General features: G+C 72.4%; 52 protein-coding genes and 4 pseudogenes (1 of these 56 running past the window's edge). 48 read left to right on the top strand and 8 right to left on the bottom strand.

What is annotated here, in order from left to right; translation table 11 throughout:
- The 5 genes from IG94_RS0111210 to mutM all read left to right on the top strand — a co-directional run.
- On the top strand, positions 1-332 hold the 3' end of the coding sequence (locus tag IG94_RS0111210) for a F0F1 ATP synthase subunit B (RefSeq protein ID WP_031034147.1). 826 nt of this gene lie to the left of the window's left edge; only the last 332 of its 1,158 coding nucleotides appear in the window; its start codon lies off the left edge, out of view; its stop codon occupies positions 330-332.
- 145 nt (positions 333-477) lie between these two features.
- Positions 478-1,131 carry a YceD family protein gene (locus tag IG94_RS0111205; RefSeq protein WP_031034144.1) on the top strand — a complete coding sequence of 218 codons (654 nt, stop codon included), beginning with the start codon at positions 478-480 and terminating at the stop codon, positions 1,129-1,131.
- A 2-nt stretch (positions 1,132-1,133) separates the two neighbouring features.
- Positions 1,134-1,307, top strand: coding sequence for a 50S ribosomal protein L32 (gene rpmF / locus IG94_RS0111200; protein WP_003951102.1), 174 nt, complete (start codon positions 1,134-1,136; stop codon positions 1,305-1,307).
- 7 nt (positions 1,308-1,314) lie between these two features.
- The gene (gene rnc / locus IG94_RS0111195) at positions 1,315-2,148 is read left to right on the top strand and encodes a ribonuclease III (RefSeq protein ID WP_052410636.1); all 834 of its coding nucleotides are present in this window, start codon (positions 1,315-1,317) and stop codon (positions 2,146-2,148) included.
- Positions 2,149-2,235: 87 nt separating this feature from the next.
- Positions 2,236-3,096 (top strand): bifunctional DNA-formamidopyrimidine glycosylase/DNA-(apurinic or apyrimidinic site) lyase, encoded by an 861-nt coding sequence (gene mutM, locus IG94_RS0111190; protein WP_031034139.1) that lies wholly within the window; start codon positions 2,236-2,238, stop codon positions 3,094-3,096.
- A 63-nt stretch (positions 3,097-3,159) separates the two neighbouring features.
- Here the strand turns inward: mutM and IG94_RS0111185 are convergent, their stop codons facing one another.
- Complete coding sequence (locus IG94_RS0111185) at positions 3,160-3,564, bottom strand: winged helix-turn-helix transcriptional regulator (RefSeq protein WP_031034136.1); 405 nt, start codon at positions 3,562-3,564, stop codon at positions 3,160-3,162.
- A 142-nt stretch (positions 3,565-3,706) separates the two neighbouring features.
- Between IG94_RS0111185 and IG94_RS0111180 the strand changes: the two genes are divergently transcribed.
- Both IG94_RS0111180 and IG94_RS0111175 read left to right on the top strand, forming a co-directional pair.
- Positions 3,707-4,492, top strand: coding sequence for an MBL fold metallo-hydrolase (locus tag IG94_RS0111180; protein WP_031034134.1), 786 nt, complete (start codon positions 3,707-3,709; stop codon positions 4,490-4,492).
- On the top strand, positions 4,480-5,355 hold the full coding sequence (locus IG94_RS0111175) for an SDR family oxidoreductase (RefSeq protein ID WP_052410635.1): 876 nt from the start codon (positions 4,480-4,482) through the stop codon (positions 5,353-5,355). The genes IG94_RS0111180 and IG94_RS0111175 overlap by 13 nt, the downstream gene beginning before the upstream one ends.
- A gap of 13 nt (positions 5,356-5,368) precedes the next feature.
- On the opposite strand, the gene IG94_RS0111170 is transcribed toward IG94_RS0111175, so the two are convergent.
- Entirely contained in the window at positions 5,369-6,571 is a 1,203-nt protein-coding gene (locus IG94_RS0111170; protein WP_031034129.1) for a CAP domain-containing protein, read from the bottom strand.
- A gap of 203 nt (positions 6,572-6,774) precedes the next feature.
- Between IG94_RS0111170 and IG94_RS0111165 the strand changes: the two genes are divergently transcribed.
- The 8 genes from IG94_RS0111165 (at position 6,775) to IG94_RS0111130 (ending at position 17,416) form a co-directional block, all read left to right on the top strand.
- The gene (locus IG94_RS0111165; RefSeq protein ID WP_031034126.1) at positions 6,775-7,056 is read left to right on the top strand and encodes an acylphosphatase; all 282 of its coding nucleotides are present in this window, start codon (positions 6,775-6,777) and stop codon (positions 7,054-7,056) included.
- 379 nt (positions 7,057-7,435) lie between these two features.
- The gene (locus tag IG94_RS0111160; protein WP_003973418.1) at positions 7,436-7,648 is read left to right on the top strand and encodes a hypothetical protein; all 213 of its coding nucleotides are present in this window, start codon (positions 7,436-7,438) and stop codon (positions 7,646-7,648) included.
- Between the two features lie 430 nt (positions 7,649-8,078).
- Positions 8,079-11,639: a chromosome segregation protein SMC gene (gene smc, locus IG94_RS0111155; protein ID WP_031034124.1), complete on the top strand. Its 3,561-nt coding sequence runs from the start codon at positions 8,079-8,081 to the stop codon at positions 11,637-11,639.
- A 218-nt stretch (positions 11,640-11,857) separates the two neighbouring features.
- Positions 11,858-13,276 (top strand): sugar porter family MFS transporter, encoded by a 1,419-nt coding sequence (locus IG94_RS0111150; protein WP_031034122.1) that lies wholly within the window; start codon positions 11,858-11,860, stop codon positions 13,274-13,276.
- Between the two features lie 402 nt (positions 13,277-13,678).
- On the top strand, positions 13,679-14,599 hold the full coding sequence (locus IG94_RS0111145; protein WP_107060509.1) for a 3-oxoacyl-ACP synthase III family protein: 921 nt from the start codon (positions 13,679-13,681) through the stop codon (positions 14,597-14,599).
- On the top strand, positions 14,596-16,305 hold the full coding sequence (locus IG94_RS0111140) for an AMP-binding protein (protein ID WP_052410634.1): 1,710 nt from the start codon (positions 14,596-14,598) through the stop codon (positions 16,303-16,305). The genes IG94_RS0111145 and IG94_RS0111140 overlap by 4 nt, the downstream gene beginning before the upstream one ends.
- A complete protein-coding gene (locus tag IG94_RS42565) occupies positions 16,302-16,625 on the top strand; it encodes an acyl carrier protein (RefSeq protein WP_031034115.1) in 324 nt (107 codons plus the stop codon). The genes IG94_RS0111140 and IG94_RS42565 overlap by 4 nt, the downstream gene beginning before the upstream one ends.
- Complete coding sequence (locus IG94_RS0111130) at positions 16,622-17,416, top strand: acyl-ACP desaturase (protein WP_052410633.1); 795 nt, start codon at positions 16,622-16,624, stop codon at positions 17,414-17,416. Before IG94_RS42565 ends, IG94_RS0111130 begins: the two co-directional genes overlap by 4 nt.
- A 72-nt stretch (positions 17,417-17,488) precedes the next feature.
- Here the strand turns inward: IG94_RS0111130 and IG94_RS0111125 are convergent, their stop codons facing one another.
- Positions 17,489-18,415, bottom strand: coding sequence for an acyl-ACP desaturase (locus IG94_RS0111125; RefSeq protein WP_052410632.1), 927 nt, complete (start codon positions 18,413-18,415; stop codon positions 17,489-17,491).
- Between the two features lie 285 nt (positions 18,416-18,700).
- On the opposite strand from IG94_RS0111125, the gene IG94_RS0111120 reads away from it, so the two are divergent.
- From IG94_RS0111120 to IG94_RS0111100, 5 genes are all read left to right on the top strand, one after another.
- Positions 18,701-19,711, top strand: a complete 1,011-nt coding sequence (locus IG94_RS0111120) for an alpha/beta fold hydrolase (protein ID WP_063763379.1) — start codon at positions 18,701-18,703, stop codon at positions 19,709-19,711.
- A 2-nt stretch (positions 19,712-19,713) separates the two neighbouring features.
- On the top strand, positions 19,714-21,297 hold the full coding sequence (locus IG94_RS0111115) for an AMP-binding protein (protein WP_107060508.1): 1,584 nt from the start codon (positions 19,714-19,716) through the stop codon (positions 21,295-21,297).
- 164 nt (positions 21,298-21,461) lie between these two features.
- Positions 21,462-22,631, top strand: coding sequence for an NAD-dependent epimerase/dehydratase family protein (locus IG94_RS0111110; protein ID WP_063763378.1), 1,170 nt, complete (start codon positions 21,462-21,464; stop codon positions 22,629-22,631).
- On the top strand, positions 22,628-22,879 hold the full coding sequence (locus tag IG94_RS0111105; protein ID WP_031034100.1) for an acyl carrier protein: 252 nt from the start codon (positions 22,628-22,630) through the stop codon (positions 22,877-22,879). The genes IG94_RS0111110 and IG94_RS0111105 overlap by 4 nt, the downstream gene beginning before the upstream one ends.
- A complete protein-coding gene (locus IG94_RS0111100; RefSeq protein WP_031034097.1) occupies positions 22,876-24,105 on the top strand; it encodes a beta-ketoacyl-[acyl-carrier-protein] synthase family protein in 1,230 nt (409 codons plus the stop codon). The genes IG94_RS0111105 and IG94_RS0111100 overlap by 4 nt, the downstream gene beginning before the upstream one ends.
- Before the next feature lie 124 nt (positions 24,106-24,229).
- On the opposite strand, the gene IG94_RS0111095 is transcribed toward IG94_RS0111100, so the two are convergent.
- The gene (locus tag IG94_RS0111095) at positions 24,230-25,684 is read right to left on the bottom strand and encodes a cytosine permease (RefSeq protein WP_031034095.1); all 1,455 of its coding nucleotides are present in this window, start codon (positions 25,682-25,684) and stop codon (positions 24,230-24,232) included.
- Positions 25,685-25,898: 214 nt separating this feature from the next.
- On the opposite strand from IG94_RS0111095, the gene ftsY reads away from it, so the two are divergent.
- On the top strand, positions 25,899-27,107 hold the full coding sequence (gene ftsY / locus IG94_RS0111090) for a signal recognition particle-docking protein FtsY (RefSeq protein ID WP_031034093.1): 1,209 nt from the start codon (positions 25,899-25,901) through the stop codon (positions 27,105-27,107).
- Positions 27,108-27,320: 213 nt separating this feature from the next.
- On the opposite strand, the gene IG94_RS0111085 is transcribed toward ftsY, so the two are convergent.
- On the bottom strand, positions 27,321-27,992 hold the full coding sequence (locus tag IG94_RS0111085) for a bifunctional DNA primase/polymerase (RefSeq protein WP_031034090.1): 672 nt from the start codon (positions 27,990-27,992) through the stop codon (positions 27,321-27,323).
- 446 nt (positions 27,993-28,438) lie between these two features.
- Here IG94_RS0111085 and nsdA point away from each other — a divergent pair, with 446 nt between their 5' ends.
- The 5 genes from nsdA (at position 28,439) to ffh (ending at position 36,145) form a co-directional block, all read left to right on the top strand.
- Entirely contained in the window at positions 28,439-29,944 is a 1,506-nt protein-coding gene (gene nsdA / locus IG94_RS0111080; RefSeq protein WP_031034081.1) for a transcriptional repressor NsdA, read from the top strand.
- A 314-nt stretch (positions 29,945-30,258) separates the two neighbouring features.
- A complete protein-coding gene (locus tag IG94_RS0111075; RefSeq protein WP_031034079.1) occupies positions 30,259-31,605 on the top strand; it encodes an ammonium transporter in 1,347 nt (448 codons plus the stop codon).
- The gene (locus tag IG94_RS0111070; protein WP_031034076.1) at positions 31,602-31,940 is read left to right on the top strand and encodes a P-II family nitrogen regulator; all 339 of its coding nucleotides are present in this window, start codon (positions 31,602-31,604) and stop codon (positions 31,938-31,940) included. The genes IG94_RS0111075 and IG94_RS0111070 overlap by 4 nt, the downstream gene beginning before the upstream one ends.
- Before the next feature lie 88 nt (positions 31,941-32,028).
- Entirely contained in the window at positions 32,029-34,476 is a 2,448-nt protein-coding gene (locus IG94_RS0111065) for a [protein-PII] uridylyltransferase (protein ID WP_031034073.1), read from the top strand.
- Between the two features lie 118 nt (positions 34,477-34,594).
- The gene (gene ffh, locus IG94_RS0111060; RefSeq protein WP_031034071.1) at positions 34,595-36,145 is read left to right on the top strand and encodes a signal recognition particle protein; all 1,551 of its coding nucleotides are present in this window, start codon (positions 34,595-34,597) and stop codon (positions 36,143-36,145) included.
- Between the two features lie 85 nt (positions 36,146-36,230).
- Here the strand turns inward: ffh and IG94_RS0111055 are convergent, their stop codons facing one another.
- Positions 36,231-36,842, bottom strand: coding sequence for a hypothetical protein (locus tag IG94_RS0111055; protein WP_031034069.1), 612 nt, complete (start codon positions 36,840-36,842; stop codon positions 36,231-36,233).
- A gap of 136 nt (positions 36,843-36,978) precedes the next feature.
- Entirely contained in the window at positions 36,979-37,914 is a 936-nt protein-coding gene (locus IG94_RS0111050; RefSeq protein ID WP_078892259.1) for a class I SAM-dependent methyltransferase, read from the bottom strand.
- Positions 37,915-38,582: 668 nt separating this feature from the next.
- On the opposite strand from IG94_RS0111050, the gene IG94_RS0111045 reads away from it, so the two are divergent.
- The 22 genes and pseudogenes from IG94_RS0111045 to IG94_RS0110945 all read left to right on the top strand — a co-directional run bounded on the left by IG94_RS0111045 (position 38,583) and on the right by IG94_RS0110945 (position 56,602).
- A complete protein-coding gene (locus tag IG94_RS0111045) occupies positions 38,583-39,179 on the top strand; it encodes a hypothetical protein (protein ID WP_031034065.1) in 597 nt (198 codons plus the stop codon).
- Positions 39,180-39,458: 279 nt separating this feature from the next.
- The gene (rpsP, locus tag IG94_RS0111040; RefSeq protein WP_031034062.1) at positions 39,459-39,878 is read left to right on the top strand and encodes a 30S ribosomal protein S16; all 420 of its coding nucleotides are present in this window, start codon (positions 39,459-39,461) and stop codon (positions 39,876-39,878) included.
- Between the two features lie 2 nt (positions 39,879-39,880).
- Complete coding sequence (locus IG94_RS0111035; RefSeq protein ID WP_005479813.1) at positions 39,881-40,120, top strand: RNA-binding protein; 240 nt, start codon at positions 39,881-39,883, stop codon at positions 40,118-40,120.
- A 119-nt stretch (positions 40,121-40,239) separates the two neighbouring features.
- The gene (gene rimM, locus IG94_RS0111030) at positions 40,240-40,848 is read left to right on the top strand and encodes a ribosome maturation factor RimM (RefSeq protein ID WP_052410631.1); all 609 of its coding nucleotides are present in this window, start codon (positions 40,240-40,242) and stop codon (positions 40,846-40,848) included.
- Entirely contained in the window at positions 40,848-41,681 is an 834-nt protein-coding gene (trmD, locus tag IG94_RS0111025) for a tRNA (guanosine(37)-N1)-methyltransferase TrmD (protein ID WP_031034055.1), read from the top strand. The genes rimM and trmD overlap by 1 nt, the downstream gene beginning before the upstream one ends.
- 136 nt (positions 41,682-41,817) lie before the next feature.
- Positions 41,818-42,168: a 50S ribosomal protein L19 gene (rplS, locus tag IG94_RS0111020; protein WP_003973398.1), complete on the top strand. Its 351-nt coding sequence runs from the start codon at positions 41,818-41,820 to the stop codon at positions 42,166-42,168.
- 45 nt (positions 42,169-42,213) lie between these two features.
- A pseudogene (lepB, locus tag IG94_RS0111015) lies at positions 42,214-42,942 on the top strand (signal peptidase I); the annotation flags it as partial.
- A gap of 136 nt (positions 42,943-43,078) precedes the next feature.
- Positions 43,079-44,158 (top strand): annotated as a pseudogene (gene lepB, locus IG94_RS40345) (signal peptidase I); the annotation flags it as partial.
- Positions 44,052-45,050 (top strand): signal peptidase I, encoded by a 999-nt coding sequence (gene lepB, locus IG94_RS0111010; protein WP_031034049.1) that lies wholly within the window; start codon positions 44,052-44,054, stop codon positions 45,048-45,050. The pseudogene lepB (IG94_RS40345) and the gene lepB (IG94_RS0111010), both read left to right, overlap by 107 nt.
- Before the next feature lie 109 nt (positions 45,051-45,159).
- On the top strand, positions 45,160-45,936 hold the full coding sequence (gene lepB, locus IG94_RS0111005; protein ID WP_031034047.1) for a signal peptidase I: 777 nt from the start codon (positions 45,160-45,162) through the stop codon (positions 45,934-45,936).
- Positions 45,926-46,450, top strand: coding sequence for an NUDIX hydrolase (locus tag IG94_RS0111000; RefSeq protein ID WP_031034045.1), 525 nt, complete (start codon positions 45,926-45,928; stop codon positions 46,448-46,450). The genes lepB (IG94_RS0111005) and IG94_RS0111000 overlap by 11 nt, the downstream gene beginning before the upstream one ends.
- 56 nt (positions 46,451-46,506) lie before the next feature.
- On the top strand, positions 46,507-46,815 hold the full coding sequence (locus IG94_RS0110995) for a DUF2469 domain-containing protein (protein WP_003965949.1): 309 nt from the start codon (positions 46,507-46,509) through the stop codon (positions 46,813-46,815).
- A gap of 141 nt (positions 46,816-46,956) precedes the next feature.
- Positions 46,957-47,091 (top strand): annotated as a pseudogene (locus IG94_RS40340) (YraN family protein); the annotation flags it as partial.
- A gap of 252 nt (positions 47,092-47,343) precedes the next feature.
- Positions 47,344-48,372, top strand: coding sequence for a tyrosine-type recombinase/integrase (locus IG94_RS0110985; protein ID WP_052410640.1), 1,029 nt, complete (start codon positions 47,344-47,346; stop codon positions 48,370-48,372).
- Complete coding sequence (locus IG94_RS0110980) at positions 48,369-48,695, top strand: helix-turn-helix domain-containing protein (protein ID WP_031034040.1); 327 nt, start codon at positions 48,369-48,371, stop codon at positions 48,693-48,695. Before IG94_RS0110985 ends, IG94_RS0110980 begins: the two co-directional genes overlap by 4 nt.
- A complete protein-coding gene (locus tag IG94_RS39940; RefSeq protein ID WP_224326555.1) occupies positions 48,692-50,989 on the top strand; it encodes an XRE family transcriptional regulator in 2,298 nt (765 codons plus the stop codon). The genes IG94_RS0110980 and IG94_RS39940 overlap by 4 nt, the downstream gene beginning before the upstream one ends.
- Before the next feature lie 104 nt (positions 50,990-51,093).
- Positions 51,094-51,633 (top strand): hypothetical protein, encoded by a 540-nt coding sequence (locus IG94_RS0110970; RefSeq protein WP_031034036.1) that lies wholly within the window; start codon positions 51,094-51,096, stop codon positions 51,631-51,633.
- Between the two features lie 36 nt (positions 51,634-51,669).
- Positions 51,670-51,897, top strand: a pseudogene (locus tag IG94_RS0110965) (YraN family protein); the annotation flags it as partial.
- The gene (locus IG94_RS0110960) at positions 51,897-53,516 is read left to right on the top strand and encodes a YifB family Mg chelatase-like AAA ATPase (protein ID WP_031034032.1); all 1,620 of its coding nucleotides are present in this window, start codon (positions 51,897-51,899) and stop codon (positions 53,514-53,516) included. The pseudogene IG94_RS0110965 and the gene IG94_RS0110960, both read left to right, overlap by 1 nt.
- A 146-nt stretch (positions 53,517-53,662) precedes the next feature.
- Positions 53,663-54,793, top strand: coding sequence for a DNA-processing protein DprA (dprA, locus tag IG94_RS0110955; RefSeq protein ID WP_031034022.1), 1,131 nt, complete (start codon positions 53,663-53,665; stop codon positions 54,791-54,793).
- 281 nt (positions 54,794-55,074) lie between these two features.
- The gene (whiG, locus tag IG94_RS0110950) at positions 55,075-55,917 is read left to right on the top strand and encodes an RNA polymerase sigma factor WhiG (RefSeq protein ID WP_031034020.1); all 843 of its coding nucleotides are present in this window, start codon (positions 55,075-55,077) and stop codon (positions 55,915-55,917) included.
- Positions 55,918-56,044: 127 nt separating this feature from the next.
- Positions 56,045-56,602 (top strand): TetR/AcrR family transcriptional regulator, encoded by a 558-nt coding sequence (locus IG94_RS0110945; protein WP_031034018.1) that lies wholly within the window; start codon positions 56,045-56,047, stop codon positions 56,600-56,602.
- 115 nt (positions 56,603-56,717) lie between these two features.
- Here IG94_RS0110945 and IG94_RS0110940 read toward each other — a convergent pair whose 3' ends face one another.
- Positions 56,718-57,197, bottom strand: coding sequence for a murein hydrolase activator EnvC family protein (locus IG94_RS0110940; protein ID WP_063763377.1), 480 nt, complete (start codon positions 57,195-57,197; stop codon positions 56,718-56,720).
- Positions 57,198-57,212 lie beyond the last annotated feature (15 nt).

Here is a 57,212-nt window from a genome sequence, read left to right as displayed (position 1 = left end):
AGGCCGTGCCGGACATGCCGCAGCAGGAGCCGGCGTACGGCTACGCGCAGCAGCAGCCCGACCCGTACGCCGCGTACCAGCAGGCCTACGGCGGCGCACCGGACACGTACGGTTACCCGCAGCAGACCGCCGACCCGTACGCGGCCTACCAGGGCTACGACGCCCAGCAGGGCTACGACGGGCAGCAGACCTATGACGGGCAGCAGGGCTACGGCCAGCACCAGCAGCCCGCGCAGGCCCAGCCGCAGGCGCTGGACGAGACCAGCCTCTTCGACACCGGCATGATCAGCGCCGAGCAGCTGCGGGCGTACGAACAGGGCCGCGGCCTCTGAGGTCCCGGGCGTCCCCCGGCCCGGATTGGGCCGAGAGCGCATGGTCCAGTATCCTGGCTCTTCGGTCGCGCATACGTCCGCGATCGCAGCTGCCCGGGAACACCGCGGGGCGGCTTCCCCAAGCCACGGAAGACCGAAAGCAGGAATGGTTCTGAACGCGCGCCTCGACCACCGCGACCCCCTCGTGTTCGACACGCACGAGCTGGGACGGCGGCCCGGTGCGCTCCAGCGCCTGACCCGCACGGTCGACGCTCCCAAGGACCTCGGTCTCCAGGGAGTCATCGGAGTGCCGGAAGGCGCCCCGGTGGAGCTCGAGCTCCGGCTCGAGTCGGTCATGGAAGGGGTGCTCGTCACAGGCACCGCCCGTGCCGGGGCCGAAGGGGAGTGCGTAAGGTGTCTGGAGCCGCTGGAGCAGCAGCTCGAAGCGGACTTCCAGGAGCTGTTCTCGTACCCTGACGCCGACGACCGGGGCCGCCCAGTGGCGGAGCCCGGCGACGACGCCGAGGACGACGAGGACCGGCTCTTCGTCGAGGACGGACTGATCGCCCTCGAATCCGTGCTGCGCGACGCGGTGGTGCTCGCACTGCCGATGCAGCCGGTGTGCCGGGAAGACTGCCCGGGTCTGTGCTCCGTATGCGGGGCACGCCTGGCGGACGATCCGGACCACCACCACGACGCCGTCGACATCCGTTGGGCGGCATTGCAGGGACTCGCCGGTTCACTCGAAGACGGCGAGAAGGACGAGATGAGCGGCGACGGGCCAGAATCCGCGGACGCCGCCGAGAAGCAGGAGAAGTAGCCGTGGCTGTTCCGAAGCGGAAGATGTCGCGCAGCAACACGCGCCACCGCCGGTCGCAGTGGAAGGCTGCGGTCCCCACCCTGGTTGCGTGCGAGCGCTGCCACGAGCCCAAGCAGCAGCACATCGCGTGCCCGTCTTGCGGCACTTACAACAAGCGCCAGGTCCTCGAGGTCTGAGCGGCTGGTGAGAGGCACTGTGTCAGTCCCCAAGAAGGCGGATGACGCCAAGGCGGACCCACCCGCCAAGAAGAAGGCGGACAACAACCAGGCCTCGTCCCACACGCTTCTGGAAGGGCGGCTCGGCTATCAGCTCGAGTCCGCCCTTCTGGTGCGTGCGCTGACCCACCGTTCCTATGCGTACGAGAACGGCGGCCTGCCGACGAACGAGCGGCTGGAGTTCCTCGGGGACTCCGTGCTCGGCCTCGTCGTCACGGACACGCTGTACCGCATCCACCCCGACCTGCCCGAGGGCCAGCTGGCCAAGCTGCGGGCCGCGGTGGTCAACTCGCGTGCGCTGGCACAGGTGGGCCGTGGGCTCGAACTGGGCTCCTTCATCCGGCTCGGCCGCGGTGAAGAGGGAACGGGCGGCCGGGACAAGGCGTCCATCCTCGCCGACACCCTCGAAGCGGTGATCGGCGCGGTCTATCTCGACCAGGGCCTCGACGCGGCCTCCGAACTGGTGCACCGCCTGTTCGACCCGCTGATCGAGAAGTCCTCCAACCTCGGTGCCGGCCTGGACTGGAAGACCAGCCTCCAGGAACTCACCGCGACCGAAGGGCTCGGCGTTCCCGAGTACCTGGTCACGGAGACCGGCCCGGACCACGAGAAGACCTTCACTGCTGCCGCCCGCGTCGGAGGCGTCTCGTACGGCACCGGCACCGGCCGCAGCAAGAAGGAGGCGGAGCAGCAGGCCGCGGAATCCGCGTGGCGGTCCATCCGGGCCGCGGCGGACGAGCGCGCCAAGGAGTCGGCGGACGCCGCCGACCCGGGACCCGACGAGGGGCCCGTCTCCGCCTGACCCACCGCACGTCCCGGACGCCCGCCCCGCCACCGGGGCGGGCGTCCGGCTCGTCGCCCCGTCCACCGGCCCACCCGAGGGGATGCCATGCCCGAGTTGCCCGAGGTCGAGGTCGTGCGGCGCGGCCTGGAGCGCTGGGTCGCCCACCGGACCGTCGCCGACACCGAGGTGCTGCACCCGCGGGCGGTACGCCGGCACATCGCGGGCGGCGACGACTTCGCCGGCCGCCTCAAGGGCCACCGGGTCGGCACGCCGAGCCGCCGCGGCAAGTACCTGTGGCTGCCCCTTGAGGACACCGGCCAGGCCGTCCTCGCCCACCTCGGCATGAGCGGCCAGCTCCTGGTCCAGCCGCACGAGGCCCCGGCCGAGAAGCACCTGCGCGTCCGCGTCCGCTTCGCCGACTCCCTCGGCACCGAACTCCGCTTCGTCGACCAGCGCACCTTCGGCGGCCTGTCCCTCCACGACACCACCCCCGACGGGCTGCCCGACGTCATCGGCCACATCGCCCGGGACCCCCTCGACCCGCTCTTCGACGCCGACGCCTTCCACCTGGCGCTGCGCCGCAAGCGCACCACGGTCAAACGGGCCCTGCTCGACCAGTCCCTGATCAGCGGCGTCGGCAACATCTACGCCGACGAGGCCCTGTGGCGTTCCCGCCTGCACTACGAACGCCCCACCGCCGGCCTCACCCGCCCCCGCACCACCGAACTCCTCGGCCACGTCCGGGACGTGATGAACGCGGCCCTCGCCGTGGGCGGCACCAGCTTCGACAGCCTCTACGTCAACGTGAACGGCGAGTCCGGCTACTTCGACCGCTCGCTCGACGCGTACGGCCGCGAGGGCCTGCCCTGCCGCCGCTGCGCCACGCCGATGCGCCGCAGGCCGTGGATGAACCGCTCCAGCTACTTCTGCCCGAAGTGCCAGCGGGCACCGCACGTCACGCCGTAGGCACGGCACGCCGAGCGGCAGGCCGCAGGCACGCGGAGAGTCCTGCCGCAGGCCCGCCGTGGGTCAGGCCGTGGGCGTGCGCTGCGCGTCGTACCGCTCGCGCGACGCCACCACCTCGTCCATCCGTCCCTCGACGCAGTGGATGAGCGCCATCAGCCGCCCGGCCACCTCGTGCCCCAGCGACGTCAGCTCGTAGTCCACGCGCGGCGGGTTGGTCGGCTGGGCCTCGCGGTGCACCAGGCCGTCGCGTTCCAGCGCGTGCAGGGTCTGGGCCAGCATCTTCTCGCTGACGCCGTCGACGCGGCGCCGCAGCTCGTTGAACCGGAACGAGCCCTTGTACAGCGCGCCGAGCGTCAGCGCGCCCCAGCGCCCCGTCACGTGCTCCAGGGTCACCCGTGACGGGCAGACCCGGGAGAACACGTTGTACGGCAGGTCCTGCTCCGCCGTGCGCTCCTGCGTGGTCGACATGACTCCAGCGTACGTGAGCACAGCGCTGTGCCGCAGAGTGCGCTGAGCCGGGGGCGGCGCATCCACGGGGGCGGGTCGGAGGCCCGGACGCCGCCAGGACATCCTGTGACCGGCACGCGTCCGGTACGACTGGAGGATCACCGTGAAAGTGCACCATCTGAACTGCGGCACGATGCACATGCCGACCTATCCCATGGTCGCGCACGTCCTGTGCGTGGAGACCGAGGCGAGCGGCCTGGTGCTCGTGGACACCGGATTCGGGCTCCGGGACATCCAGGACCCGGTCGCCCGCGTCGGTTTCATGCGCCATGTCATCAGACCGGTGCTCGACCCCGAGGAGACCGCGTTACGGCAGATACAGCGGCTCGGATTCCGGGCCGAGGACGTACGGCACATCATCGTCACGCACCTGGACTTCGACCACGTCGGAGGGCTGGCCGACTTCCCGCACGCCCGGGTGCACACGACGACGGCCGAGATCGACGGCGCCATCCGCTCGCCGTCCCGCCGCGAGCGCACCCGCTACCGGCCGGCCCAGTGGGCGCACGGACCGCGGTTCGTCGAGCACCGGCCGGGCGGAGAGAGCTGGCGGGGGTTCGCCGCGGCGAAGGAACTGACCGAGGTGGCGCCGGGCTTCGTCCTGGTGGCGACGCCCGGACACTCCCGCGGTCACGTCTGCGTCGCCGTCGACACCGGTGAGAGGTGGCTCCTGCACTGCGGCGACGCCTTCTACCACTGGGGCACTCTGGACGGCCGGGCCAGGGTGCCCCTGCCGGTCCGCCTCATGGAGCGCGGAGCGGCGCAGAACCACCGCCGCCTCCTCGAGAACCAGGAACGCCTCGCGGAGCTGAACCGCCGGGGCGATCCGGGGCTGCGCATCATCTCCGCCCACGACCCGAGCGACCTGGAGACGGCATGGACGGCATGAACGGCATGAACGGCACGCGGCAGAGCGTCCTCGTCACCGGGGCCGGCTCCGGCATCGGACGGGCGACCACCAGGTTCCTCGCGGCCGAGGGCTTCCATGTCTACGCGGGCGCCCGCCGCCGCGCCGGCCTGGACGAACTGGCCGCGGAACTTCCCCCCGGCAGCATCACGCCCCTCCTCTTCGACGTGCGGGACGAGAAGAGCGTCGCCCGGGCGTCGGCCGAGACCGCGGACCGTGCCGCCGGTGCTCCGCTGAGGGCCGTGTGCAACGTGGCCGGGACCGTCACCAACGGCCCCCTCGTCGACCTGACGGCGGACGCCCTCACCGACGTACTGGCGGTCAACGTCGTCGGCACCCACACGGTGACCCGGGCCTTCCTGCCACTGCTCGGCGAGGGGAGCCGCATCGTGAACCTGAGCTCCGCCAGCGGTGTCCGGACCCTGCCGTTCACCGGCGCCTACTCCGCGAGCAAGTTCGGCCTGGAGGCCCTCAGCGCCGCCATGCGCATGGAGTACGCGGCGCTCGGCATCCGTGTCTCCGTGATCGCCCCCGGCATGATCGACACGCCCATGGCCGCCGCCATCCAGGACGAGCTCGGACGCACGCCGTCGATGCCGGTGTACGAGGCCCCGCTCGGACGTGCCCGGCAGCGGTCCGCCCGCTCGGCGCGCAACGGCATCCCGATGGACCGGGTCGTACGCGCCGTGCACCGCGTCGTCACCACCAGGAACCCGGCCCCGCGCTACGACCTCCACCACAGCTACCTGCAGGACGCGGTCCTCATGCGGCTCCTGCCCGTCCGGCTCCGGGAGGCCGTCGTACGCAGGGCGCTCGGCCTGAACCCGGGCGACCGACCCGGCTGACGGAGCGCCCGGCTCAGTAGCCGAAGTCCTGCGTCCACCAGGGGCCGCCGGAACCGAAGTGGACGCCGACGCCCAGGGTCTGGAAGTCGCAGTTCAGGATGTTGGCGCGGTGGCCGGGGCTGTCCATCCAGGCGTCCATCACGGCCTGGGCGTCGGCCTGGCCGCGGGCTATGTTCTCGCCGCCGAGGCCGCTGATGCCGGCCGCCGCGGCCCGGTCCCAAGGGGTCGCGCCGCTCGGGTCGGTGTGGTCGAAGAAGCCCTGGGCGGCCATGGCCCCGCTGAAGTCCTCGGCGAGTTCGCGCAGGGCGCTGTTCGCGGCCACCGGACTGCAGCCGACCTTGGCCCGCTCGTCGTTGACGAGCTTGAGCACCTGGGCCTCGGCGGCGGCCTGCTCGGAGACGGAGGCGGGTGCGCTCGGCCGCGCGGGCTCCTTCGTGGCCGAGCGCGAGGGCGCCGGCTTCGGATCGGTGCTCGGCGGCGTGTCCGGCTTCCCCGTCTTCGACGGCGTCCCGGCCGGGGCGGCCGGCTTCGAGGCCGGTGCGGAGGACTCGTCCGAGGAGCGCGAGGGGGACGAGGAGTCCTTGTCCGGAGACGAGGACGAGGAGTCCGAAGGGGAGGAGTCCGAAGAAGAGGAACGGGAGGGCGAGGAGGAGCGGTCGCCGCCGCGGCTCGCGGTGGCGTCGTCGCCCCGGCCGGTGTCGGCGCTGCCGGAGGTGCCGCCCTGCTGCGACGGGCTGTTGGTCGGGGTGTCCCGGGCCTGCACCCGGTCGCCCCCGCCGCTGCCGCCGCCGATCCGGTAGTTGTCCAGACCGGGCACCGCACCCGTGGCCACCGCCACCGTGCCGAGGGCGACCGCGGCGGACACGCCGAGCAGCCCCGTGCGGACCGGCGTGGCGGCCTTCTTGCGGCGGCGGCGGTGACCGTCCTGGGGCTGCGGGCCGCCGCTCTCCGGGGCGTATCCGCCGCTGGGGAAGGCGACCGTGCGGGCGGCCCGCGGGCCCTCGCCGTCCGGGTCGTCCGCGTAGAGGTAGGCGTCGCTCCTGGCGCGGACCTCGGCGTACGCCTCCGGGTTGAGATAGGGCGCGATCCCCATCGTGGTCCGGTCGACCGGGTCCTGCGGGCCGTGGCCCGGTCCCGTCGTGGCGTCCGTCTGCCGGTCGCCCGCGGCGCGGCCCGCGGCGGCGCGGCCGGCGGCGGAGCGTCGGTGGCGTCCCATGTCCTGGCCTTCCTCGTCCTCGTCCTCGCGCCGGCCGGTCCCGGATGGCCGGGACGGGCCCACGCGGTCGACGTGTCCTCACGATCAACACGGAACTCACACGATGGAGTGAGTTTCAGATGAGATTCATTGGGTGCGGACGCTACCGCATGGCACCAGGGGGTGAAGTGTCCGGCGAGACATTGACTGGTTAGGTTGCAGTCATGAGCGAGGATGTACGGCTGGTCGCGTGGGTGCGCGGACGGGTCCAGGGTGTGGGTTTCCGCTGGTTCACGCGGGCCAGGGCGCTCGAACTCGGCGGGATGAGTGGTTTTGCTCTCAATCTGGGCGACGGCCGCGTCCAGGTCGTCGCGGAGGGCCCGCGGGAGCGCTGCGAGGGACTCCTCGACTGGTTGCGCGGGGACGACACGCCCGGACGCGTGGACGGGGTCACCGAGATCTGGGACACACCGCGCGGCGGTTACGAGGGCTTCGCCATCCGCTGACGTCCGGTCCCCGACGGGCCCGACCGGAGCCCGGGGCGGGCGCCCGCGAGGGGTGGCCGAGGAGGAAACGGGCAGGTGGTTGCCAAGGAGGGCGGCGCGTGGAACGCTCCGCAGGCAGATCGGCCGACACGCCCCGAGGGGCCCGCAGGAGTCGCCGCGGTGCCGGCTTCCCGGCCGCGTGCCCCCGGGCACCCGTCGATACGGGGCGTGATCGTGTTGACCGTCAAACTTTTTGGTGAGACGCTGAAAGCCCCGCGCACCTTAGCTGTTTGGCATGGTTGAACGGCAGAAAAACTCCAAAGTGCCAAGCACCGCGGGTGCGATTCCCTCACGACCCACACCGCTTCGGTCGGTCACTCATTGTGGAGGACCATCCATCATGGCAAAGGCGCTTCTCGGTTACGTCGGCGGCTCCGACCCTCGACTCCTCGCCGAGATGCGACGGCTCCAGCAGCGCGTCCAGGACCTGGAATCCGAGCTCGGACGAATCCAGGCGGAGAACGACGCGCTGGCGGCTGCCGCTTCTCACGACAGGATCATGGAGAGCATGGAGAGCGTTGACGCACACCAGGCGGAGCCTGCGCTCACCTGATCACTGCACCGCTTGATCTCTGCACCGCTCGATCACCGCAGCACTTCGATCACCGCAGAATCAGATCACCGCAGCACTTCGATCACTGCAGATCAGAATCACTGCAGCACTTCGATCACTGCACCGCTCCACCATGGCACCGCAGTGGTCGGGTCAGCCCGTACCGCCGCTCGGGTGTCAGAGTCTGCAAGGGACGCTTCGGCGTCCCTTCTTTCTTTCCGTCTCCCCCTGTCCCCGCTTCTCTCCGCTTCTTGGGGTGTCTTCGGTCCGTGCCCCGCCGGGTCCGCAGCCGGCGCCGACCCCTTTTCCCTGCCCCGCGCAACCTTTCACCCTCTTCAACGTCTGATGTGCCCTGCGCGTTCACCGGTGAAACCGCGGCGGTTCACCGGTTCATGGAGTGAGACATGTCCGAAAGGTAGAGTCCGACGGCGTGCACCTGAAGGCCCTCACCCTGCGCGGGTTCAAGTCGTTCGCCTCCGCGACCACGCTCCGGTTCGAGCCCGGCATCACGTGCGTCGTCGGACCGAACGGCTCGGGCAAGTCCAACGTCGTCGACGCGCTCAGCTGGGTCATGGGCGAACAGGGCGCCAAGTCGCTGCGCGGCGGCAAGATGGAGGACGTCATCTTCGCCGGCACCACCGGCCGCCCCCCGCTCGGCCGGGCCGAGGTGTCCCTGACCATCGACAACTCCGACGGGGCCCTGCCCATCGAGTACGCCGAGGTCACCATCACGCGGATCATGTTCCGTAACGGCGGCAGCGAGTACCAGATCAACGGCGACACCTGCCGCCTCCTGGACATCCAGGAACTCCTCTCCGACTCCGGCATCGGCCGCGAGATGCACGTCATCGTCGGACAGGGCCAGCTCGACTCCGTCCTGCACGCGGACCCGATGGGCCGCCGCGCCTTCATCGAGGAGGCCGCCGGCGTCCTCAAGCACCGCAAGCGCAAGGAGAAGGCGCTCAGGAAGCTGGACGCGATGCAGGCCAACCTCGCGCGCGTGCAGGACCTCACCGACGAACTGCGGCGCCAGCTCAAGCCGCTGGGCCGGCAGGCGGCGGTCGCCAGGAGGGCCGCCGTCATCCAGGCCGACCTCCGCGACGCCCGGCTGCGGCTCCTCGCCGACGACCTCGTACGGCTGCGCGACGCGCTGCAGGCCGAGATCGCCGACGAGGCCGCGCTCAAGGAACGCAAGGAGGCCGCCGAGCAGGAGCTCGGCCGGGCACTGCGCCGCGAGGCCGACCTGGAGGACGAGGTGCGCCGCCTCGCCCCGCGGCTCCAGCGCGCCCAGCAGACCTGGTACGAGCTCTCCCAGCTCGCCGAACGGGTGCGCGGCACCGTCTCACTCGCCGACGCCCGCGTGAAGAGCGCCACCTCCGCACCGCCCGAGGAACGCCGTGGCCGCGACCCGGAGGAGCTGGAGCGCGAGGCCGCCCGCGTCCGGGAGCAGGAGGCCGAACTCGAAGCGGCCCTGGAGGCGGCCGAGCACGCCCTGGAGGACACCGTCGCCCACCGCGCGGACCTCGAACGCGAGCTGGCCCAGGAGGAGCGCCGCCTCAAGGACGCCGCCCGCGCCATCGCCGACCGCCGCGAGGGCCTGGCCCGGCTCAGCGGGCAGGTCGGCACCGCCCGTTCGCGCGCCGCCTCCGCGCAGGCCGAGATCGAGCGGCTGGCCGAGGCACGCGACGCGTCCCAGGAGCGAGCGGCGGCCGCCCAGGAGGAGTACGAGACCCTCCAGGCCGAGGTCGACGGGCTCGACGCCGACGACCAGGAACTCGCCGAGCGGCACGAGGCCGCCAAGCGCGGGCTGGCCGAGGCGGAGGCCGCCCTCGCCGCCGCCCGCGAAGAGGCCACCGCTGCGGAACGCGCCCGCGCCGCCACCCAGGCCCGCCACGAGGCGCTCGCGCTCGGACTGCGCCGCAAGGACGGCACCGGAGCGGTGCTCGCCGCGGGGGACCGGCTCACCGGCCTGCTCGGACCGGTCGCCGAGCTGCTCACCGTCACACCCGGCCACGAGGCCGCCCTCGCCACCGCTTTCGGTGCCGCCGCCGACGCCCTCGCGGTGACCTCCCCGGCGGCCGCCGCCGACGCCGTACGCCTGCTGCGCAAGCAGGACGCGGGCCGGGCCGCGCTGCTGCTCGCCGGCGCCCCCGACGACGCAGTGGACGAGCCGCGCGGTGACGGGCCCCCGTACGCCGCCGATCTCGTGCGTGGTCCTTCCGACCTGATGCCCGCCGTACGGCGGCTGCTGCGCGGGATCGTCGTCGTGGACACCCTGGAGGACGCCGAGGACCTCGTCTACGCCCGGCCCGGACTGACCGCCGTGACCGCCGACGGCGACCTGCTCGGCGCGCACTTCGCGCAGGGCGGTTCGGCCGGGGCGCCCAGCCTCCTGGAGGTGCAGGCGTCCGTGGACCGGGCCGCCGCCGAACTGGAGGAGCTGGGCGTGCGGTGCGAGGCGCTGGCCGGGGCGCAGGAGGCGGCCGTCGGACGGCGGCGGGAGTGCGCGGCGCTCGTCGAGGAGCTGGGGGAGCGGCGCCGGGCCGCCGACCGCGAGAAGTCGTCCGTCGCCCAGCAGCTGGGCCGGCTCGCGGGCCAGGCCCGGGGCGCCGCCGGTGAGGCGGAACGGTCCGCCGCCGCCGCGGCCCGGGCGCAGGAGGCGCTGGACAGGGCGCTGGCGGACGTGGAGGAGCTGGCCGAGCGGCTCGCCGTCGCCGAGGAGCTCCCGGTCGAGGAGGAGCCCGACACCGCCGCCCGCGACCGGCTCGCCGCCGACGGTGCCAACGCCCGGCAGACCGAGATGGAGGCCCGTCTCCAGGTCCGTACGCACGAGGAGCGGGTCAAGGGACTGGCCGGACGGGCGGACTCCCTGGACCGGGCCGCCCGCGCCGAACGCGAGGCACGCGCGCGTGCCGAACAGCGGCGGGCCCGGCTGCGGCACGAGGCGGCCGTCGCCGAGGCGGTCGCCGCCGGTGCCCGGCAGCTGCTCGCCCACGTCGAGGTCTCGCTGACCCGCGCCGACGCGGAACGCGCCGTCGCCGAGGCGGCCAAGGCCCGGCGCGAGCAGGAACTGACCGCCGCGCGCACTGCCGGGCGCGACCTCAAGGCGGAGCTGGACAAGTTGACGGATTCAGTCCATCGGGGCGAGGTACTCGGCGCCGAGAAGCGGCTGCGCATCGAGCAGCTGGAGACCAAGGCGCTGGAGGAACTCGGTGTGGAACCGGCGGGGCTCGCGGCCGAGTACGGCCCCCATCAACCGGTGCCGCCCTCGCCCCCCGCCGAGGGCGAGGAGCTTCCGCAGGACCCGGAGCACCCGCGCAACCTGCCCCGGCCCTTCGTCCGCTCCGAGCAGGAGAAGCGGCTGAAGTCCGCCGAGCGCGCCTACCAGCAGCTCGGCAAGGTCAATCCGCTGGCCCTCGAGGAGTTCGCGGCGCTGGAGGAACGGCACCAGTTCCTCAGCGAGCAGCTGGAGGACCTGAAGAAGACCCGCGCCGACCTGCTCCAGGTCGTCAAGGAGGTCGACGAGCGCGTCGAGCAGGTCTTCACCGAGGCCTTCCGGGACACCGCCCGGGAGTTCGAGGGTGTCTTCAGCCGGCTCTTTCCCGGCGGCGACGGGCGGCTGATCCTGACCGACCCCGACAACATGCTCACCACGGGTGTGGACGTCGAGGCCAGGCCGCCGGGCAAGAAGGTCAAGCGGCTCTCGCTGCTCTCCGGCGGGGAGCGCTCGCTGACCGCGGTGGCCATGCTGGTGTCGATCTTCAAGGCGCGGCCGAGCCCGTTCTACGTCATGGACGAGGTCGAGGCGGCCCTCGACGACACCAATCTGCAGCGGCTGATCCGGATCATGCAGGAGCTGCAGGAGGCGTCGCAGCTGATCGTCATCACGCACCAGAAGCGCACGATGGAGGTCGCGGACGCGCTGTACGGCGTCTCGATGCAGGGCGACGGCGTGTCGAAGGTCATCAGCCAGCGGCTGCGCCAGTCCTGAGGCCGGCCCCGTCCCGCTTTCGGGCTCGACCTCCCCGCTTCTTCAACTCTTGAACGATCGACTGCCCTCGGCATCTCCAAACTCACACCTCCTGCCCTATTGACTTCGAAACTTGAAGGCATAGTCTCTGCAACGTTGCTTTTACCTTCAGGTTCCTTCGATGGCACCTCGAAGGGCGAACCACCCCGGCAGCGTTGCCGGTAGCCCGAGGAGTACACGTGGCCAGCACATCGCAGGCGCCCAGTCCAGGAGCCGGGACGGCTCACCCCGATCATCTCGGGCACGTCATCTTCATCGCGGCGGCGGCCGCGATGGGCGGCTTCCTGTTCGGCTACGACAGTTCCGTGATCAACGGCGGCGTCGAGGCCATCCGGGACCGCTACGACGTCGGCTCCGCGGTCCTGGCGCAGGTCGTCGCCATCGCGCTGATCGGCTGTGCCATCGGCGCCGCCACCGCCGGCCGCATCGCCGACCGCATCGGCCGGATCCGCTGCATGCAGATCGCGGCGGTCCTCTTCACCGTCAGCGCCGTCGGCTCCGCACTGCCCTTCGCGCTGTGGGACCTCGCCATGTGGCGCGTCATCGGCGGCTTCGCCATCGGCATGGCCTCCGTCATCGGCCCGGCCTACATCGCTGAGGTCTCCCCGCCCGCCTACCGCGGCCGGCTCGGCTCCTTCCAGCAGGCCGCGATCGTCATCGGCATCGCCGTGTCGCAGCTGGTCAACTGGGGTCTGCTGAACGCCGCGGGCGGCGACCAGCGCGGTGAGCTGATGGGCCTGGAGGCCTGGCAGGTCATGCTCGGCGTCATGGTCGTCCCGGCCGTCCTCTACGGCCTGCTGTCCTTCGCCATCCCGGAGTCCCCCCGCTTCCTGATCTCCGTCGGCAAGCGCGAGCGCGCCAAGGAGATCCTCGCGGAGGTCGAGGGCAAGGACGTGGACTTCGACGCCCGCGTCACCGAGATCGAGCACGCCATGCACAGTGAGGAGAAGTCCTCCTTCAAGGACCTCATGGGCGGCAGCTTCTTCTTCAAGCCGATCGTCTGGATCGGCATCGGCCTGTCGGTCTTCCAGCAGTTCGTCGGCATCAACGTCGCGTTCTACTACTCCTCGACGCTGTGGCAGTCGGTCGGCGTCGACCCGACGGACTCCTTCTTCTACTCGTTCACGACGTCGATCATCAACATCGTCGGCACCGTGATCGCGATGATCTTCGTGGACCGCATCGGCCGCAAGCCGCTCGCCCTGATCGGCTCGGTCGGCATGGTGATCGGTCTGGCACTGGAGGCCTGGGCCTTCTCCTTCGACCTCGTCGACGGCAAGCTTCCCGCCACCCAGGGCTGGGTCGCCCTGATCGCCGCCCACGTGTTCGTCCTCTTCTTCGCCCTGTCGTGGGGTGTGGTCGTCTGGGTCTTCCTCGGCGAGATGTTCCCCAACCGCCTCCGCGCCGCCGCGCTGGGCGTCGCCGCCTCCGCGCAGTGGATCGCCAACTGGGCCATCACCGCGAGCTTCCCGTCGCTGGCCGACTGGAACCTGTCCGGCACGTACGTGATCTACACGATCTTCGCCGCGCTCTCCATCCCCTTCGTGCTCAAGTTCGTCAAGGAGACGAAGGGCAAGGCCCTGGAGGAGATGGGCTGACCCGGCGCGCCACCCCGCCCGGCGCGCACCCGGGCGGGTCCGCCCCGAACCCGGGGAGGGGGGCCACATCCCCGCTGCCCCTCTCCCCGTACCGTCCGCCGCCCCCGCCCGGTCACCCTCCGGACGGGGGCGGCGGTGTCGTACGACGGCTTTCCCCGCAAGACCCGCGGCGCGTCCCGGAGTGGCTCGCGCCGCACCGTGCCGCTCCCATGGCATTCTGCTGCGCGAATCGGTCACTTCGTACCGATCGATCCGAGAGTCTTCGGCTCGGCCGTCGTTCGCCCTGCCGCCCGGTCGGCCGCCGCATGCGCCACGGGAGGACACATCTCCAGCTCCAGTCGGATTACCAGCGCAGCCGTTCATCATCCCGAGCACCGCCAACCGGTCGCGGAGGTCGAGGAGATGGTGCGCGCCACCAATCCTCATCTGCTCATCGTCGAAGGTGTGCTGGAACGCCTCTACGGTCTCGAAGAGCGCCGCGTGGCCCCGAAGGGAACCCTGCCGTCCGACCTCGCTGCCGCGGCGGGCGCGTCGGCACTGGATCAGGCCCGCCTCGCGCCCTCGGACGTCGACCTCCTGATCTTCGCGGGGGTGAGCGAGGACCTGGAGGAACCCGCGACGGCCCACGTCGTCGCGCACAAACTCGCCGTGACGGCGCCCGTCTTCGACGTGAAGAACGCCTGCAACGGTGTCCTCAACGCCCTGCAGATCGCCGACGCGCTGATCCGGACCGGCACGCACACCACCGTCCTGGTCGTCACCGGCGAACTGCCCAGCCGCCTGATGCGGCTGCCGGTGGCCGACCGCTCCGAACTCGCCTACGCCATGCCCGCGTACACCGGTGGCGACATGGGCGCGGCCCTGCTCGTGCAGGCCTCCGACACTCCCGGCCTGATCGCGACGCGGTTCGCCGCCGACTCGGCCGGGTGGGACGCCGCGACCATGGTCAACCCCTACTTCGGCAGCGAGGACCGGCCGAGGTGCCCGCGCATCGACTCCGAGTCCCTCGTCCGCTCCTGCCTGGGCTTCGCGCAGGACGGCGTCCGGGAGATGGCGGAGCTGGGCTTCAAGATCGGGGACGCCGACCTCGTCTGCGTCCACCAGGCGTCCATGCCCTTCACCCGCACCCTCTGCGCGGCCGTGGGCGCCGAGCCCGAGCGCGTCGTCCCGGTCTTCCCCCGGTACGGCAACGTCGGCACCGGCAGCCTCCCGCTGCAACTGGTCGAGGCCCAGAACGCCGGCCGGCTCCACCGCGGCGACCTGGTCGCCCTGTTCGGCCTGGCCAGCGGCACCAGCTGCGGCCTCGCCCTGTGCCAGTGGTGAGCGACGCCTGGGTCTGCTCGGTCCTGCTGACCTACGAAGGAGACCCTGCCCCGGCCCACCGCTACGTCGACGGGGACGGACACACCCGGGAACTCTCGCGGGCCCAGCTCCTCGACGAGGTGCGCGCGAGCGCCCGGCGGCTGACCGCGTGCGGGGGAGGGCCGGGCAGCCGGGTGGCGCTGCTGGCCGGCGACCCCGGGCGGTTCGTCCCCGCCTTCCTCGGCGCGCTCTGGGCCGGCCTGGTGCCGGTCCCGCTGCCGCCCCCGCCCGTCCTCGGGCGGCGCGACGCGTGGAGCGGGCAACTCGCCGCGTCGCTCGCCGTGGTGCGGCCGGACCTGGTCGTCGCCGAGGAGGCGGAGCTCGCCCTGCTGCCCGCCACGCAGGCCCGCCGCCTCTCCTACGCGTCACTGGAGACCGCCCGCCCCGAAGCGGACGTGGCGGCGGACCTGACCCTGCCCGTCGCCCACCGGCCCGACCGGACCGCGTACCTGCAGTTCAGCAGCGGCAGCACCGGACGCCCCCGGGTCGTCGTGGCCACTGCGGGCTCGGTGACGGCCAACAGCCTCGCCATCATGCGCGACGCGCTGGCCGCCGACCCGGCCCGCGACCACGGCGTGAGCTGGCTGCCGCTCCACCACGACATGGGCCTGGTCGGGTTCGTCCTGGCCCCGCTGGCCGTGGGCGTACCGGTGACGCTGCTCGCCACCCGGCTGTTCGTCCGCGACCCCGGCAGCTGGATGCGCACCCTGTCCGACGTACGGGGAACCATCACCGGCGCCCCCAACTTCGCGTACGCGCTGGCCGCCCGGCGCACCGGCGGGGACCGCCTGGCCCGCCTCGACCTGTCCGCGGCACACACCCTGCTCTGCGGCGGCGAGCCGGTCAGCCCCCGCACCCTGCGGCACTTCGCCGACGCCCACCGCGTCGCGGGGCTCGATCCGGCGGCCCTGCGCCCGTGCTACGGGCTGGCCGAGTCGACGCTGGCGGTGTCCGTCGCGCCCCGGGGCACGGCGTTCCACCCCGACCGGGTCTCCTGGGCCCGCCTGCGCGACCACGACCTGGCCGCCCCCTGCGGCGACGACGAGGAGGCCGTGGAGGTCGTGGGCTGCGGCCCGCCGCTGCCCGGCCACGAGGCGCGTGTGGTCGGCGCCACCGGACTGCCCCGTGCCGAACGGGAGGTGGGGGAGATCTGGGTGCGCGGTCCCTCCGTGTGCGCCGGGTACCTGGACGGAGCGCCGGACCGCCCGACGCCGGTCACCGACGACGGCTGGCTGCGCACCGGGGACCGCGGCTACCTGGCCGACGGCGTCCTCCACCCGGCGGGCCGCCTCAAGGACGTCCTGGTCGTCCAGGGCCGCAACATCGACCCGCAGCGTGTCGAGTGGGCGGCCGAGGCGGTGGACGGCGTCCGCACCGGGGGAGCGGTCGCCTTCACCCGGCCGGGGACCGACACCGAGGAGGTGGTCGTGGTCGCCGAATGCCGGCCGCACGGGTCCGGGGGCGTCGCCGGCGCCGTACGCGAGACCGTGTCGCAGCGCCTGGGGCTGAGCGTCGCCGACGTCGTGGCCGTCGGTCCCGGCACGGTCGCGAAGACGACGTCGGGCAAACCCCGGCGCCAGGAGATGCGCCGCCGCTACCTCCTCGGAGACCTCCCGCCCGCACTCGTACCCTCCCGTCCCACCGAAGCGCCAAGGAGCAGCCCATGACACCGTCCGACATCCCGCAGGTCCTGCACCGGGCCTACCAGCAGGTGACGCAGCGCGACCCCGGGACGCTGGACCGGGACGCCGACATCCGCGCCCTGGGGGTGGACTCCGTGCAACTCCTCGAAATGATCGTGATCGCCGAGACCGAGCTGGGGCTGCGGGTCCCGGACGCGGCCCTGGGCGGTGTCGAGACGGTCGGGGACCTGTACGACATGCTCGGCGAGGCACTTCCGCAGACGCAGGGCCAGGGCCGAGTCCAGGCGCAGGCGCAGGCGCAGGCGCAGGTCTCGGTCCCGGTCGAGGCTCGGGGCGCGCGATGACCTCGATCGCGCTGCGCGAGGCGTTCCACCGCGAGTTCATGACCTTCTTCGAGCGGGCCGAACGGACCCGCCGCTGGAGCGTCTTCGACGACGTCCCCTGGGACCGGCTGCCCGAGGTGCCGGCGGAACGCGAACTGGCGCTCGCCGCCGAGACGTTCTGCGGCATCGAGATGTTCCTGCCCGACTACCTCCAGGCCCACCTGTCGCTGCTGGTCGGCGACTACGGGCAGGCGTGGTTCTCCGCGAACTGGGGCTACGAGGAGGCCAAGCACGCGCTCGCCCTGCGCGAGTACCTGCTGCGCAGCGGCCAGCGCACCGAGACGCAGATGCGGGAGTTCGGGGAGGCCGTGATGGCGCGGCGCTGGGAGCCCCCGTACCGGACACCCCGGCAGATGGTCGTGTACTCCGCGTTCCAGGAGCTGACGACCTTCGTCAGCTACCGCAAGCAGCGCGAACGCGCACAGCGGACCGCCGACCCGGTCCTCACCGAGGTCTACCGGCTGATCGGCCGGGACGAGATGGCGCACTGCCGCTTCTACCAGCGGATCCTGAGCCTGCACCTCGACGAGGACCGGGCCGGCACGCTGAAGGACCTGGCCCATGTGGTGCGGACCTTCCGCATGCCCGCCCACGAGCTGCTGCCGGACCGCGAGGACCGGGAGAGCGTACGCACCACGGGCTTCGGCAACGGCGCCTTCATCACGGAGGTCGTCCTGCCCTCGCTCGGCGCGCTGGGCCTGACCCGGCACGACCTCTACTCCACCGCCGCCACGGTGCCGGCGGCCCGCTGAGACGCCGGCCGGCGCGGTGCCCGCCGCCTTCGCGGGACGGCGGACACCGCACCGGCCGAACGGACCGTACGCCTAGAGCGCGGAGTTCACATGGCCGGCGAACCGGCGCGCCTGCGTCTCGGACGCCCGCATCAGCACCGCGAGCCGGTCCCTCGCCTTCTCGCCCTCGGCGCCCAGGCCGCTCCGGTCGAAGACCCCCAGGTGGCGCATGACCGGAGCGAGTACTTCCGTGTGGTGGGTCACGGGGGAGTAGACGCCCGACCGCGCCATCGACATCGACAGGCGGGGGAAGTCGGGAGCGCCGTGCGCGGGCGACCGGAACGTCGCCGCCACGGTCGCCAGGGCCCGCACGGTCCGCTCCGGCCGGAGTTCCATCGCGGCTTCCAGGATCCGGCGGTAGAACAGCATGTGCCGGTTCTCGTCCTGCGCGATCCGCTGCAGCAGCGCCGCGCACACCGGTTCGCCGCTGATCCGCTTGATGTTCCGGTACGAGATCCGGGTCGCCAGTTCCTGGAGGGTCACGTACACCAGCCCGGCCAGGACGTCGCCGCGGTAGTCGCTGTCGTACCCGGTCTGCAGGTGCAGGCGGCGCGCGTCCTCCATGGCCACGGGGTCCGCGGCCCGCGTGACGACGAGGTAGTCCCGGATGGCGGTCCCGTGCCGGTCCTCCTCCACCGTCCACCGGTTGACCCAGGTGCCCCAGGCGCCGTCCCGGCCGAACAGCTCGGCGATCACCCGGTGGTAGCTGGGCAGGTTGTCCTCGCTCAGGAGGTTGTGCAGCAGCGCGTCCCGTACGGCCGACTCCATGGCGCCCTGCTCCGGCGCCCACGGCTCCCCTTCGAGGAATCCCTCGTAATTCCGCCCCATGGCCCACGGAACGAATTGGTGCGGATACCAGTCGTCCGCGGTTTCGAAATGGGTGTCCAGGGCGCGGGCCACCACCGGCTCCAACTCCGTGAGCAGCCCGACGTCTTCGCGCTCCACCTCAGGCGCGTGCATAACAGCCTCCCGACGATGCCGAAGTGCGGCGAGACCGTCCACGCTCCGGCGGATTCCAACCGGTCACCGGTCATGCTCGCCCACCGCGCGGGCGCACTCCGTACAGCGCGCCGGGCGGTATTTCGAGAGTCGGTAAGTGTGATGAACTCCCATGACGTTTCGTGAATTCCCGTGCAACGCAGGGTTGTTCGCTTTCACGGTGTGTCTGATCCAGGCGGGTGAAGTTTCCGCGGCAAAGGGAATTCCAGGACATCCGGCATCCGTTCGCGCCTTAGCGTGACGCCCATGCCATCCCCCTCGCCGTCGGCCGTCCTGCTGCCCGGTTATCCGGCGGCCGACCGGTGGCGGCGCGTCCCGCGCACCGGCCAGCACTACGTGGACAGCGGAACGGGCCCACCCGTCCTGCTGCTGCACGGAAACCCGTCGTGGAGCTACCAGTGGCGGCACCTGATCGCCGCCCTGTCCCCGGACTTCCGCTGCGTCGCGCCCGACCTCGCCGGACTGGGCCTGTCACCGCGCCCGCCCGTACCGGCCTCCTCCGTCGACCGGCACCTGCTGCAACTCGACCACCTCGACGCCCTGTTCGACCACCTGGTCGCCGGCGGGGACGCGCCCCGCGACGGCTGGACGCTGGTGCTGCACGACTGGGGCGCGCCACTCGGCTGGGCCTGGGCGCGCCGCAGGTCGCTGCGCCCCGCCCGCGTCGTGGTGCTCAACTCCGTCTGCTTTCCCTGGCCTTCCGGCTACCGGCTGCCGGTGTACCTGCGCTGGATCCGGGACCACCGCGGCGTCGCGGCCCTCGCCCACGCCACCAACTTCTTCCCCCGGGCCGCCGTACGGGGCGGGGTCGTGGCTCCGCTGCGCCGGGCCGAACGGCGGGCGTACCTGCTGCCGCTCGCCCGCGGCGGCGACCGGCGGGCGGTCGTGGACTTCGTACGCGCCATTCCGCGTGACGACGGGGACGAGGCCTGGCGCCTCCTCGCACCGGACGGCGGCGCCGGGGACCACCTCGACGCCCTTCCGCTGTTCGTCGGCTGGGGCATGCGCGACCCGGTGTTCACGCCGCTCGTCCTGCGCGAGTGGGAGCGGCGGTTCCCGCACGCGCGGGTCCACCGGTACGCCGACGCCGGCCACTACGTCATGGAGGACGCGGCGGACCGGCTCGGGCACGACGTCCGCGGATTCCTGTCCGAGCCGTCCGAGCCGCCCGACCCGTCCGCCTCTTCCTCTTCTCGCTCCTCTTCTCCCTTTCCCTTCGCCTCTCCCTCCGCGTCCTCGTCCTCGGAACGGGGCTGACCGTGGCAGACCTGCACGCCCGGCTGGAGCAGCTCGCCGCGGACCGGCCGCACGACACCGCCCTCGTGCTCGGCCGGCGCGACGGATCGGGCCGGGCTATCACCTTCGCCCGGCTCGTCGCGGGCTGCCGGGAGGCGGCCGACGCCTTCGAACGGGCCGGAGTGCGCCGCGGTCACAAGGCCGTGACCATGACCGGCGACCCGTACCACCTCTTCACCACCGTCCACGGGCTGCTCGCCGTCGGCGCGGTCCCGGTCCTGGTCGACCCGGGTCTGCCCCGCGCCGACCTGCGACAGTGCCTGGACGAGGTGGCCCCCGAGGTGTTCGTCGGACAACCGCTCGCGCATCTGGGCCGTACGGCACTGGGCTGGGCCCGCGGACACGTCCGTACGGCCGTCGTCACCGGGGCCGCCGTTCCGGGCCTGCGGCGACGGCTGCCGGTGCCGGGCGCCCGGCGGGGCGGGGCGCCCGCCGGTCCGCCGCCGGTGCGGGACCCGCTCCCGCCCGCGCCGGACGACGGCCTCGCGCTGATCGCCTTCACCTCCGGGTCGACCGGTGTGCCCAAGGGCGCCGAGTACCACCACAGCACCCTGCTCGGGCAGGCCGAGACGCTGGCCCGCCTGGTCGGCACCGACGGCACGCTGTTGGCCGGGTTCCTTCCCGTCGTCCTGCTCGGCCCGGTGCTCGGGCACACGACCGTCGCGCCCGCCGTCAACCACCGCGCCCCGGCCCGCACACCGTCCGCGCGCCTGGTCCGCCCGCTCCTGGAGAACCGCACGGAGGTGGTCGTCGGCTCGCCCGCCGTCCTCGGGCTGCTGGCCGAGCACTGCGCACGCAGGCGCCTCGTACTCTCCTGCGTCGACCGCGTGATCTCCTTCGGCGCCCCGCTGCGCGCGGGCCTCGCCGACGCGCTGCACGCGGTGCTGCGCCCGGACGCCGAGGTGCTCAGCGCTTACGGGGCCACCGAGTGCCTGCCGGTGAGCGCCGTCAGCACCACCGACGCCCGTGCGCCGGGCGCCGGTACGTGCGTGGGCCGGCCGCTCGACGGAGTGGCGGCGCGGATCCTGGACGCGGGTCCCGACGGCGTCGGCGAGATCGCCGTCACCGGGGCCAACGTGAGCCCCGCCTACCACGCCCGCCCCGAGATCACCGCCGCCACCAAGACCGCCACCGACCGGGGCGTCCAGCACCGGACCGGCGACATGGGCCTGATCGACGGTGAGGGCCGCATCTGGTTCCACGGGCGCCGCAGTCACCGTGTCATCGGCACCGACTACGTCCTGACGACCGAGGACGTCGAGGCTGCCGCCGACACGCTGCCCGGCGTACGGCGCACCGCCCTCGTCGGCGTCGGTGCGCCGGGCCGGCAGCGGGCCGTGCTGTGCGTGGAGCTGACCGCGCGGGGGCCGGGGCGCGGGGCGGCGGTCGCGGCGGTGCGCGAGCTGCTCGACCGGCGTCCCGAAGGGCGGCACGTCGCCGCCGTACTCGTCCATCCGGGGTTCCCGACGGACATCCGGCACAACTCCAAGATCAACCGCGACCGACTGGCCGACTGGGCCACCCGGCGCCTGCGGAGGCCACGATGAGCAGGCCGGCGCCCGTCCGGGTGCGGGCGGGGGCTTCGGTGCCTGTCCGGGGGACGGCCGAGGCTTCCGTGCCTGCCCGGGTCTCGGCGGAGGCTTCCGCGTCTGCCCGGGTGCCGGGGGATTCCGGGTCCGGACGGGCGCCGGGGGACTCCGGGTCCGGACGGGTGCCGGCGGAGGGCTCCGTACTCGCCCCGGTCCCGGCCGAGGTCCCCGTGGCCCCGGCCGAGGCCCCCGTGCCCGTGCGGGTCCTCGTCACCGGTGGCAGTGGGTTCCTCGGTGCCGAGATCTGCCGGCAGCTCGTCGCGCGCGGCACCGAGACCGTCTCCCTCAGCCGCCGCCCCAGCGCCGCGCTGACGCGGCTCGGCGTCCGCCAGGTCCACGGCGACCTCACCGACCCGGCCGCCGTCGACCGGGCGCTCGACGGCTGCGACGCCGTGGTGCACAACGCGGCCCTCGCGGGAGCGGGAGGACCACCGGCCCCCTACTGGCGCACCAACGTCGACGGCACCCGCACCGTCCTCGACCGGTGCCGCCGGCTCGGGGTGCGCACCCTCGTCCACACCTCGACCGCCAGCGTCGCCTTCCGGCCCGGGGGACTGGAGAACGCCGACGAACTGCTGCCCCGCCCCGGGCGGTACCTGGCCGCCTACCCGCACTCCAAGGCCGTCGCGGAGACCCTCGTCCTGAACGCCCACGGTCCCGCCCTCGCCACCCTCGCCCTGCGCCCGCACATCATCTGGGGGCCGGGCGACCCGCACTTCCTGCCCGCCCTGACCCGCGCCGTCCGCCGGGGCCGCCTCGTGATGCCGGGCGACGGGGCCAACCTCGTCGACACCACCCACGTCCGCACCGCCGCCCACGCCCACCTGCTCGCCCTCGACCACCTCCACCGGGGGCGCCCCGTCGGCGGCCGGGCCTACTTCGTCGCGCAGGGCGAGCCACTGCCGCTGCGGCACGTCGTCGGCCTGCTGCTCGCCGCCGCCGGCGTCCGCGCCGCCTGGCGGCCCGTGCCCGCGGGCGTCGCCCACGCCGCCGCGGCCGTGCGCGAGACGGCCGACCGGCTGCTGGGCAGCACCGGCACGCACGGCCTCAGCCGATTCCTGGTCGCCGAACTCGTACACCCGCACTGGTTCGACCTGACCGCCGCCCGCACCCGCCTCGGGTTCACGCCGCCGCTCGGCTTCGCAGACGGCGTCCGGGAGGCGTTCGAGGCCGCCGGGCGTCCCGCGTCCGGCGCGGACACCCTCGCCCGGCTCCTGCCCGGCCGCACGCCTCCGTCCCCGCCCGCGCACCCCGCCGTCACCGGCACCGAGAAGGGAACCGCCCGCCCATGACCGACACCTACGACGTGATCCGCTCCGTGCTGACGACGACGTTCCAGATCCCGGACGCGGAGATCAGTCCCGAGCGCACCCTCCAACAGCTCGAACTGGACTCCCTCGCCCTCGCCGAGTTCGCGCTCATCCTCCAGGAACGCCTGGAGGTGCGGGTCGACGAGGAGCACGCCACCCGCACCACCACCCTCGCGCAGGTCACGGAGCACCTCGACGCCCTGCGGGCCCAGTCGGTGGCCACGCAGTGACACCGCGCACCGCCGTCGCGGTCACCGGGCTCGGCCTCGTCACCCCGGGCGGCGAGGGCGTCGACGCGACCTGGGACGCGGTCTGCGCCGGGGAGGGCACCGCGGCCCCCGACCCCGCCCTCGCCGGCCTGCCCGTGGACTTCTCCGGTCGCGTCCCCCTGACCGAGGACGAGCTGGACCGGCGGGTCGGACGCCGGTCGTGGCGCATGGGACGGTCGGCGAAGCTCGCCGTCGTCGCCGCCCGGGAGGCCGTCCACGACGCCGGGCTCCGGCCCGCCGACTGGGACGGCGCCCGCGTCGCCACCATCCTCGGCTGCGGCATGGGCTGCGTGGACAAGTGGGAGGAGCAGGGCCGGCGCCTGGAGGAGCGTGGCCCCGACTTCGTCTCGCCGCTCGCCATCCCCCTGGTCCTGCCGAACCTCGGCACCGGCGAGGTCTCCATCGACCTCGGGGCCCGCGGCATCGGCCTCGCCCCCGCCACCGCCTGCGCCTCCGGAGCGACCGCCCTCGCCCTGGCCCGCGACCTGCTGGCCGCCGGCCTGTGCGACGTGGCCGTGGCGGGCGGCGTCGAAGCGGGCGTCAGCCGCCTGTCCACCACCGGCTTCTGGCGGATGGGCGCCCTCTCCGAACGCGGCACCGACCCCGCCCGCGCCTCCCGGCCGTTCGCCGCCGACCGGGACGGCTTCGTCGTCGCGGAGGGCGCCGGCGTCCTGGTCCTCGAACGCGCCGCCGACGCCGCCGCCCGCGGCAGACCGCCCCGCGCCCTGCTCGCGGGCTGCGGCAGCACCTCCGACGCCCATCACCCCACGGCCCCCTCCCCGGACGGACGCGCCGCGGAAGCCGCCCTGCGCACCGCGCTCGCAGAGGCGGGCCTCGACCCGCTGGACGTCGACCACGTCAACGCCCACGGCACCTCCACGCCGCTCAACGACGCCACCGAGGCGGCCCTGATCGCCCGGGTCCTGCCGCACCGGCCCAGTGTCACCGCGGCCAAGGGGGTGCTGGGGCACAGCCTCGGCGCCGCCGGGGGCATCGAGGCCGCGCTGACCGTGCTGACCCTGCAGCACCGCCGCGTCCCGCCGATCGCCAACCTGGAGGCACCGGCACCCGGGCTCGACCTCGACTGCGTCGTGAAGGCGCCCCGCGACCAGGAGGTCCGCGCCGCGGTCAGCCACTCCTTCGGCTTCGGCGGGCACAACGTCGTCCTGGCGCTGACCCGCCCGTGAGCCGCGCGCCGCGGGCGCCTCGACGGAGCACCGCCTCCGGCTCCGCGGGCGCCGTCGGACAGAACACCGCCTCCGGCGCCGCGGGCGCGTCGGACAGAACAGCGTCTCCGGCGCCGCGGATGCCTCAGACGGAGGCCGTCTCCGACCGCTCGGGGTGCCCGGCGGTCGTCGCGGCCGGGGCGGCCACCGCGGGCTTCGGCAGCACGGCGTACAGCAGTCCGGAGATCACCACCGTGGCCACCCAGCCGAGCCCGTACTCGCCGATGACGTTGTTCGCGGCGAGGGGACCGGTGAACCAGTCGGACGTGGTGAACATCAGACCGGCGACCAGGCCCACCGCCCAGGCGGCGACGGCGGCGGGGGAGAAGCCGCCGCGGTACCAGTAGGCGCTGGCGCGGCCGGTGTCGGCGAGGGCCGCGCCGTCGTACTCCCGGCCGCGCAGCAGGTCCGCGCCGAACACGCCGACCCAGGCCGAGAAGGCGACCGCCAGCAGCGACAGGAAGGCGATGAAGGAGCCCATGAAGCTGGTCGCCACCAGCATCAGCACCCCGCCGAAGACAAGCGAGATCGCGGCGTTGACCGAGACCGCCCAGTGCCGCGGGACCCTGATGCCCAGGGTCTGCGCGGTGAAGCCGGCCGAGTACATCGACATCGAGTTGATCAGCAGCATGCCGATCAGCGCGATCAGCAGATAGGGCACCGCGAGCCAGGTCGGCAGGATCTCGCCGAGGAAGGAGACCGGGTCGGCCGCCGAGGCCAGGTCGGGCGTGGAGACGGCCATGATCATGCCCATCAGGACCATGGGCAGTACGACGATGCCGGCGCCGCCGACCGTGACGCCCACGATCCCCTTCGAAGAGGCCGTACGCGGCAGGTACCGGGTGAAGTCCGGCGCGGACGGGATCCAGCTGACGCCGCCCGCCGCGATCAGCCCCACGCCCGTGATCATCGCGGCCACCGATCCGGCCGGCCGGTCGAACACCGCGGACCAGTCGGTGTCGGCGACCAGATGGCCGAGGACCAGCACCGAGAAGGCGCCGAAGAGGTACGCCGCGTACTTGTTGCACTTCTGTACGGCGTTGATGCCCAGCCCCGAGATCGCGAACGTCGCCACGACGAAGGCGAGCAGCGTCACCAGGTCCAGCACGCTGTCGGCACGGATGCCGAAGACGATGTCCAGCACGGTGAGCAGGGCGTAGGCGCCGGTCACCGCGTTGATCGTCTCCCAGCCCCACCGGGCGACCCAGATCAGCGAACCCGGCAGCAGATTGCCCCGCTGACCGAACACCGCCCGCGACAGCGCCATCCCGGGAGCCCCGCCGCGCTTGCCTGCGATGCCGATCAGCCCCACCAGCCCGTACGAGACGACCGGCGCCGCGGCCGCCACGACCAGGGCCTGCCAGAAGTTGAGGTGGTACGCCACCACGAGGCTCGCGCCCATCGTGAGCAGCAGCACGCTGATGTTGGCGCCGACCCAGGTCGGGAACAGGTCGCGGATCCGGGCGGTGCGCTCGTGGTCGGGCACCTGCTCGATGCCACGGGTCTCCAGGGCGCCTTCGTTCTCGGCGGTCTTGCTCATGCGGGGGTCCGTGCCTCGATCGTGGGGGAGGGAGAGGGCGGTCGTGAGGGAGAAGGGAGAGAGGGGGGAGAGGGAACGGTCGGGACTCTACGCGCGTTGAAGCGGCGTCACCCACTGTACTTTGCTCCGACTCCTGCCCTCCAGGGGCCTTTGTCCCTTGGAGGAAGCGACAAGGAGGGTGCCGACGGAGCCGATGACTGATACTGGGGGCGTTATGGAAATCGTCATCCTTGCTGTAGTCATCGCCGTGGTCGTGATCGGCGCGCTCGGCGGGCTGGTCGTGGGCTCCCGCCGCAAGAAGCAGCTGCCTCCGCCGCCCCCCGTCACGCCCGACATCACCGCCCCTCCGGCCGAGCCGCACGTCGGCGACGAGTCCGAGACCCCGCGTGACGAAACGCGCCGGACGATAGAGGAGGTCGACCTCCCGGACGGCGGCACCGCCACCGTCGAGGAACCGCCCGTCGTCGAAGAGCTCGAGATCCCGCAGATCGAGGTTCCCGAGCCCACCGCCGGCCGTCTGGTCCGGCTCCGTACCCGCCTCTCCCGCTCGCAGAACGCCCTCGGCAAGGGTCTGCTCACCCTGCTCTCCCGGGAGCACCTCGACGAGGACACCTGGGAGGAGATCGAGGACACCCTCCTCACCGCCGACGTCGGCGTGCAGCCCACCCAGGAACTGGTCGAGCGGCTGCGCGAGCGCGTCAAGGTGCTCGGCACCCGCACGCCCGAGGAGCTGCGCGCTCTGCTGCGCGACGAGCTGATCACCCTGGTCGGCCCCGACATGGACCGCGAGGTCAAGACCGAGCCCGCCACCGGCAAGCCCGGCATCGTGATGGTCGTCGGCGTCAACGGCACCGGCAAGACCACCACCACCGGCAAGCTCGCCCGCGTCCTGGTCGCCGACGGCCGCAGCGTCGTCCTCGGCGCGGCCGACACCTTCCGCGCCGCGGCCGCCGACCAGCTGCAGACGTGGGGCGAGCGGGTCGGCGCCCACACCGTGCGCGGGCCGGAGGCCGGCGACCCGGCCTCCGTGGCCTTCGACGCGGTCAAGGAGGGCAAGGAGATGGGCTCGGACGTCGTGCTCATCGACACCGCCGGCCGCCTGCACACCAAGACCGGTCTCATGGACGAGCTGGGCAAGGTGAAGCGCGTCGTGGAGAAGCACGCGCCGCTGGACGAGGTGCTGCTCGTGCTCGACGCCACCACCGGCCAGAACGGTCTGATCCAGGCCCGGGTCTTCGCCGAGGTCGTGAACATCACCGGCATCGTGCTCACCAAGCTGGACGGCACCGCCAAGGGCGGCATCGTGGTCGCCGTGCAGCGCGAACTGGGCGTGCCGGTCAAGCTGATCGGGCTCGGCGAGGGCGCGGACGACCTGGCGCCCTTCGAACCGGCGGCGTTCGTGGACGCCCTCATCGGCGAGTGAACCGCCGGGACGAGTGACCGCCGGCCCAGGCGAACGAAAGCGCCCGCTTCCCCGGATCCTGCCGGGGGACGGGCGCTTCGCCGTGTGCGGTAGCCGAAACCACTCCGCGGTGCCTGCTTCGCCCTCCCGACGCTCAGGCCAAGCCTTCCCGGCGGCTGCTGCGGTAGCCCAGTAGCCCAGTAACCCCGCGAAGCCGCTACGCCCGCGAACCCGCTACGCCCGCGAGCGGTGGGCCACGTAGGCCAGCGTCCCCAGCAGCAGCCGGGCCGCCGGGGGGTGGGTGGCCGAGTCGAGGGCCGGGGGCCGCAGCCAGCGCACCCGGCCCAGGCCGCCGCGGTCGGAGGGCGGGGCCGTGACGTGCGTACCGGGGCCGAGGCCGCGCAGGTCGAGGGCGGACGGGTCGTCCCAGCCCATGCGGTACAGCAGGCGGGGCAGCTCGGCGGCGGCGCCGGGGGCGACGAAGAAGTGGGCGCGGCCCTGCGGCGTCGCCGCGACCGGACCGAGCGGGAGGCCCATCCGCTCCAGGCGGGCCAGCGCCCGCAGCCCCGCGGGCTCCGCCACCTCGATGACGTCGAAGGACCGTCCGACCGGCAGCATCACCGAGGCGCCCGGGTGCTGGGCCCACGCCTCGCTCGCCTCGCCCAGGGTCGCCCCGGCCGGCACCCGCGGCGCGAAGTCCAGCGGATGCGCGCCCGGTGCGGGGCAGTCGGGGCGGCCGCAGGAGCAGGCGCCGGACGCCGCCCGGGCGCCCGGGACCACGTCCCAGCCCCACAGTGCGGTGAACTCGGCCACGGTGGTGCCCTCGCAGGCGCGGCCGCGGCGGCGCGCACCGGACCGGAGCTCGCGCATGCCCCGACTGCTGCCGATGCCGATCGTGAAGCCCATGCCCCCTCCAACGGATCCGATTCAACGGCGGTTACGCAGCGGACGTGAAACGTGACTCTGTGCTTCCAACTCCCCAGTCCTGCGCGGTTCAGACAGCGAGTCGAAGCACTCCGGGGTGGTGCGTCCGACCGCGCACGCCCCGGTGTGCACCGGTACACCGGTACTTGACCGGCCTATGTCAAGTGAATCGCGTACCGGTCGTCGCCAGTTCATTCGAAGGGGTGGCGAATGGTGGCGATTCTGCAATCACCATGGCTGGAAGAGTGATCGCGGGACTACTTTGTGTGCATGGAGCCGCGGGGCACATGCGCATCTGGGTATGCCCGAGGCAAATCGGTTTTCCGTTCGAAGGGTGGCAAGCGCCGGACGGAAGGCCTCAACCACCGGCATTCTGATAGGGCTTGGCGCACTCGGCGACAGGTGGTCTCAGGGATGGGGGCGTTCCAGTGAGCGGCAACGGCGGCGGAAGCGGTACGAGCGCGGGCAGCGCGTCGCACCCCGACAAGCGCCCGAACGAGCTGCTCACTTCGTGGTTCGCCCGCAGCGGCTGGTCCAAGGGCGAGCTGGCCCGCCAGGTCAACCGCAGGGCCCGCCAGCTGGGCGCCAACCACATCTCCACCGACACCTCCCGGGTGCGCCGCTGGCTCGACGGCGAGAACCCGCGCGAACCGATCCCGCGCATCCTGTCCGAGCTGTTCTCCGAGCGTTTCGGCGTCGTCGTCTCCGTCGAGGACCTGGGTCTGCGTTCCACCCGCCCCACGCCCTCCGCGACCGGGGTCGACCTCCCCTGGACGGGCCCGCAGACCGTGGCCCTGCTCAGCGAGTTCTCGCGCAGCGACCTCATGCTGGCGCGGCGCGGCTTCCTCGGGAGCTCGCTGGCCCTCTCCGCGGGCCCGTCCCTCATCGAACCGATGCAGCGCTGGCTCGTCCCCGCCCCCTCCGCCGGCCCGGCGTCCGCCCGCGAGACCGCGCCCGCCTCCCACTCCCACTCGCGCGGCCGGCTGTCCCGGCCCGAGCTGGAGCTGCTGGAGTCCACCGCGGTGATGTTCCGCCGCTGGGACGCCCAGTGCGGCGGCGGCCTGCGCCGCAAGGCCGTGGTCGGCCAGCTGCACGAGGTGACCGACCTGCTCCAGGAACCCCAGCCGGAGGCCACCCGCGCCAAGCTCTTCAAGGTCGCCGCCGAGCTGGCCGAGCTGGCCGGCTGGATGTCGTACGACGTGGGGCTCCAGCCCACCGCCCAGAAGTACTTCGTGCTCGCCCTGCACGCCGCCAAGGAAGCGGGGGACCGGCCGCTCGGCTCGTACGTCCTCTCCAGCATGAGCCGCCAGATGATCCACCTCGGCCGGCCCGACGACGCCCTGGAGCTGGTCCACCTCGCGCAGTACGGCAGCCGCGACTGCGCCGGCCCCCGCACCCAGTCGATGCTGTACGCGATGGAGGCCCGCGCCTACGCCAACATGGGGCAGCCCGGCCGCTGCAAGCGCGCCGTGCGCATGGCCGAGGACACCTTCGCCGATGCCGATGAGTGGGACGAGCCGGACCCCGACTGGATCCGCTTCTTCTCCGAGGCCGAGCTCCACGGCGAGAACAGCCACTCCTTCCGCGACCTCGCCTACGTCGCCGGCCGCAGCCCCACCTACGCCTCCCTCGCCGAGCCCCTGATGCGCAAGGCCGTCGAGCTGTTCGCCGAGGACGGGGAACACCAGCGCTCCTACGCGCTCAACCTCATCGGCATGGCCACCGTGCACCTGCTGCGCCGCGAACCCGAGGAGAGCACCGCCCTGGCCGTCGAGGCCATGGGCCTCGCCAGGAAAGTCCGCTCCGAACGCGTCAACACCCGCATCCGCAAGACCGTCGACACGGCCGTACGCGATTTCGGCGACCTCGGCGAGGTCGTCGACCTCACCGAGCGGCTCGCCGTCGAGCTGCCGGAGACCGCCGAAGCGGTCTGACACCCACCGACCCCGGCCGCGGCCGGCCCTCCCGAACTGCCCGACTCGGCTCCCCCATGCCAGGTCATCAGGAGGCCGCCGCGGCCGGTCCGCGTCCCGGTACGGGCCGCCCCGCCGCGACCACCACCGCGCGGGGCCGTGTCCGGCCGTTCACCCACGCGTAACACGCACGGCGCCTTCGTCACGGCGGCGAAACAACGCGGGGCGTCCGCGGAAACCGCGCTGCGCCAATGTCGTGGCGCATAACCGGCCCGCCCCTCAGTCCCGCCCAGGCTTCGCCCGCACGGGGCCGTACCAACGACGAGGAGACGCCGATGGCCCCAGCCATCACGCTCGCCGCAGAGACGGAGCTCTCTGCCGCCAACACAGGCTTCATGCTCATCTGCTCCGCGCTGGTGATGCTCATGACGCCCGCCCTGGCCTTCTTCTACGGAGGCATGGTCCGCGTCAAGAGCACCCTGAACATGCTGATGATGAGCTTCATCAGCCTCGGCATCGTCACCGTCCTGTGGGTGCTGTACGGCTTCTCCATGGCGTTCGGCACCGACGCCGGCGGCGTCGTCGGCTGGAACTCCGACTGGATCGGGCTCAGCGACATCGGCCTGACCGAGCTGTGGGACGGGACCACCATCCCGCTGTTCGTGTTCGTGGTCTTCCAGCTGATGTTCGCCGTCCTCACCCCGGCCCTGATCAGCGGTGCCCTCGCGGACCGCGTCAAGTTCACCGCCTGGGCGCTGTTCATCGCCCTGTGGGCCACCGTCGTCTACTTCCCCGTCGCCCACTGGGTCTGGGGCGCCGGCGGCTGGGCCTTCGAGCTGGGCGTCATCGACTTCGCCGGCGGTACGGCCGTGCACATCAACGCCGGTGCCGCGGCGCTCGGCGTGATCCTCGTCATCGGCAAGCGGGTCGGCTTCAAGAAGGACCCGATGCGCCCGCACAGCCTCCCGCTGGTCATGCTCGGCGCGGGCCTGCTCTGGTTCGGCTGGTTCGGCTTCAACGCCGGGTCCTGGCTCGGCAACGACGACGGCGTCGGCGCGCTGATGTTCGTCAACACCCAGGTCGCCACCGGCGCCGCCGTCCTCGGCTGGCTCGCCTACGAGAAGATCCGGCACGGCGCCTTCACCACCCTGGGCGCGGCCTCCGGCGCCGTCTCCGGCCTGGTCGCCATCACCCCGGCCGGCGGCGCCGTCTCCCCGCTCGGCGCCATCGCCGTCGGCGTCATCGCCGGCGTGGTCTGCGCCATGGCCGTCGGCCTGAAGTACCGCTTCGGCTACGACGACTCCCTCGACGTCGTCGGCGTCCACCTCGTCGGCGGCATCCTCGGCTCGCTGCTCATCGGCTTCTTCGCCAGCGGCAAGGGGCAGTCCGACGTTGAGGGCCTCTTCTACGGCGGCGGCCTCGACCAGTTCTGGAAGCAGTGCGCCGGAGTCTTCGGAGTGCTCGCGTACTCCCTGGTCGTCTCCGCCGTCCTCGCCTTCCTGCTGGACAAGACGATCGGCATGCGCGTGGCCGAGGACGTCGAGGTGTCCGGCATCGACCAGGCCGAGCACGCCGAGACCGCCTACGACTACAGCGGCGCCGGCGGCGGCGCCTCCCGGACGACCGCCGCACCGGCCGCCTCCGCGACGGCGCCGGCCGCGAGCAAGAAGGTGGACGCATGAAACTCATCACCGCCGTCGTAAAGCCCCACCGGCTCGACGAGATCAAGGAGGCCCTCCAGGCCTTCGGAGTCCACGGCCTGACCGTCACCGAGGCCAGCGGCTACGGCCGCCAGCGCGGCCACACCGAGGTCTACCGGGGCGCCGAGTACACCGTCGACCTGGTGCCCAAGATCCGCGTCGAGGTCCTGGTCGAGGACGACGACGCCGAGCAGCTGATCGAGGTCGTCGTGAAGGCGGCCCGCACCGGCAAGATCGGCGACGGCAAGGTCTGGTCGGTCCCCGTCGACACCGCCGTACGGGTGCGGACCGGCGAGCGCGGGCCGGACGCGCTCTGAGACGACGGCCTCCGGGAGCGACGCCGGGGAAACCCCGCGGCGGCGCCGAGGAGGCCGAGAGGCACGGGAACGGAACAGGAGTCGCCGGGTGACGAGTACGGAAGTGACGCACGAAGCAGAGGACTCGGGACCCGGCGGCTACGCGGCGGCCCGGCTGCGCCTCCTCACCGAGGGGGCGCGGTCCGGGCCGCCGCGCCGTGCCGCCCTCGCCGCGCTGACGGACGACTGGCTGGCCGGCCTCTTCGACGCGGGCGGCGCCGGGCGCGGCGGAGCCTCCCTCGTCGCCGTGGGCGGCTACGGGCGCGGCGAGCTGTCCCCGCGCAGCGACCTGGACCTGCTCCTGCTGCACGACGGGAGCGACGCCAAGGCCGTCGCCGCCCTCGCCGACCGCCTCTGGTACCCCGTCTGGGACCTCGGCCTCGACCTCGACCACTCCGTCCGCACCCCGGCACAGGCCCGCAGGACGGCCGGCGAGGACCTGAAGGTCCACCTCGGCCTCCTGGACGCCCGCCACCTCGCCGGCGACCGCGCACTCACCGCCTCCCTGCGCACCGCCGTCCTCGCCGACTGGCGCAACCAGGCCGCCGGACGCCTCCCCGAACTGCGCGACCTGTGCGCCGAACGGGCCGAGCGCCAGGGCGAGCTGCGTTTCCTGCTCGAACCCGACCTCAAGGAGGCCCGGGGCGGCCTGCGCGACGCCACCGCCCTGCGCGCCGTCGCCGCCTCCTGGCTGGCCGACGCCCCGCGCGACGGCCTCGCCGACGCCCGGCGCCGACTGCTCGACGTCCGCGACGCGCTCCACCTGGCGACGGGCCGGGCCACCGACCGGCTCGCGCTGCAGGAGCAGGACCAGGTGGCCGCCGAACTGGGCCTGCTGGACGCCGACGCGCTGCTGCGGCAGGTCTACGAGGCCGCCCGCGTCATCTCCTACGCGGGCGACGTCACCTGGCGCGAGGTCGGGCGCGTCCTGCGCGCACGCTCCGTACGGCCGCGACTGCGCGCCATGATGAACGGCGGGAAACGCGTCGTCGAGCGCACCCCGCTCGCCGAGGGCGTCGTCGAGCAGGACGGCGAGGCGGTCCTCGCCCGCACCGCGCGCCCCGAACGCGACCCCGTCCTGCCCCTGCGGGCCGCGGCCGCCGCCGCACAGGCCGGACTCCCGCTCTCCCTGCACGCCGTACGGCACCTGTCGGCCACCGCGCGCCCCCTGCCCACCCCCTGGCCCGCCGAGGCGCGGGAGCAGCTGGTGACCCTCCTCGGCGCGGGCCGGCCCACGGTGCAGGTCTGGGAGGCGCTGGAGGCCGAGGGCCTGGTCACCCGGCTCCTGCCCGACTGGGAGCGGGTCCGCTGCCGCCCGCAGCGCAACGCCGTGCACCTGTGGACCGTCGACCGGCACCTGATCGAGACCGCCGTCCGCGCCGCGGGCCTCACCCGCCGCGTGCACCGCCCCGACCTGCTCCTGGTCGCCGCGCTGCTGCACGACATCGGCAAGGGCTGGCCCGGCGACCACTCGGTGGCCGGCGAGACCATCGCCCGGGACGTGGCCGCCCGGATCGGCTTCGCCCCCGCGGACGTCGCCGTCCTCGCCACCCTCGTACGCCATCACCTGCTGCTCGTCGAGACCGCCACCCGGCGCGACCTCGACGACCCGGCCACCGTGCGCGCGGTCGCCGACGCGGTCGGCTCCGAGCACACCCTGGAACTGCTGCACGCCCTGACCGAGGCGGACGCGCTGGCCACCGGGCCGGCCGCCTGGTCGTCCTGGCGCGGCTCCCTCGTCGCCGACCTGGTGAAACGCGTCGCGGCGGTGCTGGCGGGAGACGAGCCGGAGGAACCCGCGGCCGCCGCGCCCACCGCCGAGCAGGAGCGGCTCGCCGTCGAGGCCTTCCGCACGGGCGGGCCGGTCCTGGCGCTGCGGGCCCGGACCGAACCGGCGGCCGAGCCCCCGGGTGCGGCCGGTCCCGAGCCGCTCGGCGTGGAGCTGCTGATCGCCGTACCCGACCAGGAGGGTGTGCTCCCCGCGGTCGCCGGGGTCCTGGCGACGCACCGGCTGACCGTCCGCACCGCCGAGCTGCGGTCCCTGCCGCTGCCGGACGGCGTCGAGGGTTCCGTCCTGCTCCTGGACTGGCGGGTCGCCGCCGAGTACGGCTCCCTTCCGCAGGCCGCCCGGCTGCGGGCCGACCTGGTCAGGGCCCTGGACGGCACCCTGGACATCGCCGCCCGGCTCGCCGAGCGGGACGCCGCGCACCCCCGGCGCCGGGGAGTGGCACCACCCCCGCCACGCGTGCGCGTCGCCCCGGCCGCCTCCCGGCTGGCCACGGTGATCGAGGTCCGCGCCCAGGACGCGCCGGGGCTGCTGTTCCGCATCGGACGGGCGCTGGAGGCTTCCGGGGTGCGGGTGCGCAGCGCGCACGTCAGCACGCTGGGGGCGAACGCGGTGGACGCGTTCTACGTGACCCAGGAGGCGAGGGCACCGCTGCCGGACGACAAGGCGGCGGCCGTGGCCCGGGAGCTGGAGGAGTCACTGCGGGGGTGACCTCGCGGGGTCTGTCGGGCCCTGCCCGTCCTTTGCGGCGGGCAGGGACGATTTGCTTGCCGGGCCCGATACCCTGGAGGGCGACCCACCCGACGCCGACGCGAGGACCTACGCCGCCGTGTTCGATACCCTCTCCGACCGCCTCAGCGCGACTTTCAAGAACCTCCGCGGCAAGGGCCGGTTGTCCGAGGCGGACATCGACGCCACGGCCCGCGAGATCCGCATCGCGCTGCTCGAAGCCGACGTGGCCCTGCCTGTCGTCCGCGCCTTCATCAAGAAGGTCAAGGAACGCTCCATGGGCGCCGAGGTCTCCAAGGCGCTCAACCCGGCCCAGCAGGTCCTCAAAGTCGTCAACGAGGAACTGGTCGGCATCCTCGGCGGCGAGACCCGCCGCCTGCGCTTCGCCAAGCAGCCGCCGACCGTGATCATGCTGGCCGGTCTCCAGGGTGCGGGCAAGACCACGCTCGCGGGCAAGCTGGGCCGCTGGCTCAAGGAGCAGGGCCACTCGCCGCTCCTGGTGGCCTGCGACCTCCAGCGCCCCAACGCCGTCAACCAGCTCAGCGTCGTCGCCGAGCGCGCCGGCGTCGCGGTCTACGCGCCCGAGCCGGGCAACGGCGTCGGCGACCCGGTCAAGGTCGCCAAGGACTCCATCGAGTTCGCCAGGACCAAGGTCCACGACCTGGTCATCGTCGACACCGCCGGCCGCCTGGGCATCGACCAGGAGCTGATGCAGCAGGCCGCGGACATCCGCGACGCCGTCAGCCCCGACGAGGTCCTCTTCGTCGTCGACGCGATGATCGGCCAGGACGCGGTCAACACCGCGGAGGCCTTCCGCGACGGCGTCGGCTTCGACGGCGTGGTGCTGTCCAAGCTCGACGGCGACGCCCGCGGCGGTGCGGCCCTGTCGATCGCCTCGGTGACCGGCAAGCCCATCATGTTCGCGTCGAACGGCGAGAAGCTCGAGGACTTCGACGCCTTCCACCCGGACCGGATGGCCTCCCGCATCCTCGACATGGGTGACCTGCTCACCCTGATCGAGCAGGCGGAGAAGACGTTCAGCCAGGAAGAGGCCGAGAAAATGGCCTCCAAGCTGGCGTCCAAGAAGGGCCAGGACTTCACCCTGGACGACTTCCTGGCCCAGATGGAGCAGGTCAGGAAGATGGGCAGCATCTCCAAGCTGCTCGGCATGCTGCCCGGCATGGGGCAGATGAAGGACCAGATCAACAACCTCGACGAGCGCGACGTCGACCGCACGGCCGCCATCATCAAGTCGATGACCCCGGGGGAGCGCCAGGAGCCCACGATCATCAACGGCTCGCGCCGCGCCCGGATCGCCAAGGGCTCCGGTGTCGACGTCAGCGCGGTGAAGAACCTGATCGAGCGGTTCTTCGAGGCTCGCAAGATGATGTCCCGCATGGCCCAGGGCGGCGGCATGCCCGGGATGCCGGGGATGCCGGGCATGGGCGGCGGGCCCGGCCGGCAGAAGAAGCAGCAGAAGAAGGCCAAGGGCAAGCAGCGTTCCGGCAACCCGATGAAGCGCAAGCAGCAGGAGCAGGAGGAGGCCGCCCGCCGGGCCGCCGCCGCGCAGGGCGGAGGCGCCCTCGGTCTGCCGCAGCAGGGCGGTCAGGACTTCGAACTGCCGGAGGAGTTCAAGAAGTTCATGGGCTGACGGCCCGCTCCGTACAGCCGCGACGGCCGGATACCCGCACGGCTGTACGGAGGGTGACTCCGCTGCTGGTCGTCCTGCTCAGCGACTACTTCTGGGCGAACTTCCAGATGTAAGGGTCGCCGTCCTCCTCCGACCAGTGGACCTCCACGCTCGACGCGCCGGAGGGGATCACGTAGGTCTCGCAGAAGACGTGGCTCTCGCCCTGCTTCCAGCTCTCGACGTCGTAGGGGTCCTCGCAGCCCGCCGCGTCCTCGGAGGCGCCGATGAGGACGCCGCCGCGCTGCCCGTCGGCGAAGACCGTCGCGCCGTCGTGCACGTCGGAGTTCTCGGTCAGGGCCGGTCCGCTCTTGTGCGTGTACTTGAGGTACGCGGTGGCCAGCACCTTGCCCTTGGCGTCCGCGGCGTCGGCCACCGTCTTCGCGGCCTCCGCCTCGGTGCCGACGTCGACCTTCTGCGCCACGACGTCGAAGGTGACCTCGCCGGGGTCCTCCGCGACCTTGCCGGTCGCGCTCTCGCCCTCGGCCAGCTCACCGCCCGAGGCGGCCTCGGAGGGCGACGGCGACGCCTCGGCGGTGGCCGGGCTCTTGGCGTCGGCGCCGGTGTCGCTCTCGTCGTCCCCGCCGTCGCAGGCGGTGAGGGCCAGGGCGAGGACGGCGACGGGCGCGGCGAGGCGCAGTGCGGTCTTGTGGTGCGGCACTACAGGCTCCTGATATGCAGATGTGGGTTTCCCCCGAACGGTGGATCACCCTAGAGGGGCATGATCCACCAGGGGAAACGGAATATGCTCCGGACCCGCTTCTTCACATCGTTCACATCTGCGTCGGAGCGATCACTCAGGGAATCCGGGCGATGAGGTAGCGGAACACGTTCGGCATCCACACGGTGCCGTCCGGTCGCCGGTACGGATGAAGGGCCTCCGCCAGTTCCTTGTCGACCTGCTCCTGCCCGGCGGCCGCGATCGCCGCGTCGAACAGTCCCGTCGACAGCAGTCCGCGCGCCGCGCTGCGGGCGTCCGCGTAGCCGAAGGGGCAGGCCACCCGTCCCGAGCCGTCGGGCCGGAGCCGGGTCCGCCGGGCGACCTCCTCCAGGTCGTCGCGCAGGGCGGGACGCCAGCTGCCTGCGCTGCGCAGCGGGTCCGCGAGCCGGGTCGCCACCCGCAGCACCGACGTCGTGGCACACCGCTCGGGCGGGCCCCAGCCGGCGAGCACCACGGCCGCTCCCCGGGCGGCGAGCGGCGCCGCCCCGTCGAGCAGTGCGCCCAGGCCGTCCGAGTCGCCCGCGAGGCATCCGATGGGTTCGAAGGCGGTCACCAGGGTGAAGGCCGGTGCCGACGGGTCCATGGCGTCCCCGGGCGAGCCCTCGACGATCCGTGCGGTGCCGCCCCGCGTGCCGGTGCCCCGCGCGCCGTGCGGTCGCGGGCCCTCCGGGATCCCGGGCGTGCCGGGAGGGACCTCGGGCGTGCCGGGAGCTCCGGGTGTCCGGGACGGCAGTCGTCGCCGGGCGAGGGTCAGGAGTTCCGGTGAGCGGGAGTCCACGCCGGTCACCGTGGCGCCGCGCGCGGCGGCCATCAGCAGGGCCAGGCCGGAACCGCACTCCAGGCCCAGCATCCGGGTGCCGTCGCCCAGGTCGAGGCGCTCGTAGACGGCCTCGTAGAGCGGTACGAGCATCCGTTCCTGGATCTCGGACCAGTCACGCGCGCGTGCCCGCAGGTCCACGTGGGGGGCCGCCCCCGCGTGAGGTGTGTGCTGCCGCACGAGCGTAGGTGTCATAGGAAGCGCCCCAATCGCCGAGTTCTGCCGCCGTGCCCGATTCCATGGCCCCCGTGCAGTGCGCTCGCACTCCCCCCGTATGCCAGGAAACTCCGGGCTCGCCGTGGCGTCCAGTGGTAGAGGGAGCCGGTTTGTCCGACCTCCCCGTCCGTGGCGAGATTTCACCTGCCGGTAACGCGGCCCGACCGCCGGGCACCCCGGTCGCACCCTTGCGCGTCCCGGGCCGGTTGGCCTGATGGTGCCGTCGGCGACGACTGCGCATGGCCGCCCGGCCGGCGGAACGGTTCCGGCCAAGGGCGGCGTGCCCGGTCGGCCACCGCGCGGAGGGCCGACACGGCGGGCGGCAGGGTGGTGCCGCACGCCGGGGGTCCACCGGGTAACGTCGCGTCAGCCGGCACGTCCGGCCGGGCGGCCGGCCTCCCGCGCGACCGCGGCCGAAACGCCCCTTGCGCGCCCCCGCGTCCCGCTTGCCCCGGCGCGTGGACACCCAGTGCACGCCGGGGCGTACGTCAGGCTACGCACCAGCTTGGTACGAGCTGTGAGGCTTCTCCGCAGATCAGCGCACCCGCCCTCGTCGGGACGCATCAGGGGCAACTGACTGGTACGTGCAAATTATTTGGGATGCCCCGGAATAGGAACACAGGGGTACTCCGGCTCGTTGTCATTACGTGAGCACGACACCACCTGTTCTCGCCGCAGAGCTGGCGCAGGCGTGGGCCGACATTCAGCGGCACCACACCGAGCTGCCCGATCTTGCCGCGCCCGAGTCCCTGATCGGAGAGTCGTCGTCCGCCTGCGGGCACGAGCTCTCCTTCGAACGACTGCTCCATGAGGCAGTCCACGGCATCGCCGCCGCGCGCGGAGTACGCGACACCTCCCGCGCGGGGCGCTATCACAACCGTCGGTTCCTCGCGATCGCCGAGGAGTTGGGCCTCGACCACCCCGAGGAGCCGCATCCCAGCAGCGGCTTCTCGCTGGTCGCCCTCACCCCCGAGGCGAAGCGCCGGTACCGCCCGACGATCGAACACCTCCAGCGCGCGCTGAAGGCCCACACCGCCGCCACCGCGACCGACTCGGCCCGCAGCTTCCGCGGCCCGGCCGCCCGGCACGGCTCCTCCGGAGGAGGGGTGCGCGTGAAGGCCGTCTGCGACTGCGGGCGCAACGTGCGGGTCGTTCCGTCGGTGCTGGCCCAGGCCCCGATCATGTGCGGCGGCTGCGGCAAGCCGTTCCGGATCCCGGAGGTGGTCGGCGCCGGGATGAGCTGACGGCCCGGCTGCTCGTGGCAGCCTGACCAGTACCGGACCACAGCACCGCACCAGCACCGGGCCCCGTCGTCGAGGCTCCGCCGTCCGCCCCGAGGGCGGGCCCGGTGCCCTCGGTCATTCGGCCCCGACCGCGTGTGGCACAATGGCCAGCTGTACTCGACAGTCGCACAGGACCCCTCTCTCCTCCGGCTGACGCGTCCATCGGGCACTCGGGTACCGCAACCCCACGCGGCTCTCTCGCCGTGCCCAATCACGTCAAAACCAGGAGAACCCACTCCCGTGGCAGTCAAGATCAAGCTGAAGCGTCTGGGCAAGATCCGTTCGCCTCACTACCGCATCGTCGTCGCCGACTCCCGTACCCGCCGTGACGGCCGGGCCATCGAGGAGATCGGCAAGTACCACCCGACGTACAACCCGTCGGTGATGGAGGTCGACGCGGACCGTGTCGCGTACTGGCTCCGGGTCGGCGCCCAGCCGACCGAGCCCGTGCTCGCCATCCTGAAGAAGACCGGCGACTGGCAGAAGTTCAAGGGCGAGCCCGCCCCGGCTCCGCTGCTGCAGCCGGCCGAGAAGGCGGCCCGCCCGTCCTTCGACGCCGTCGGCGGCGAGGACGAGGGCAAGGGTGAGGCGATCACCCAGAAGAAGAAGGCCGACAAGAAGGACGAGGCCGCCGCTGAGTCCTCTTCGTCCGAGGCCTGAGCATGCTCGAGGAGGCTCTCGAGCACCTCGTGAAGGGCATCGTCGACAACCCTGACGATGTGCAGGTCGCCTCGCGCGACCTGCGTCGCGGGCGTGTGCTCGAGGTCCGGGTCCACCCCGACGACCTCGGCAAGGTGATCGGCCGCAACGGCCGCACCGCACGCGCTCTGCGTACCGTCGTGGGCGCCATCGGCGGCCGTGGTGTCCGCGTCGACCTCGTCGACGTGGACCACGTCCGCTGACGCCAAACGCAGCACCGGCGCGGGCCGGGGAGGGCCATGGGCCGTCCCCGGCCCGCCGTCGTAAGAGGCCCTCTCCCACAGGAGGCCCTCGTCGCAGTTCCGACAGGAGAACCACCACAGTGCAGCTCGTAGTCGCCCGCATCGGCCGCGCCCACGGCATCAAGGGCGAGGTCACCGTCGAGGTCCGCACCGACGAGCCGGAGCTGCGGCTCGGACCCGGCGCCGTCCTGGCCACCGACCCCGCCTCCGCCGGGCCGCTCACCATCGAGACGGGCCGGGTGCACAGCGGCCGCCTCCTGCTGCGCTTCGCGGGCGTCCGCGACCGCACCGGCGCCGAGGCGCTGCGCAACACCCTCCTCATCGCCGACGTCGACCCGGACGAGCAGCCCGAGGACGAGGACGAGTACTACGACCACCAGCTCATCGACCTCGACGTGGTGACCGCCGACGGCGAGGAGGTCGGCCGGATCACCGAGATCGCCCACCTGCCCACCCAGGACCTCTTCGTGGTGGAGCGCCCCGACGGCAGCGAGGTCTACGTGCCGTTCGTCGCCGAGATCGTCACCGCGATCGACCTGGACGAGCAGCGCGCGGTGATCGACCCGCCGCCCGGTCTGATCGACGACCGCGCGGCCGGCGACGAAGCCGCCGACGGACGCGACGCCGACGGACGCGACGCCTCCGTGCGGGACGCCGAGGCGGGCGGGACCTCCGGGGGTGAGGCGTGATGCGGCTCGACGTCGTCACGATCTTCCCCGAGTACCTGGAACCGCTGAACGTCTCCCTCGTCGGCAAGGCACGCGCGCGCGGGCAGCTCGACGTCCAGGTGCACGATCTGCGCGGCTGGACGTACGACCGCCACAACACGGTCGACGACACCCCCTACGGCGGCGGCCCCGGCATGGTCATGAAGACCGAGCCGTGGGGCGACGCGCTGGACTCCGTCCTGGCCGACGGCTACGAGAGCGGCTCCGGCGCACCCGCCCTGGTCGTGCCCACGCCCAGCGGACGGCCCTTCAGCCAGGAACTCGCCCTCCACCTCTCCGAGCGGCCCTGGCTGATCTTCACCCCCGCGCGCTACGAGGGCATCGACCGCCGCGTCGTCGACGAGTACGCGACCCGGATGCCCGTGTACGAGGTGTCCATCGGCGACTACGTCCTCGCCGGCGGCGAGGCGGCCGTCCTGGTCGTCACCGAGGCCGTCGCCCGGCTGCTGCCCGGCGTCCTCGGCAACGCCGAGTCCCACCGGGACGACTCCTTCGCCCCCGGCGCGATGGCCGGCCTGCTGGAGGGCCCCGTCCACACCAAGCCGCCGCAGTGGCGCGGGCGCGGCATCCCGGACGTACTCCTCAGCGGCCACCACGGAAAGATCGCCCGCTGGCGCCGGGACGAGGCGCTGCGGCGGACCACGGCCAACCGCCCCGACCTGATCGAGCGGAGCGCCCCCGGGGCCTTCGACAAGAAGGACCGCGAGATGCTCTCCATCCTGGGCTGGCAGCCCGACCCGGACGGGGAGCCGTACGGCCGATTTTGGCGCAGGACCCCCGGCGTGGAAGAATAAGCGGCTGTTGTGCGTCCGTCCGGAGCGCGCCCCTGCCGCAGGGGGAGACGACGCCCGTCCCGACCCGCACGACACTGATCCCGATACACCTAGTTTCCGTTGATGACCTGTGGCATCAGCGAAGAAAGCAGACGAAATGTCTCACCTGCTCGACTCCGTCGACGCCGCGTCGCTGCGCAGCGACGTCCCGGCCTTCCGCCCCGGCGACACCGTCAACGTCCACGTGCGCGTCATCGAGGGCAACCGCTCCCGTGTGCAGCAGTTCAAGGGCGTCGTCATCCGCCGCCAGGGCGCCGGCGTGCGCGAGACCTTCACGGTCCGCAAGGTCTCCTTCTCCGTCGGCGTCGAGCGCACCTTCCCGGTGCACACCCCGATCGTGGAGAAGATCGAGCTCGTCACCCGCGGTGACGTCCGTCGCGCCAAGCTGTACTACCTGCGCGAGCTGCGCGGCAAGGCCGCGAAGATCAAGGAGAAGCGCGACAGCTGAGCGCCTTCCGAGGTCCGCGCCGGGGCCGGATAACATCTGGCCCCGATGGACATCGAAACACAGCCCACGGAGCGCGACCGCTCCTCCCGTTCGTCCGGATCCGAGCAGCCCTCGGATCCGGCGGGCCCGGAGGAGCGGTCGCGTTCCGCGTTGGCGGGGCGGATCGCGGACTGGGTGCCCGGCGGCCGGATCACCGTGACACTCCTGGTGCTGCTCCTGTTCCTGCTGCTGGTCAGCACCTTCGTACTCAAGCCGTTCCAGATCCCCAGCGGTTCCATGGAGCGCGGATTGAGGATCGGTGACCGGGTTCTCGTAAATAAGTTGGCGTACCGTTTCGATGGGCGGCCGCAGCGGGGCGACGTCGTCGTCTTCGACGGCACCGGGCTCTTCGGGCACGGCGACTACATCAAACGCGTTGTCGGTGTGGGCGGGGACCACGTGGTGTGCTGCGACAGGGAGGGGAGGATCCGGGTGAACGGGCGGTCGGTCGACGAGTCGGCGTTCCTGTACCCCGGTGACCGCCCCTCCACGGTCGGTTTCGACGTCGTCGTGCCCGACGGCACCCTCTTCGTCCTCGGCGACCACCGGTCCGGCTCCAGCGACTCCCGCGACCACCTCGGCTCGCCGGGCGGCGGCATGATCCCGGTGGACCGGTTGATCGGCCGCGCCGACTGGATCGTCTGGCCCTTCGGCCACGCCACCCACCTCGACCGCCCCGACGCCTACGCGGACGTGCCCGACGCGGAAGCCGGGGGTGTCTCCGGTGCGGCGGGCGGCAGGGAGGCCAGCGCGGTGTCCGGCCCCGCGGGCGAGCGGGCAGCCGGTGGGGATTCCGGTGCGGCGGGCCAGCGGGCAGCCGGTGGGGATTCCGGCGCGGCGGGCGCCGGCGTGCGCCGGGCAGAGAGCGTCGATGGGTAGCCGGGGCAAACCGCGTGGAGCGCCCAGCAGCCCCGCGGAGAACCTGCTGCCCACCGGCTCCCGGCGCGCCGCCGCCCCGTCCGGCGGCCGTTCCCGCGCCGAGCGGCGCAAGCTCCAGCGCAAGGTCAAGCGGCGCCGCCGCCGTGGTGCCGTCAAGGAGATCCCCCTCCTCGTCGGTGTCGCCGTCCTCATAGCGCTGGTCCTGAAGACGTTTCTCGTCCAGGCCTTCGTGATCCCGTCGGGCTCCATGGAGCAGACCATCCAGATCGGCGACCGGGTGCTGGTGGACAAGCTCACCCCCTGGTTCGGTTCCGAACCGCAGCGCGGGGACGTCGTCGTCTTCCGTGACCCGGGCGGCTGGCTGGCGGGCGAGCAGACGGCCAAGCAGGACGACCCGGTCGTCGTCAAGCAGGTCAAGGAGGGCCTCGCCTTCATCGGGCTGCTGCCGTCCGACGACGAGAAGGACCTCATCAAACGCGTCGTCGGCGTCGGCGGTGACAAGGTCAAGTGCTGCGACACCCAGGGCCGGGTCACCGTCAACGGCGTTCCCCTGACCGAGGACTACCTCTACCCGGGCGACACCCCCTCCAGAACCCCGTTCGAGGTCACCGTCCCCGAGGGGCGGCTGTGGGTGATGGGTGACCACCGGTCCAACTCCGCCGACTCCCGGGCCCACCAGGAGACCGACTTCGGCACGGTGTCCGAGGACGAGGTGGTGGGGCGGGCGATGGTGATCGCCTGGCCGTTCGGTCACTGGACCACGCTGGACGAACCGAAAACATATGCGTCCGTGTCCGACTCGGTGTCCGGTTCGACCGCCGCTCCCCGGCTGTCGCATAGGGTTGCCCCCTACGATCCGAACGCGATGATTCAACTCCCGATCCCTGCGGAACTCCCGCTCGTTATGGGAGTGGTGGGCCTGCGCCGGGTACGGCGCGGGCGGTGGCAGAGAGTGAGGAGTTGGCGTGGGGGATGTGGCGGTTGGCGCACGGTCCGGACACGACGGCGAGGAGAACCGCGGACGCCCCGAGGAGACGGCCGGCCCGGCCCCGGACGGTCCCCCGGACTCCGGGTACGGCTACGCCTACGGAACAGAGGACGGCAGGGTGACCGGCGGACAGAACGGCGGGACCCAGCACGAGGGAGTGGGCGGGACGCCTCCCGCGACGCCCACCCCGGCCAAGAAGCAGCGCTCCTTCTGGAAAGAGCTGCCGATCCTGATCGGTATCGCGCTGGTTCTCGCCCTGCTGATCAAGACGTTCCTGGTCCAGGCGTTCTCGATCCCGTCGTCCTCGATGGAGAACACCCTGCAGATCGGTGACCGGGTCCTGGTCGACAAGCTGACCCCGTGGTTCGGCTCGGAGCCCGACCGCGGCGAGGTCGTCGTCTTCCACGACCCGGACGACTGGCTGGCGGGCGAGCCGACACCCGACCCGAACGCGCTGCAGACGGTCCTCAGCTGGATCGGCCTGATGCCGTCCGCGGACGAGAAGGACCTGATCAAGCGGGTCATCGGCGTCGGCGGCGACACCGTCGAGTGCAACAAGACCGGCCCGCTCAAGGTCAACGGCAAGGCGCTGAACGAGCCGTACGTCTACGCGGGCAACACGCCGTGCTCGGAGGACGAGCAGGGCGGGCAGTTCAAGGTCACGGTGCCCGAGGGCAAGATCTGGGTCATGGGCGACCACCGGCAGAACTCCCGGGACTCGCGCTACAACCAGTCCGACAAGAACGGCGGCATGGTCCCCGTGGACGAGGTCGTCGGCCGCGCCATCGTGGTCGCCTGGCCGATGAACCGCTGGGGCACCCTGCCGGTTCCCGAGACCTTCGACCAGGACGGGCTGCAGGCCCGGGCGTCGGCCGCCGCCCTGTCGGTCGCGCCGCAGGGCCTGGCCGTCGCCGGCGTCGTGCCGGTGGTCTGGTGGCGCCGCCGCCGGCGCGCCGCGTCCGCCGAGACCCGCTGAGGCGCCCCCTCGGCCCTACGACCGCCGGCGGCAGCCGAGTGGAGCAGCCCCCTGCCGGCCTCCGGAGGGGGCTGCCCCATGCGGGTACCGCCGGGTAAGGTGCGGCTCCATGGGTGGCGAGAGCACGACACGTACGGCCCCGCGCGGCGGCGGCGCGAAGAACACCCCGGTGGGCAGCCGGAGAGGGCAACGGCTGTCGGGAATCGCCGTGGCGCTGGGAATGGTGCTCTTCCTCGGCGGATTCGTCTGGGGCGCCGTGGTCTACCGGCCCTACACCGTGCCCACCGGCTCGATGACGCCGACCATCGCCGCGGGTGACCGGGTGCTGGCCGAGCGGGTGGCCGGCTCCGACGTCCGGCGCGGCGACGTCGTCGTGTTCAAGGACATGGCCTGGGCCAATGCCCCGATGGTCAAGCGGGTCGTCGCGGTCGGCGGGGACACCGTCTCCTGCTGCCAGAAGGGCAAGCTCCAGGTCAACGGCAAGGTGATCGACGAGCCGTACCTGCCCGCCGGGACTCCGGCCGAGATCAGCGACTTCCAGACCGTGACCGTTCCCGAGGGCCGCCTGTTCCTGCTCGGCGACGAGCGCGACAACTCCGTGGACTCCACCGCCCACCTCACCGACGCCGCCGGCGGCACCGTGTCGCGGGGTGCCGTGGACGCCCGCGTGGACGCCGTGGTCTGGCCGATGAACGGCATGCTGGAGCGGCCGACCGGGTTCGAGACCCTGGGCGGCCTCTCCTCGCCGGGCCCGCTGTGGACGGTCGTCGCGCTGGTGACCGGCGGGGCCGTGCTGATCCTGGGCGGCGCGGCGTACGGCCCGGTCGCCAAGCGGGCCGAGGCGTCCCGGGCCAGGCGCGGGACGGAGGCCGCCGGTGGGCGCTGAGGCGGCCCCGGCGGGGCGGGAGACCCGCGAGGGCGGACCGCGCAGGGTCGCCCGGGTGGTGCTGCTCGACCCCGAGGACCGCATCCTGCTGCTGCACGGCCACGAGCCGGACGATCCGGCCGACGACTGGTGGTTCACCCCCGGCGGCGGCGTGGAAGGTGAGGAGTCCCGTGCGGAGGCCGCCCGGCGGGAGCTCGTGGAGGAGACCGGCATCGCCGACATCCAGCTCGGCCCCGTGCTGTGGCGGCGCAGGTGCTCCTTCCCCTTCGCCGGCCGCCGCTGGGACCAGGACGAGTGGTACTACCTGGCGCGCACCACGCAGACCGCGATCCGGGCCGCCGGGCTCACCGAGCTGGAGCGGCGCACCGTCGCCGGAGCACGCTGGTGGACGTGTGAGGAACTGACCCGGGCCCATGAGACGGTGTATCCGACCAGACTCGCCGGGCTGCTGCGCACGCTGCTCGACGAAGGTCCCCCGGCCGGGCCGGTGACCCTGGACACGGAAATCGTCTAGGGGCGCGCGGCACTGGCGCACAATGGGGGGACCGCACGGCTGAAGGGGAACATGCCATGAGCGCCGAGGACCTCGAGAAGTACGAGACCGAGATGGAGCTCAAGCTCTACCGGGAGTACCGCGACGTCGTCGGTCTGTTCAAATACGTGATCGAGACCGAGCGGCGTTTCTACCTCACCAACGACTACGAGATGCAGGTGCACTCGGTCCAGGGTGAGGTGTTCTTCGAGGTCTCCATGGCCGATGCCTGGGTGTGGGACATGTACAGGCCGGCCCGGTTCGTCAAGCAGGTGCGGGTCCTGACGTTCAAGGACGTGAACATCGAGGAGCTGAACAAGAGCGACCTGGAGCTTCCCGGGGGCTGAGGGCCGCGGACGACTCGACGCGGCCGGCCGATGGCTGCCACTCGTGTGGGTGACAAGGTTTTCCACAGTCGGCTGACCGTCCACCAAGATCCAACAGCTCGCTGAGCTGCCCTCATCGTTGGCGCCGGAGGTGGTGCCGACATGAACGCACGAAGTGCGCTGGGAAGGTACGGCGAGACACTCGCCGCCCGCAGGCTGGCGGACGCCGGGATGACGGTCCTGGAGCGCAACTGGCGCTGCGGCAGGACCGGCGAGATCGACATCGTGGCGCGGGACAAACAGGATGAATTGCATTAGATGCAACACTCGTCAGTACGTCGGGATGGCCGTTCTTGCTGGTCATGGGCCCGAGTCCGCGTCGGGCGGCCGGAGAGGCCCCGGTCGCTGACCTGCACCCTAGCAGGCAAATTCAACAATGTTGCGTCTGATACAACAGGAGCCGTGACCACCCAGGCCCCCGGATCAGCGCGTCTCGTCCTCGCGCGGAACGTCGTACACCTCGACCCGGCTCCTGCCGTTTTCGACGCGATGAAGGAGGGCTGGGCCCGGCAGCAGTCGGCCCGATTCCTGAAGGCATCGACGATCGATCCGCGCCTGCGGGTGATCGAGCGGCTGGAGGAGTTCACGGGCCAGTACCCGTGGCAGTGGACGCCGGCCGAGGGCGAGGCGTTCATCGCTCACCTTCGGAGCGGGAAGAAGCCGATCCAGCTGTCGACCGCCCGCACCTACGAGGTGACGATCGAGCTGTTCCTGGAGTACCTGCTCGATTCTCGCTACGGCTGGATCGACGCCTGCCTGGAGCGGTTCGGCGAGGTCCCGCAGCAGGTGTTCCACGAGGGCAACTCGGTCCTGCACACGGTCGAGTACGAGGGCGATCCGCGACGGCGCCCGCTGACCTACGACGAGGTCCAGGCCCTGTTCGACGCCGCCGACGCCCGGCCGGCCAAGATCCGGGGCCAGGGCCGCAAGGGCGCCCTGACCGCGCTGCGGGACGCCGCGGTCCTCAAGACGATCTACGCTTACGGCACGCGGCGGACCGAGTCGTCCAAGGTCGATCTGGTCGACCTGAGGCGGAGCCGGAAGGCTCCGCAGTTCCGCGGCTACGGCAGCATGATGGTCCGTTTCGGCAAAGCTCAGAAGGGATCGCCGCCCAAGCGCCGCTCGGTGCTGATGGTCCCGGAGATGGACTGGGCGGTCGACATCCTGGACGAGTGGGTGACCGAGATCCGGCCGCATTTCACCCCGGGCCGGCATCCCGCGCTCTGGGTGACCGAACGGGTCGGGCGAATATCCCCGCGGTCGATCAACGACGCGTTCGTCACGGCCCGCAAGGATGCCGGCCTTGACGAGGATCTCGACCTGCACTGCCTCCGGCACAGCTACATCACGCACCTGACGGAGTTCGGCTATCCCGCCCGGTTCGTCCAGGAACAGGTCGGTCACTCCCACGCGTCCACCACGGCGATCTACATGGGGGTCTCGAACGAGTACCGCAACACGCTGCTGGAAGCATCGATGAAGAACCGACTGGGCGACGACTGGGACGTGATCTCGTGATCAAGAAGATGGGCTACCAGTGGCAGCTCCGCCAGCTGATGGCCGAGCGCCAGATGTTCCAGACCTCCGACCTGGTGCCGCTACTGGCCGAACGCGGCGTCACCCTTTCGCGGGAACAGGTCTACCGGCTGGTGACCCAGCCTCCGCAGCGCATGAGCATGGACACCCTCGTCGCGCTCTGCGACATCCTCCAGTGCACCCCCAACGACCTGATCAAGCCCGAGGTCGTCAACGTCCAGCTCCGCAAGACCGCCGACGGGGACGCCACCCCGCTGCCGCTCAAGCCCCGCCGCACCGTGATCCGCCGCCCAGGGCAGTCGTGAGACTGAGACCTGAAGCGATACGCAAGCAGCGCGAGCTCGCGCATGCCCGCGCCCGCCTGATCGCCTACCTCCAGCGGGTGGTCGGGCCTGCGCTGACGTCCGAGGACGCCCAGGCGGCCCTGGAGAAGGCCAAGGCATGGAATCCCGGTCCGGCACGGACCTTGGACGACTACTTCGCCGAGCACCCGAACGCACTCACCGAACCGTCGCCGCACAGTCCCGCGCCGGTGGTCCGGCTCCTCCAGCACCTCGAAGCCACCGGACACGGCGACGCCGTCACCCAGCTGGCCTGCGCACGCTGCCACCGCACCGGACTCCGCCTCACCCGGAACACCCCGGAAGGCCGCTGCTGCGACTGGTGCGTCGCCCGAACAGAACTTCGCCCCTGCGCCCGCTGCGGCCGCGATGGCCACATCGTCACCCGCCGCGAAGAGGGACCGATCTGCCGACTCTGCTACTACACCGATCCGCAGGTCGTCGAGGAGTGCGCCGAATGCGGACGCATCCGGAAACCGGTCCGGCGCCGCGAGGACGGCGCCAGCTTGTGTCAGGGGTGCGCCCCCAAGCCGGAGCACGCATGCGTCCGCTGCGGGAAGCTGCGGCCGACGCATGCCATCACCGGTGACGGCCCGGTCTGCCAGAACTGCTACGACTCCCCGCCCCGGCTCTGCGACCTCTGCCAGCAGATCAAACCGATCAGCGTCCGCAAGGCCGAGGGCCAGCCCGCCATCTGCGGCGACTGCTACCGCGGGCCCAAGCGGACCTGCGTCGTCTGCGGCCGGGTCCGGCACGGCTTCCAGCGCCGCGGCGGCGAGTTCCACTGCGCGTCCTGCCGCCCGCGCCGATCCCTGCCCTGCGCTGACTGCGGAAGGACGAAGCCGGTCCAGGCCAACTGGCCTGTCGGACCGCTCTGTCAGCCCTGTTACCTGCGCCGCCGGCGGTTCCCGGCGCCCTGCGGCCAGTGCGGCACACTCCGGGTGCTCGTCGGCCGGTCCGAGGACGGGAAGAGCATCTGCGGTCCGTGCTCCGGGACCGACATCGACTTCGCCTGCCGCCGCTGCGGCTACCCCGGCGACATCTACGCCGATGGCTCCTGCTCGCGCTGCGTCGCCAAGGACCGGGTCCGCGACCTCCTCAGCGACGAGGACGGCACCATCCACCCCCAGCTCCAGCCGCTCGCGGAACAGCTCGGTGCCGCCCAGGAACCCTGGTCCGTCATCACCTGGACCCGCCGCAGCGACTCGGCCCGGATGCTGGCCGCCCTCGCCGCAGAGCACCAGGAGATCACCCACGAGATCCTCGACGAACTGCCGCAGGACTGGCGGACGCTCTATGTCCGCGAACTTCTCGTCGCAGCCGACGTCCTGCCTAAGCGGCAGGAGAACTTCGCCCGCCTGCGTCTCTGGCTCAACGAAGCGCTCACGGACCTTCCTCCGCACCACGCCCGCGTCGTCCGTCCGTTCGCCGAATGGGGCGTCCTGCGCGACGCCCGACGACGGGCGGACAAGGGCCGCTACACCGCCGGCGCCGCCGCGAACGACCGGGTGGACATCCGGGCCGCGATCAAGTTCATGGCCTGGCTCGACGACAACTCGATCACGCTCGCCGACCTCAGCCAGGAAGTCCTCGACCTCTGGTTGACCACCAACCCCACCCAGGCCCGCGGCATATCAGCGTTCATCCGCTGGTCCGTCGCCCGCCGCCTGACGGGCAAGGTCACCGTTCCGACGAGGAGGCACGGGCTTCCCAGCCGATTCATGCACAGCGACGAACTCAACCAGCAGCTTCGCCGCTGCCTCAACGACGACAGCCTCCCGCTGGAGGCCCGCATTATCGGCTCCCTGACCAGCCTCTATGCCCTGCCCACCACCCGCATCGTCGAGCTCACGACCGACCGCTTCCAGCGCGACGGCGACGACGCCCACCTCACGATCGACCGGCACCCCGTCCTCCTTCCGCCCCGGCTCGCCGTCCTCATCGAGAAGCAGATCGCCAGCCCCAGCTGCCGCACCTCCGTGCTCCAGCAGCCGCACGACGGCACACCCGGCTTCCTCTTCCCCGGGCGCCCGCCGAGCCGTCCCCGAAGCGCCGACAGCGTCCACAGCTACATGAGGAAGCACGGCCTGCCAGGCATCAGCGCCCGCAACACGGCCATGATGGAAGCGATCACCGACCTCCCGCCCATCGTCGTCAGCGACCTCTTCGGCATGCACCCCCACACCGCCTACGCCTGGTCCCAGTACGCCCAGAACAGCTGGGCGGAATACCTCGAAGTCGCCCAGGCCATCGAATAGCTCCTGAGAGCGTTACTCGGCATCGGCGATGCGATCCCGGCCTGTTCCACTGTCAGTGCGACGCCATACGGTGATTCCTTCGTCTCTGACAGTGAGGGCTGGGCATGTCGGTGTTCTTTGGTGATTACCGTGACTTCTCGGACGTCGACTTTCGCCAGCTCGATCCTGCACACGACGACCTCGCCGCCGCCCAGGATCGGCTTCGCCAGTGTCGGGCAAGCGATGTTTCGCCCACTCGGCAGGACCTTGAGGCGGCCATCAGAGGATCCTGGCGCCGCCTACGCGAACTCAGTCGCCCGCTGAAGGCCGGCGGCGATCGACTCTACGTCCTGGCCTTCGAAGCACCGCACCCATTCGTCAAGGTCGGGCGGTCAAAGGACCTTGAGCTTCGGGGCCGCATCGTGAATCACGAACACGATGCGGCCATCCAGTTCGGGTTTCTCTTTGACGCCTGGGTCTCGGATTCGTGCCCCGATGCCTACCCATGGGAACAGCGAGTTCTGGACCGGCTCGACACGGTCGTGGCTAGCTCGCCGCACGTCACCAAGATGCACAAGGAGTACTACTACGGCCTGCCCTTCCATGCTGCCGTCCTGGCCGCCGAGATGGAACAGGACAGCGAGGGAACGGCCGTCAAGGACTGAATAGCGCAGGGTTGGAACACTGACTCTTCCCCAGTCGGTGACGTCCTGGTCGTCTGCGAGGTCAAGACACGCAGAAGCGGCTCCTTCGAGCATCCGATGGCCGCGGTCACGCCGGACAAGGCCGACCGGCTGCGGCGGCTCGCCGAGCGCTGGATCCAGACCCATGGCGGAGCCCCGCCCGGCGGCGTCCGCATCGACCTGGTCGGCGTTCTCCTCCCGCGCCGTGGCGCCCCGCTGGTCGAGCACGCGCGGGGGGTGGCGTAATGGGATTCGCGCGCACATGCTCCGTGGCGCTCGTCGGCGTCGAGGGCGTGGTCGTCGAGGTCCAGGCCGACCTGGAACCGGGCGTGGCGGCGTTCACGCTGGTCGGGCTGCCCGACAAGAGCCTCACCGAGAGCCGGGACCGGGTGCGGGCCGCGGTGGTGAACTCGGGCGCCGAGTGGCCGCAGAAGAAACTGACGGTGGGACTCAGCCCGGCCTCCGTGCCCAAGAGCGGCAGCGGCTTCGACATGGCCGTCGCGGCGGCCGTCCTCGGGGCCGCCGAGCGGATCGACCCGCGCGTTCTCGCCGACATCGTGATGATCGGAGAGCTGGGCCTGGACGGCCGGGTGCGGCCGGTGCGCGGCATCCTCCCCGCGGTCCTGGCCGCCGCCGAGGCCGGTTACGAGCAGGTGGTCGTGCCCGAGTGCGCCGCCGCCGAGGCGTCACTGGTGCCCGGAGTGTCCGTGCTCGGTGTGCGCAGCCTGCGCCAGCTGATCGCCGTCCTCGCCGACGAACCGGTGCCGGAGGAGGCACAGGACGAGCCGGGCCGGCCCGATCCCCTCCTGGCCGGTCTGCGCATGCCCGGCACCGGCGCCGCCACCGGGATGTACGGCATGGGCGCGGCGCAGCACGAGCACGACCTCGCCGACGTCGTGGGCCAGGAGTCGGCGCGCACGGCGGTGGAGGTCGCCGCGGCCGGAGGCCACCACCTCTTCCTGGAGGGCCCGCCCGGCGCCGGAAAGACCATGCTCGCCGAACGGCTGCCGGCCATCCTGCCCCGGCTCTGCCGCGCGGAGTCCCTGGAGGTGACCGCCGTGCACTCGGTGGCCGGCCTGCTTCCGCCGGGCAGGCCCCTGATCGACGTGGCCCCCTACTGCGCACCGCACCACTCCGCCACCATGCAGGCCCTCGTCGGAGGCGGCGCCGGCTTCGCGCGGCCCGGAGCCGTCTCGCTGGCCCACCGCGGTGTCCTGTTCTTGGACGAGACGCCGGAATTCAGCAGCCACGCGCTCGACGCCCTGCGCCAGCCCCTGGAATCCGGTCACGTCGTCATCGCGCGCAGCGCGGGCGTGGTGCGCTTCCCCGCCCGGTTCCTCATGGTGCTCGCGGCCAATCCCTGCCCGTGCGGACGGTTCTCCCAGAAGGAGGACCTGTGCGAGTGCCCGCCCTCGGCGATCCGCCGGTACCAGGGCAGGGTCTCCGGACCGCTGCTCGACCGGGTCGACCTCCGGGTCGAGGTGGAACGGGTCACCCGCAGCCAGCTCACCGGCACCGGCAGCCGGGGCGACGCCACCACGGTCGTCGCCGACCGGGTGCTTGCGGCCCGGGAGCGGGCCGCCACGCGCCTCACGGGCACCCCCTGGCGGTCCAACAGCGAGGTGCCCGGCCGGGAGCTGCGCAGCCGCTGGTACGCCGCCCCGGGCGCCCTGGAGGACGCGGAACGCAGTCTGGAGCGGGGCGTGCTCACCGCCCGAGGCCTCGACCGGGTCCTGCGCGTCGCCTGGACCGTCGCCGACCTCGTCGGCCACGACCGGCCGGACGGCACGGACGTGGCGCTGGCCCTGCAGCTGCGCACCGGAGTGCCGAGGGGCGTGCCGATGGCTCTCGGAGCGTCCCGGTGAGCGGGGGCGACGCCCTGCCGGAAGGGGGCACCCTCTTCGGCGCCGACGCCCTGCCCACCGACGCCGATGCCGACGCCCGCCCGGTCGGGGACGCGGAGCGCGGCGCCCTCAGGGACGGTGCGCCCGGCGAAGCCGCGGACGACCGGTTGCTCGCCCGGGTCTTCCTCACCCGGGTCGTCGAGCCCGGTGACGAGACCTGCGGACGCTGGGTGCGGGAGCGGGGCGTCGGCGAGGTGGCGCGGAGGCTGCGCGAGGGCGGTCCCGCGCTGCCGGGGGTGAGCGGAAAGCGGTGGGCGGGGCTCTGCGCCCGTGCGAGCGGGGCCGACCCCCGGCGGGACCTCGCCGTCGCGCGGGCCTGCGGGGTGCGGTTCGTGGCGCCCGGGACCACCGAGTGGCCGGCCCAGCTCGACGACCTGGGGGACGCCCGCCCCCTGGGGCTGTGGGTGCGCGGCGGACCCAGTCTGCGCATGTGGGCCCTGCGGTCGGTCGCCGTCGTCGGCGCCCGCGCCTGCACCGAGTACGGCGCCCACATGGCGGCCACCCTCGCCGCCGGCCTCGCCGAACGCGGGTGGGTCGTGGTCTCCGGCGGTGCCTACGGCATCGACGGCGCCGCCCACCGGGGCGCACTCGGCGCGGGCGGTGCCACCGCCGCCGTCCTGGCCTGCGGTGTCGACCGCCCCTACCCGCCCGGCCACGCCGGACTGATCCACCGGATCGCCGAACAGGGACTGGTGGTCGGTGAACTGCCACCGGGCGACCATCCGACCCCGAGCAGGTTCATCATGCGCAACCGCGTCATCGCCGCGCTCACCCGGGGCACCGTGGTCGTCGAGGCCGCCTACCGCAGCGGTGCGCTGGTCACCGCCCGCGCGGCCCAGCGGCTCGGCCGGCACACGATGGGCGTGCCCGGACCGGCCACCAGCGCCCTCTCCGCCGGGGTGCACGAACTGCTCCGCGGCGACGCCGTGCTCGTCGGCGACGCCGCCGAGATCGTCGAACTGGTCGGCGACATGGGAGAGCTCCCACCGGAGCGGCGCGGGCCCGTGCTCCCCACCGACCTCCTGGAGCCCGGGGCCCGGCAGGTGCTGGCCGGTCTCCCCGCGAGAGGCGCGGCGACCGCGGGCGAGGTGGCCCGCCGGGCGCAGACCTCGCAGGACGACGCGGTCGCGAGACTGTACGAACTTCGAGCACTTGGTTACGTCGAACGACACGGCGACGGCTGGAAGTTGACACGCCAGACGATGATCTCGGTTCGAGGCGGCCGCAGTCCGTGCTGACGCACCGTGTTCGGCCGTCCGGGGGAACCCCGACGCCCGTGGGAATCCTGGCAGTTGGGGTATTCGAGTGATCACTTATAGCGATCATCGTCCCCTCGGCGGAGCGTTCAGCGGAACGTATCTGCGCACGGCCCCACACCTGGCCTTCGCACATTGCGACGCTCCAGTCACGCTACGCTCACAAGGGCCCCCACGCAGACGGTCGGCCACAGACGGCAACAAGACAGCAGACCGGCGGCCTCAGACACACCACACCACGGCAGAACGGCACTAGGCGACGAATGCCCCAGCACACCTCCGGGTCCGACCGGGCGGCGATCCCCCCAGCCGCCCGCGACGGTGGCACCGTGCGACCGTCCGCCCCCTCGACGCTCGACGAGCTGTGGCGGTCGTACAAGGCGACGGGGGACGAGCGGTTCCGCGAGCAGTTGATCCTGCACTACTCACCGCTGGTGAAGTACGTGGCGGGCCGGGTGAGTGTCGGGCTGCCGTCCAACGTGGAGCAGGCCGACTTCGTCTCCTCGGGGGTGTTCGGGCTGATCGACGCGATCGAGAAGTTCGACGTGGACCGGGAGATCAAGTTCGAGACGTACGCGATCACCCGGATCCGCGGGGCGATGATCGACGAGTTGCGGGCGCTGGACTGGATCCCGCGGTCGGTGCGGCAGAAGGCGCGGAACGTGGAGCGGGCCTACGCGACGCTGGAGGCGAGGCTGCGCCGCACGCCCTCGGAGGGCGAGGTGGCGGGGGAGATGGGGATCGCGGTGGAGGATCTCCACGCGGTCTTCAGCCAGTTGTCGCTGGCCAACGTGGTGGCTCTGGAGGAGCTGCTGCACGCGGGCGGCGAGGGCGGTGACCGGCTGAGCCTGATGGACACGCTGGAGGACACCGCCGCCGACGACCCGGTGGAGGTGGCGGAGGACCGGGAACTGCGGCGGTTGCTGGCGAGGGCGATCAACACGCTGCCGGAACGGGAGAAGACGGTCGTCACGCTCTACTACTACGAGGGCCTGACCCTCGCCGAGATCGGCCACGTGCTCGGAGTGACCGAGAGCAGGGTCAGCCAGATCCACACCAAGTCGGTACTGCAACTTCGTGCCAAGCTGGCAGGATTTGGCCGCTGACCTGGACTTTTGTTGCCGCGGCGGCCCTTTTTGCACCGGCCGCGGACGCGTGCGGTCGGGTGAGTGACTCCCGCGAGGAGGGACGCGTCCGTAAAGTGGTGACGTGCCAAGGATTCGAGCGGCCTCCGTGGCCGAGCACCGGTCGATGCAGCGTGCCGCCCTGCTGGACGCGGCACGCTCCCTGCTGTCCGACGGCGGAACGGAGGCGCTGACCTTCCCCGCCCTGGCCGAACGGACGGGTCTCGCCCGGTCGTCGGTCTACGAGTACTTCCGGTCGCGGGCCGCGGTCGTCGAGGAGCTGTGCGCCGTCGACTTCCCCGTCTGGGCGGCGGAGGTCGAAGCGGCGATGGAGGGCGAGCCGAGCCCCGAGGCCAAGGTCGAGGCGTATGTGCGCAAACAGCTCGAGCTGGTCGGCGACCGGCGGCACCGGGCTGTCGTGGCCATCTCCGCGAGCGAGCTGGACGCCGGCGCGCGGGAGAAGATCCGGGCGGCGCACGGTGGGCTGATCGCGATGATCGTCGAGGCGCTCGCCGAGATGGGGCACGAGCAGCCGAGGCTGGCCGCCATGCTGCTGCAGGGCGTCGTCGACGCCGCCGTCCGGCGGATCGAACTGGGCGCGGCGGAGGACCCGGCGGCGATCACGCAGGCAACGGTCTCCATGGCCCTGCGGGGCGTCCGGGGCTGAGCGCCGCCCCGGACCGTCACCGGCCGCTCATCCGTCACCGGCCGCTCTTCCGGCGTGACCGTGCCGTGTCACCGGCCGTTCTCCGGGCTCCGGGTGCCCCTCGCGCGTCGGCCGCTCACCGGGGGAGCGGTACTCCCAGGACCGGCAGCAGCCTCGACGGCCCGGAGTTCAGCAGCCACGGCGGGAGCAGGGTGAGCGGGTCGAGGTAGGTCTCGCCGCGCAGCAGGCCCCAGTGCAGGCAGGCCGTGCAGTGCGACCCCGCCGCCTCCGCCGTGCCGAGCACCTGGCCGGCCGCGACCCGGTCGCCCTTGTGGACCGTGGCGCGGACCGGCTCGTACGTGGTCCGCAGCGGTGGTTCGCCCGTCCCCGTCAGTTCCACCGAGACGACGCCCCTTCCCGCGACCCGTCCGGCGAAGGACACCCGTCCCGCCGCCACCGCCCGCACCGGCGCCCCGTCCGCCGCGGCCAGGTCGACGCCCCGGTGCCCCGGCCCGTAGGGGGTCGCGGGAGGGTCCCAGCCCCGCAGGACCGCGGGCCGGGTGCCGACCGGCCAGTTACGGGCCACGGCCCACTCCGACGGGCCCCCCGCCCCCACCCCCCTCCCCCTCCC

Source organism: Streptomyces olivaceus (genome assembly GCF_000721235.1).
In the GTDB taxonomy this organism is placed as follows: domain Bacteria; phylum Actinomycetota; class Actinomycetes; order Streptomycetales; family Streptomycetaceae; genus Streptomyces; species Streptomyces olivaceus.
This window is presented reverse-complemented; position numbering and strand designations above follow the sequence as displayed.

Excerpts from the sequence above, each read along its gene's own strand:
- IG94_RS0111205 (WP_031034144.1), top strand. The coding sequence starts at position 478 with ATGGTTCTGAACGCGCGCCTCGACCACCGCGACCCCCTCGTGTTCGAC.
- mutM (WP_031034139.1), top strand. The coding sequence starts at position 2,236 with ATGCCCGAGTTGCCCGAGGTCGAGGTCGTGCGGCGCGGCCTGGAGCGC.
- IG94_RS0111185 (WP_031034136.1), bottom strand. The coding sequence starts at position 3,564 with ATGTCGACCACGCAGGAGCGCACGGCGGAGCAGGACCTGCCGTACAAC.
- IG94_RS0111175 (WP_052410635.1), top strand. The coding sequence starts at position 4,480 with ATGGACGGCATGAACGGCATGAACGGCACGCGGCAGAGCGTCCTCGTC.
- IG94_RS0111170 (WP_031034129.1), bottom strand. The coding sequence starts at position 6,571 with ATGGGACGCCACCGACGCTCCGCCGCCGGCCGCGCCGCCGCGGGCCGC.
- IG94_RS0111165 (WP_031034126.1), top strand. The coding sequence starts at position 6,775 with ATGAGCGAGGATGTACGGCTGGTCGCGTGGGTGCGCGGACGGGTCCAG.
- IG94_RS0111160 (WP_003973418.1), top strand. The coding sequence starts at position 7,436 with ATGGCAAAGGCGCTTCTCGGTTACGTCGGCGGCTCCGACCCTCGACTC.
- IG94_RS0111145 (WP_107060509.1), top strand. The coding sequence starts at position 13,679 with ATGGTGCGCGCCACCAATCCTCATCTGCTCATCGTCGAAGGTGTGCTG.
- IG94_RS42565 (WP_031034115.1), top strand. The coding sequence starts at position 16,302 with ATGACACCGTCCGACATCCCGCAGGTCCTGCACCGGGCCTACCAGCAG.
- IG94_RS0111130 (WP_052410633.1), top strand. The coding sequence starts at position 16,622 with ATGACCTCGATCGCGCTGCGCGAGGCGTTCCACCGCGAGTTCATGACC.
- IG94_RS0111125 (WP_052410632.1), bottom strand. The coding sequence starts at position 18,415 with ATGCACGCGCCTGAGGTGGAGCGCGAAGACGTCGGGCTGCTCACGGAG.
- IG94_RS0111120 (WP_063763379.1), top strand. The coding sequence starts at position 18,701 with ATGCCATCCCCCTCGCCGTCGGCCGTCCTGCTGCCCGGTTATCCGGCG.
- IG94_RS0111105 (WP_031034100.1), top strand. The coding sequence starts at position 22,628 with ATGACCGACACCTACGACGTGATCCGCTCCGTGCTGACGACGACGTTC.
- IG94_RS0111095 (WP_031034095.1), bottom strand. The coding sequence starts at position 25,684 with ATGAGCAAGACCGCCGAGAACGAAGGCGCCCTGGAGACCCGTGGCATC.
- ftsY (WP_031034093.1), top strand. The coding sequence starts at position 25,899 with ATGGAAATCGTCATCCTTGCTGTAGTCATCGCCGTGGTCGTGATCGGC.
- IG94_RS0111085 (WP_031034090.1), bottom strand. The coding sequence starts at position 27,992 with ATGGGCTTCACGATCGGCATCGGCAGCAGTCGGGGCATGCGCGAGCTC.
- IG94_RS0111075 (WP_031034079.1), top strand. The coding sequence starts at position 30,259 with ATGGCCCCAGCCATCACGCTCGCCGCAGAGACGGAGCTCTCTGCCGCC.
- IG94_RS0111070 (WP_031034076.1), top strand. The coding sequence starts at position 31,602 with ATGAAACTCATCACCGCCGTCGTAAAGCCCCACCGGCTCGACGAGATC.
- IG94_RS0111050 (WP_078892259.1), bottom strand. The coding sequence starts at position 37,914 with ATGACACCTACGCTCGTGCGGCAGCACACACCTCACGCGGGGGCGGCC.
- IG94_RS0111035 (WP_005479813.1), top strand. The coding sequence starts at position 39,881 with ATGCTCGAGGAGGCTCTCGAGCACCTCGTGAAGGGCATCGTCGACAAC.
- trmD (WP_031034055.1), top strand. The coding sequence starts at position 40,848 with ATGCGGCTCGACGTCGTCACGATCTTCCCCGAGTACCTGGAACCGCTG.
- rplS (WP_003973398.1), top strand. The coding sequence starts at position 41,818 with ATGTCTCACCTGCTCGACTCCGTCGACGCCGCGTCGCTGCGCAGCGAC.
- lepB (WP_031034047.1), top strand. The coding sequence starts at position 45,160 with ATGGGTGGCGAGAGCACGACACGTACGGCCCCGCGCGGCGGCGGCGCG.
- IG94_RS0110995 (WP_003965949.1), top strand. The coding sequence starts at position 46,507 with ATGAGCGCCGAGGACCTCGAGAAGTACGAGACCGAGATGGAGCTCAAG.
- IG94_RS0110985 (WP_052410640.1), top strand. The coding sequence starts at position 47,344 with ATGAAGGAGGGCTGGGCCCGGCAGCAGTCGGCCCGATTCCTGAAGGCA.
- IG94_RS0110970 (WP_031034036.1), top strand. The coding sequence starts at position 51,094 with ATGTCGGTGTTCTTTGGTGATTACCGTGACTTCTCGGACGTCGACTTT.
- IG94_RS0110960 (WP_031034032.1), top strand. The coding sequence starts at position 51,897 with ATGGGATTCGCGCGCACATGCTCCGTGGCGCTCGTCGGCGTCGAGGGC.
- whiG (WP_031034020.1), top strand. The coding sequence starts at position 55,075 with ATGCCCCAGCACACCTCCGGGTCCGACCGGGCGGCGATCCCCCCAGCC.